Raw genomic sequence first — 55606 nt, 5'->3', positions numbered from 1 at the left:
CGCGGTGAACCCATGTGCGTACGAGGCGGGGAGCACGCCGTCCGCGGCATCGGCGAACTTGTTCGCGGCGGTCGTCGACTGGCCCAGCGGACCCAGCACGAGGAACAGCGTCGGGGTCAGCGCGAGCGGCAGCGGACCCGCCGTGACGAGCCGCGTGAAGATCGCCGGCAGCATCACCAGCGTCGCGAGCAGGCTCAGTCCGAACATGGCACAGCAGGCGAACAGGAGCGTCTGCTGCGCCTGCCCGGCCGGCAGGTGCGGCACCAGCAGCGGGCCCACGGCCGCCGACACCATGGGAGCCACCACCGGCAGCAGCCACACCGGCGAGGCCTCGTCGAGGGCGATCCGGTGCCGGACCACCATCAGGTACGGGATGGCGACGGCCGCGGTGAGCGCCACCGCCGTGCCCGCCATGAACAGCACGACGTCCACGGCGACCGCCGCCCGGACACCGATCCAGTCCTGCCCGACGAGCACCGTGCCCGCGCCCACCGCGAGCAGCGCCATGGACAGGCAGCCGTAGAACGGCGCGGCCGTCGGGTCGAGCAGCTGCTCCCTGGCCCGGTCGCGGTGGTGCGCCCAGTGCAGGGCGCGGGCGCCGAGGAGGGCGAGGAGCAGGACGAACGAAAGGGCCCACACCACCGTGAGGCCGGTGCGCAGGCCGGTGAACCGTACGGGGAGCGTGGCGCCCGCGTTGGCGACGATCGCGGTGCCCATGACGGCGGCGTACCAGTTCGGTCCGAGGTGCCGGACGGCGGCGCGGACGCCCGTCGTGGGGACGGTGCGGGTGCGGGGCAGGGGACGGGATGCGGGAGAGGCGGTGCTGACCATGGTTCCACGGTCCCGCCGACGCTCGCCCCCCACCAGGGACGTTCTCGCTATGAACGCATAACCTGGGCTTATGAGCCAGGAGGACACAGGACCAGCAGTACCGGAGCACGCGATCGACGCGGGGCTCGCGCACCGTGTGCCCGAACTCGGCGCGCTGCAACTCCTCCTCGCGGTGGCCCGCCTCGGCAGCCTCGGCGCGGCCGCCCGCGCCCTCGGCATCACACAGCCCGCCGCGAGCAGCCGGATCCGGTCGATGGAGCGGCAGCTCGGGCTCGCGCTCGTCGACCGCTCGCCGCGCGGCTCCCGGCTCACCGACAGCGGAGCGCTCGTCACGGACTGGGCGCGGCCCATCGTGGAGGCCGCCGAGCAGTTCGACGCGGGGGCGTCGGCGCTGCGGGACCGGCGCGACTCGCGGCTGCGGGTGGCGGCGAGCATGACGATCGCCGAGTACCTGCTGCCGCGCTGGCTGATCGCGCTGCGGGCCGAGCGGCCCGACACGGCGGTGTCGTTGCTGGCCGGGAACTCGACGGCAGTCGCGGAGCGGCTGCTCGGCGGCGAGGCGGACCTCGGGTTCGTGGAGGGGCGCACGGTCCCCGCGGGTCTCGATTCGGCCGTCATCGCGCACGACCGGCTGATCGTGGTGACGGCGCCGGGGCATCCGTGGTCGCGTCGCCGCAAGCCGCTGGCCGCGCAGGAGCTGGCCGCCACGCCGCTCATTCTGCGGGAGGAGGGTTCGGGGACGCGGCAGGTGCTCGACGCGGCGCTCGGCGGGCTCGCCCGGCCGCTGATCGAGCTCTCCTCGACGACCGCGGTGAAGTCGGCGGCGGTGAGTGGGGCGGGGCCTTCCGTGCTGAGCGAGTTGGCGGTGGGGGAGGAGCTGGCGGCTCGGCGGCTCGTGGAGATTCCCCTGGAGGGGGCGGAGTTGGGGCGGGAGCTGCGGGCGGTGTGGCCGACCGGGCATCGGCCTGCCGGCCCGGCGAGGGACCTGCTGTCGCTCACCCGGTCCGGTTGAGCCCAGCCGGGGGTGACGTCTCGGGGCTCCGCCCCGGGCCCCGCTGCTCAAGCGCCGCAGGGGCTTGAAGGGGACACCTGGCGCGGAGATGCTCGGGGCGGCCGTCGTGGAGGCGCGGACGCAGGTCGGGGGGTTCTCGCCCGGTGTCGCCGCGCGGGTCGTGCTGGAGGACGGGCGGCGGGCGTTCGTCAAGGTGGTCGGGGTGGAGGCCAATCCCGCCAGTCCGCGTCTGCATCGTCGGGAGGCGCGCAACGCCGCCGCTCTGCCGGTCGGTGTGCCCGCCCCTCGGCTGCTCGGTACGTACGACGACGGGAGCTGGGTGGCGCTCGCCTTCGAGGACGTGGCGGGACGGCAGCCTCATGTGCCGTGGCGGGAGAGGGAGTTGGCGCGGGTGCTGGAGGCTGTGGACGGGCTGGTGCGGCTTCTTACGCCCGCTCCGTTTCCCGCGCGCGGCGTCCGTGAGGAGTTGGGCGGTCACTTCAACGGCTGGCGGCGGCTGCTCGACGAGGGGCGGGTGGCGGAGGCGGGGCTCGATCCGTGGACCGTGCGACGAGTCGAGCCGCTGGCCGAACTCGCCGAGCCCTGGGACGACTTCGCCTCCGGCGACACGCTCGCACACGCCGACCTCCGTGCCGACAACATGCTGCTCACCGCGGACGGCGTGGTCTTCGTCGACTGGCCGCACGTGCTGCGCGCCGCGCCCTGGTTCGACCTGCTGCTGATGCTGCCGTGCGTACGGGCGCAGGGCGGTCCCGATCCCGAAGAGGTGTTCACAGGGCACCCGTTGGGCCGTGCGGCCGACCCGGAGGGAGTCACGCGGACGCTCGCCGCTCTCGCCGGGTTCTTCCTGGCGCACGCAGCCCGCCCCGCCCCGCCGGGGCTGCCGACGCTCAGGCCGTTCCAGCGGGCGCAGGGGGAGGCCGCGCTGGCCTGGTTGCGGACCCGGCTCAGAAACCGTGCGGCGTACCCGCGGCTCGTACCAGACCTTCCGTGACGCGCGCGTCCTCGCCCATCTCCGGATGCCACTGGACACCCATCACCCAGGACATGCCCGGCAGTTCGACGGCCTCCACCGTGCCGTCGTCGGCGTGGGCCGAGGCCACGAGGCCCCTGCCGAGCCGGTCGACCGCCTGGTGGTGGTACGTCGGGACCTCCGTGGCCTCCGGGACGAGGTCGCCGTAGCGGGTGCCGGGCACCGGGGTGACCGTGTGGTTGCCGAAGACGCCCGTCTCCTTCACATGGCCCTCGATGTGCTGGGTGAGCGTGCCGCCGAGCGCGACGTTCAGGAGCTGCATGCCGCGGCAAATGCCGAGCAGCGGCGTGCCGGACGTCAACGACGCCCGGATCAGGGCGAGTTCCCACGCGTCCCGCTCCGTGGCCGCGGGCCCGGTGCGCGGATCGCGCTCGGCGCCGTACCGGCCCGGATCCACGTCGGGGCCGCCCGCCACGATCACCCCGTCGAGCCGGGCCACCACGGAAGGCGCGTGCTTCGGGTCGTCCGGGGGTGTCATCGCGGCCAGGCCGCCCGACTGCTGCACGAGCCGCGGGTAGCCGACGGGCAGCAGCGCGGCGGGCATCTCCCAGATCCCCCAACTGGCCCTGCCCTCGAGATAGGTGCTGATGCCGATCAGCGGCCTGCTCACCATGGTGTCCCGCTCCCCGATGCCGTACGTGCCGAGCACCCGAGCGTACGAGATCACGCGGGGCCCACACCGGGGCGTTCAGCATGCGGGCAGCGCCCGCGCGTGCCCCGTCCGGGTCGCGTGCGCGTGGGCTTCTTCCCCGGTGGGCGGCCCGGCGATTACGTTGTGGCTTCCGGTTGACCTGAGGAGGATCTTCCCGTGGCAGACCGCACACCCCCGCTGACCGTGGAGGAGCTGACCGCCCTCGTCGAAAGCGGCGAGATCGACACCGTGGTCCTCGCGTTCCCCGACATGCAGGGCCGCCTCCAGGGCAAGCGCTTCGCCGCCCGCTTCTTCCTCGACGAGGTGCTCGACCACGGCACGGAGGGCTGCAACTACCTGCTCGCCGTCGACACCGACATGAACACCGTCGACGGTTACGCCATGTCCTCCTGGGACCGCGGCTACGGCGACTTCGCCATGCACCCCGACCTGTCCACCCTGCGCCGCGTCCCCTGGAACGCGGGCACCGCCCTGCTCACCGCCGACCTCGCCTGGGACGACGGCTCCCCGGTCGTCGCCGCGCCCCGGCAGATACTGCGCCGCCAGCTCGACCGCCTCGCCGCCCTCGGCCTCACCGCGCAGGTCGGCACCGAACTCGAATTCATCGTCTTCAACGACACGTACGAGCAGGCCTGGGACGCGGACTACCGGCACCTCACGCCCGCGAACCAGTACAACATCGACTACTCCGTCCTCGGGACCGGCCGCATCGAGCCGCTGCTGCGCCGCATCCGCAACGAGATGGCGGGCGCGGGCCTGACGGTCGAGTCCGCGAAGGGCGAGTGCAACCCCGGCCAGCACGAGATCGCCTTCCGCTACGACGACGCCCTCGTCACCTGCGACCAGCACGCCATCTACAAGACCGGCGCCAAGGAGATCGCCGCGCAGGAGGGCCGCTCCCTCACCTTCATGGCGAAGTACAACGAGCGGGAGGGCAACTCCTGCCACATCCATCTCTCGCTCGCCGACGCCGACGGTGCGAACGTCATGGCAGGCCCCGGCGGGCACGGCATGTCGGAGATCATGCGGCACTTCCTCGCCGGGCAGCTCGCGGCCCTGCGCGACTTCTCCCTCCTGTACGCGCCGAACATCAACTCCTACAAGCGGTTCCAGCCTGGCTCCTTCGCGCCGACCGCCGTCGCCTGGGGCCACGACAACCGCACCTGCGCGCTGCGCGTCGTCGGCCACGGCCGCTCGACCCGCTTCGAGAACCGGCTCCCCGGCGGCGACGTCAACCCGTACCTCGCCGTGGCGGGCCTCGTGGCGGCGGGCCTGTACGGGGTCGAGAACAAGCTCGAACTGCCCGAGGCGTGCGCCGGAAACGCCTACACCGCCGAGTACGAACACGTCCCCACCACCCTGCGCGAGGCCGCCGAGCTCTGGGAGAACAGCCCGCTCGCCAAGGCGGCCTTCGGGGACGAGGTCGTCGCCCACTACCGCAACATGGCGCGCGTCGAACTCGACGCGTACGACGCCGCCGTCACCGACTGGGAACTGCGCCGAGGATTCGAAAGGCTGTGAAAGGGACCCCTGTGCTGCACGTACTGAACCCGGCCACGGAAGAGCTCGTGGCCACCGTCCCGCCCACCACCCGCGAAGGCGTCGACGCCGCCGTCGTCCGCGCCACCGGCGCCCAGCGCGCCTGGGCGGCGGCCGCCCCCGCCGACCGGGCCCGCCTGCTGCGCCGCTTCGCGGCCACCGTCGACCAACACCTGGAAGAACTGGCCCAGTTGGAGGTGCGCGAGGCCGGGCACCTCATCGGCAACGCCCGCTGGGAGGCAGGCAACGTACGCGATCTGCTGGAGTACGCGGCCGGGGGAGTCGAGCGGCTGAATGGCCGTCAGATCCCGGTGCCCGGCGGCCTCGACGTCACGGTCCTCGAACCGCTCGGCGTCGTCGGCGTCATCGCCCCCTGGAACTTCCCGATGCCGATCGCCGCCTGGGGTACCGCCCCGGCCCTCGCGGCGGGCAACGCGGTGCTCCTCAAACCCGCGGAGACGACCCCGCTGACCGCCCTGCGGCTCGCCGAGCTCGCCCTGGAGGCGGGGCTGCCCGAGGGGCTCTTCCAGGTGCTGCCGGGGGAGGGGCCCGTCGCGGGCGACGCCCTCGTCGAGCATCCCGGCGTGGCCAAGATCGTGTTCACCGGCTCCGCCCGCGTCGGCAAGCGGGTCATGGCCAAGTGCGCCGACCGCGTGAAGCGGGTGACCCTCGAACTCGGCGGCAAGAGCCCGAACATCGTGTTCGCCGACGCGGACGTCGAGGCCGCGGCCCTGGCCGCCCCCATGTCGTTCCTCGACAACTCCGGACAGGACTGCTGCGCCCGCACCCGCATCCTCGTCCAGCGGTCCGTCCACGACCGGTTCCTGGAGCTGCTCGCCCCGGCCGTCGAGTCGGTCGTCGTCGGCGACCCGGCGGACGAGAAGACGCAGATGGGACCGCTCATCTCCAAGGCGCAGCTGGAGCGGGTGCGTTCCTACGTCCCGCTGTGCGAGCCCGCCATCAGGGGCGCGGCCCCGCAGGGACCCGGCTTCTGGTTCCCGCCCACCGTCCTCACCGGCGCCGACCCCGACGCACCCGTCGCCGTCGAGGAGGTCTTCGGCCCCGTCGCCGTCGTCCTGCCCTTCGACGACGAGGCGGACGCCGTACGCCTCGCCAACGCCACGGAGTACGGACTCGCCGGTTCCATCTGGACCCGCGACGTGGGCCGCGCGCTGCGCGTCTCCCAAGGCGTCCGCGCCGGGAACCTGTCCGTCAACTCGCACTCGGCCGTGCGCTACTGGACCCCCTTCGGCGGCCACGGGCAGTCCGGGCTCGGCCGTGAACTCGGCCCCGACGCCCTCACCGCGTTCACCGAGACCAAGAACGTCTTCATCAGCACGGAAAGCCCGGAGGCCTGACACCCCTATGACCCAGGACATCATCTGCCGCCGCCTCGTCGGCCGCACCGCAGTCGTCACCGGCGCAGGCAGCGGCATCGGCCTCGCCACCGCGCGTCGCCTCGCCTCCGAGGGCGCGCACGTCGTCTGCGCGGACATCGACGCGGGCGCGGGCAAGAAGGCGGCCGAGGACGTGGGCGGCACCTTCGTCCAGGTCGACGTCACCGACGCCGAACAGGTCGAGGCGCTGTTCAAGACCGCGTACGACACCTACGGCAGCGTCGACGTCGCCTTCAACAACGCGGGCATCTCGCCCCCGGACGACGACTCGATCCTCGACACGGGCCTGGAGGCCTGGAAGCGGGTCCAGGAGGTCAACCTGACCTCCGTGTACCTGTGCTGCAAGGCGGCCATCCCGTACATGCGGCGCCAGGGCAGGGGCTCCATCATCAACACGGCGTCGTTCGTGGCCCGGATGGGCGCCGCCACCTCGCAGATCTCGTACACCGCGTCCAAGGGCGGGGTCCTCGCCATGTCCCGCGAGCTGGGCGTGCAGTTCGCCCGCGAGGGCATCCGGGTCAACGCCCTGTGCCCGGGCCCGGTCAACACCCCGCTGCTGCAGGAGCTGTTCGCCAAGGACCCGGAGCGGGCGGCGCGCCGGCTCGTGCACATTCCGGTCGGCCGATTCGCCGAGGCCACGGAGATCGCGGCGGCCGTCGCCTTCCTCGCCAGCGACGACGCGGCGTTCGTGAACGCCACCGACTTCCTGGTCGATGGCGGGATCTCGGGCGCGTACGTGACACCGGTGTGAGAACCCTGTGAGCAAGGGGCTTACGCGTGTACGGTCCACTCACATGCGTAACAGACATGTTGCCGCGTGGACCTCGGTCGCGGCCGCCGCCCTGATGGCGGCCGCGAGCCTCACCACACCCGCGGCCGCCGCCACGTCCGCACAGCCCGCCTCCGGGCGCAGTGCCTCCGCCAAGTGCCCCCAGCTGTCGAAGAAGCTGCCCTGGTACGGCCAGAACCGGGCCAAGCTCCAGCGCATGATCGACGAACGGGGAACCTGCGGCGGCCACAAGGGCCCGCGTCCCGTCGCCGCGTTCGACTGGGACAACACCGTCAGCAAGAACGACGTCACCGACGCGACCATCGCCTGGTCGCTCAAGCACGACAAGATCCTGCGGCCCGCGAGCTGGAAGAAGACCAGCAAGTGGATGACCGACGACGCCGACAAGGCGCTCACCGCCGCCTGCGGCACCGACGTCCCCGTGGGCGCCCCGCTGCCCACCTCCACCGACACCGACTGCACGGACGAGATCTTCAACATCCGTGAGTCCGGCAAGACGATGAGCGGCGCCGCCGCCTTCGAGGGCGACTGGAACCACCGCCGCACCGTGCCCCAGTACGCCTGGGTGCCCCAGCTGTTCGCGGGCCACACCGTCCCCGAACTGGAGTCGTACGCGGCCGCCGCCCGCACCGAGGCGCTCGCCGCACCCGTCGGCTCCACACAGAAGCTCGGCACGCACACCATCCCCGGCTACGTGCGCTACTACGAGCAGCAGCGCGACCTGATCCGCACGCTGCAGAAGGCCGGCTTCGACGTCTACATCGTCTCCGCCGGGTCCGAGCCGGTGACCGAGGTGTGGGCTGCGGGCTCAGGGGGTGTCGGCATCGACCGCGAGCACACCATCGCCATCCGCTCGGTCCTCGACGGCAAGGGCCGCATCACCACGTACAACGAGGGCTGCGGCGGCGTCGGCAGGAGCCAGGGCGAGGCCATCCCGTACATCGACGGCAAGCGGTGCTGGATCAACCAGGAGATCTTCCACATCAAGGGGAAGTCGGCCTGGGAGCAGCAGAAGTGGGGCAAGCGCATCGCGCTCGGCGGCGGTGACGCCGACACCGACGTGACGTTCGTGAACGACGCGACCGGCGCCCACCTCGTCCTCAACCGCAACAAGCCCGAGATCATGTGCCGGGCCTACGACAACGCCGACGGACGCTGGGTCGCCAACCCGATGTTCATCGAGCCGCTGCCGCAGAAGACCGGCACGTACCCGTGCTCCACGGCCGGGTACAACAAGCCGGAGGGCGGCTTCGGGCCGCTGCTCAGGGACGACGGCTCCGTCGTCCCCGACCAGGTCGACTCGATCCACTGAGCCCCACGTCAGGGGGTGAGGGCTACAGGAACGTGTAGCCCTCGCCCCGGTACGTCGGCACCGTCTCCACGATCCGGTCCCCGGACACCAGCCGCAGCGTCTCGAACCGCTCGCACAGCTCGCCGGCCTTCGCGTGCCGGAACCACACCTTGTCCCCGATGAGTAGATCGTCGGCGGCCGAGCCGAGCAGCGGCGTCTGCACCTCGCCGGGGCCCTCCTGCGCGTCGTAGCGCAGCCCCTCCGGCAGATACGGCACCGGCAGCCGGTCGGCGCCCGCCGCCCCCGAGGCCGGGTAGCCGCCGCCGAGCACGGTGACGACCCCGACGCCCGGCCTGCGCACCACGGGCTGCGCGAACAGCGCGGCCGGACGCCCCGTGAACGACGTGTAGTTGTCGAAGAGCCGCGGTACGTAGAGCCCCGAGCCCGCCGCGATCTCGGTCACGGCCGCCTCCGCCGCCGTGTGCTGCACGCTCCCCGTGCCGCCCCCGTTCACGAACTCCAGGTCGGGCGCCACGGACCGCACCGCGCGCACCACCTCCGCCCGCCGCACCGCCAGCTCCTTGCGGGCGGCCGCCTGCATCAGCCGGATCGCCCGCGAGCGCACCGGCCGCCCTGCGAGCGAGTCCCCGACGCCCGCGACATGACCCTCGTACGCCATGATCCCCGCGAGCCGGAAGCCGGGGCGGCGGGTCACGACGCGCGCCAGGTCGGCGAGTTGGGAGGGCGTACGCAGGGGTGACCTGAGCGCGCCGACCCGGACCCGGCCGCCGAGCGTCCGCCACGAGGTGTCCAGCTCCACGCAGACCCGGATCTCCTCGCGGCCTCCGTCCCGCGCGTTGTCGATCAGCCGCAGCTGGGCGGGGTCGTCGACCATCACGGTCACGGCCGCCGCCAGCTTCGGATCGTGCGCCAGCTCCGCGAAGCCGGAGCGGTCGGCCGAGGGGTAGGCGAGGAGCACGTCGTCGAACCCGGAGCGCGCGAGCCACAGCGACTCGGCGAGGGTGTACGACATGATCCCGGCGAACCCCGGCCGTGCCAGCACCCGTTCCAGCAGGGCGCGGCAGCGCACGGACTTGCTGGCGACGCGGATCGGCTTGCCGCCGGCCCGGCGTACCAGGTCGTCGGCGTTGGCGTCGAACGCGTCCAGGTCCACGAGCGCGAGCGGGGCGTCGAGATGAGCGGTGGCCCGGTCGTACCGGGCCCGATCGGCGGAGCGCGGTGTCATGGCCGAAGCCTGCCAGACAGGATTACCGCAGGGTAGGGGGACGGATGGTGATGGATCGGTCGATCCCGTGTGCGGAGTACGCGTTGACCTGGTCGGGCCCGTTAGAGTGACGCGCACGTTGGCTCAAGGAGACGGGGGAGGCATGAGCACGGAAGCCAGACGCGTTCCGCCGCGACCCGCCGGCCCGCCCCCGTCCACCGAACTTCCCCCCACGGCCGCACCGTTGCCCCCCACATCATCCCCGTCGCCCTCGTCCGCGTCGTCGTCCTCCGCGCCCCCGCCGCCCACCGCCTCCTCCCGTCTGCCCGACGGGCCGCCGCCGGGCGACAAGGGGAAGGTGCCGACGGCTTCGGCGGGGACCCCGGACGACGGCCGCTCCCGGCCCGCACCGCCGAAGAGCTCCGGCGTGCCGCTGCCCCCGGAGACCCCGCCCGCCCAGCGCCCGGCGCCGCCGCAGACGCCCGGCCCACAGCCCGCACCCGCGCCTGCGCCCGCAGGGAAGCCCGGTCCGCCGCCTGCTGCTGCGCCCGCCCCGGCAAGCAAGCCCGGTCCGCCGCCTGCGCCCGCAGGAAAGCCCGGTCCGCCGCCCGCGCCCGCGCCTTCGAGCAAGCCCGGTCCGCCGCCTGCACCCGCAGGAAAGCCCGGCCCGCCGCCCGCGCCTTCGAGCAAGCCCGGCGGCCCGCGGGAGACCTCCGTCGAATCCACCACCCGGCTCCGCCCCGTGCCGCCCGCACCGGCGGGCCCGCCCGCGTCCGCGACACCGCCCACGGCGCCCGCGATGCCGGGACCGCGCATACCGCCGCCCCCGTCGCAGCCGCCGCGCCGTGCCGTCGGCGCCGTCGACCTCACCCCGCGCCCGGACACCGCCGGACGGCCCTTCGTACGGTTCGCGCGCCCGGCGTACTACGACGACAGCACCACGCTCCTGCGCCCCGTCGGCCCCCGCCTGAAACCGCGCACCGCGGCCATCGCGGCCTGTCTCGTGCTCGGCCTCGGACTGATCGGCGGCGCCACGACGGGCACCCTGCTCACCGGCGGCGACAGCGGACCGCCGTCCGTGCAGACCGCGTACCGCGAGGCGGGCCAGCTCTGGCACGGCGTCCCCGTCGACCGGCTGTTCCCGCGCACCCTCAAGGGCGAGGGCGCGGGCCCCGGCCGCTCCGACCGCACCTGGACGCGGATCGGCGTCGCCCCCGACAGCACCTGCACGAAGGCCTTCGACCCGCTGCTGCACAAGGCGCTGCGCTCGGCCGGCTGTCTGCGCCTGCTGCGCGCCACGTACACCGACGCCACGCAGAGCAGCGTCACCACGGTCGGCCTGATGTTCACCAAGGCCGACGCGGAGGCCACGAAGGCGCTGCGCTCCCGCTTCCTGGAACAGGGCCTCGACCGGCGGGGGGACCTCATGCCCCGGCCCTACGCCGTCAAGGGCACCGTCGCCGAGGGCTTCGGCGACCGCCAGCGCGCGTCCTGGACGGTCAACATCCTCACCGACGCCCCGGTCGTCGTCTACGCGGTCTCCGGCTTCGCCGACGGCCGCACCGTCAGCGAGCCGGAGCCCGCCGCCGACGCCATGAAGTCCGGCGCCACCAGCGCCCCCGCCCAGGCGGGACTCGGCAACGAGGCGCAGGGCATCGCCGACCGGGTCGAACGCGACCTGCGCAAGACGGTCAAGAAGGCCGCGGGCCGGGACACGGAGCAGCAGCAATGAACCGCCGTCACACGATCGCCGCGACCGGTACCGCGGCCGTCCTCGTGCTGCTCCCCTCCACGGCCGCGCACGCCGACTCGGTCCGCGCCCAGCAGTGGGGCCTCTCCGCGCTGCACACCGACGAGGCCTGGAAGACGACCCGCGGCAAGGGCGTCACGGTCGCCGTCCTCGACACGGGCGTCGACGACGAACATCCGGACCTCAAGGGCAGCGTGCTGCCCGGCAAGGACCTCATCGGCTTCGGCGCCGAGCGCGGCGACCGCCCCTGGGCCCGGCACGGCACCGCCATAGCGAGCATCATCGCGGGCCACGGGCACGGCAAGGACGACGGCGACGGAGTCATGGGGGTGGCTCCACAGGCGAAGATCCTGCCGGTCCGGGTGATCCTGGAGGACGGCGACCCGTCCCGCTCGAAGGCCCGCGAGTCCCGTGGCAACGCCCTCGCCGACGGCATCCGCTGGGCCGCCGACCACGGCGCCGACGTGATCAACCTGTCCCTCGGCGACGACTCGAACACCGCCCATCCCGAGGCGAGCGAGGACGCGGCCGTCCAGTACGCGCTGAAGAAGGGCGTCTCCGTCGTCGCCTCCGCGGGCAACGGCGGCGAGCAGGGCGACCGCGCCTCCTACCCGGCCGCCTACCCCGGCGTCATCACGGCGACGGCCGTCGACTCCTCCGGCACCCGCGCCTCCTTCTCCACCCGCCGCTGGTACGCCTCCGTCGCCGCGCCGGGACGGGGCATCGTCACGGCCGACCCCGACCGCAAGTACTACTCGGCGTGGGGGACGAGCGCCGCCTCCGCGTTCGTGTCCGGCGCCGTCGCCCTGGTGCGCGGAGCCCATCCGCAACTGAGCCCGGCGCAGATCAAGAAGCTGATGGAGGACACGGCCGACGACCCGCCCTCGGGCGGCCGCGACGACTCTCGCGGCTTCGGTCTCGTCGACCCGGCCGCCGCGATCACCGCGGGCGCGAAGCTGAAGCCGCAGCGCCTGACCCCGGCCGCGTACGGCAAGGAGTACTTCGGGCCGGGCCCCGACGAGGAATCCGGTGACGGGCTCGCCACCTGGGTGGGCACGCTCGCGGGCGCCGTCGGGGTGCTGCTGCTCGGCGCGGCCGGCTACCTGTGGCGCGGCCACCGCCTCACGCGTCGCCGCTGACCACCGGCACCGCGGCCTTGGCCACGTCCTCGACGAGGTCGACGCCGGCGTCCTTCGTGGCGCTGCCGTGGGAGACCACGGCCACCAGGTACCGCTGCCCGTCGACGGTGACCTCGCCGACGCTGTTGATGTCCCACAGGCCGGTGGTGCTGCGCCGCAGCCACCCGTTCTTCAGCGCGGCGCCGCCGTCCCCGGCCGCGGACACGCCCCACGCCTGGTCGCTCTCCACGTTCCCCATGAGCTCCTGCACGTACGCCCGCGAGTCCTCGCTCAGCACGAGGCCGTCACCGACGCCGAACACCTGCTTGAGCAGGGTGAGTTGATCGGTCGCGGTGGTCTGCGTGAGCCCCCACAGTCCGTCGTCGCCTCCGCCCGTCCCGGTGAGCCCGAGCCGCTTGTTCGCGGCGTCCAGCGCGTCGGCCCCGCCCAGCTCGTTCCACAGTGCGGTCGTCGCGGCGTTGTCGCTGTTCTCGATCATCGCGGTGGCGTACGTCCGCTCCTGCGCGGTCAGCGTCCGCCCGTCGTCCTGCGCCCGCAGCAGCAGCGCGGCGAGCACATCGACCTTCACGATGCTCGCGGTGTCGTACGTCCCGTCGCCCGACGCGTACGAGGCGCCGGTCCCGCCCGTCACGTCGTACACGGCCACGGACACCTCGCCGTCGTGCCCCTCTACCGCCGCCTTCACGGCCTCGGCCAGTTCGGCGTCCTTGTCCACGGTCGTGGCGCTCCTCTCTGCGGCTGCGGCGTGCGAGACCAGGGCGGTCGCGTCGTGCGGGCGCGCCTGCGCGTAGACCGTAGTGCCGGCGGCAGCGGCGACGAGGACGGCGGCGGTCGCGGCGCAACAGCGTCTCTTGGTTCGGCGGGACATACCGCGATGCTCGGCCGCCCCGCTGTGCGGACCCTGAGCCGCGGCTCAGGGTCCGCTGAGAATCCGGGCCCGGCCGCTCGGTAGGCTCGGTGAACGTGGCGAACAAGAACATTCCCGACTCCGGCTTCTCCGACGACGACGGGACGGCGGACCCGCAGCTGACCGAGGCACTGGCCGCCTGGTCGCAGGACCGCACGGCCCACGGCCCGGTCCTGGCGGCGCTCAAGGGCACCCGGCTGCTCGTCCCCGTCGTCGCCGTGCTCGGCGAGGTCGAGGAGGACGAGAACGGCCTGCGCCGCGAGAAGACCAGCGACATGGCGGTCCCGACCCTGAAGGCGGCGGGCCGCAAGGCGCTCCCCGCCTTCACCTCGACCGCGTCGCTCGCCCTGTGGGACCCAGAGGCCCGCCCGGTCGCCGTCCCGCTGCACCAGGCGCTCCAGGCCGCCGCCCACGAGAGGGCCGACACCGTCGTCCTCGACGTCGCGGGCCCCGTCCCGTACGAGCTGACAGGACCGGCCCTGTACGCCCTCGCGGAAGGCCGCACCGACGCCGACCCGCTCGCCGACCCCGCCGTCCGGGACGCCGCGCGTGCGGCGGTCGCCGCCGAGCCGTCCGTGGACCGCGCCTACCTGGGCCCCGGCCGGTCGGACGGCACGCTCGCCCTGGTCCTCGACGCGGGAGCCGACGTCCAGGCCACGGCTCAGGCGGTCGCCTCCCGTATCGCCGCCGACGAAACACTGAGGGCCCGCCTGGTGCGCGGCCTCGACCTGGCACTCCTGCCGGCCGGGGCGACGCCGCCGGGCGAGCCCCTCTACGTACGTCGGTGATGGTGGCCGCGTACGCCGTACGCGGCCCCGTGCCCGCTCAGCCGTACACGGGGCCCGTGTACTTCTCGCCGGGGCCCTTGCCCGGCTCGTCCGGGACGACCGAGGCCTCGCGGAAGGCGAGCTGCAGGGACTTGAGGCCGTCCTTCAGGGGCGCGGCGTGGAAGGAGCTGATCTCCGTCGCGCTGCCGTCGAGCAGGCCCGCCAGGGCGTGGATCAGCTTCCGTGCCTCGTCGAGGTCCTTGTGGGCGTCGCCCTCCTCGGTGAGGCCGAGCTTCACCGCGGCGGCGCTCATCAGGTTCACCGCGACCGTCACGATGACTTCTACGGCGGGCACCTCGGCGATGTCGCGGGTCAGCGCGTCGTAGTCCGGGTTGTCGATTGCGGGGGTCGCGTCACTCATGGGCCCCACGATATGTCGCGCGCACTCGATTGGGCGCACCCCCCAAGTCCTGCTAACCTTGTGTAACGACCGGCCGGACGCCATGTCCTCGATGCGCTCGATGTGCTCGCGGAATCAGTGACCGGCCCACAAGTGGAGGCTCCGATCTCCCACCTGACCGCCCGACCAGGGCGGTGGGTCACCGGTCAGACGGTCACCGTCGTTCCGTACGGACGACGGAACCGTCCGATACTGCGCCCCGCGGTTCACCGTGGCGGTGCTCCGGTAGTTCATGGAGCCCTGCCTGTGTACCGTCCGGGGCATTTTTTGTGCATCGGCGCGGTTGGTACTTACGTCACAAACGTACGCGGCGGTCCGCCAGGCCGTCGTGTGGTGCTACCGAGGAGGATCCATCAGCGCCGAGCCCCGCATCAACGACCGGATTCGCGTTCCCGAAGTGCGACTTGTCGGTCCCAGCGGCGAGCAGGTCGGGATTGTTCCGCTTGCCAAGGCCCTTGAGCTTGCTCAGGAGTACGACCTCGACCTGGTCGAGGTGGCGGCGAACGCCCGTCCGCCCGTATGCAAGCTCATGGACTACGGGAAGTTCAAGTACGAGTCGGCCATGAAGGCCCGTGAGGCGCGCAAGAACCAGGCGCACACGGTCATCAAGGAGATGAAGCTCCGGCCGAAGATCGACCCGCACGACTATGACACCAAGAAGGGTCACGTCGTCCGGTTCCTCAAGCAGGGCGACAAGGTCAAGATCACGATCATGTTCCGTGGTCGCGAGCAGTCCCGTCCGGAACTCGGCTTCCGGCTGCTGCAGCGTCTCGCGAACGACGTCCAGGACCTCGGGTTCATCGAGTCGAACCCGAAGCAGGACGGCCGAAACATGATCATGGTCCTCGGTCCGCACAAGAAGAAGACCGAGGCGATGGCCGAGGCCCGCGAGGCTCAGGCCGCTCGCAAGGCCGACGCGAAGGCCAACCCGGGACGTTCGCAGAACGCCGCCGAGGACCAGGCCGACGAGGACGTCGCCGAGGCCCCCGCCGAGGCTCCGGCCGAGGCATGATCCGTGCGGCGCACAGCCTGTGCGTCACGGATACCAACTGACACAACTGACGTTCCACCACGGCCGGTTCGCGCCCCGCGCACGGACCGGCCGGGAATGCCACTGACGAGGAGAGAACGGCGCCATGCCGAAGAACAAGTCGCACAGCGGTGCCAGCAAGCGCTTCAAGGTCACCGGCTCCGGCAAGGTGCTCCGTGAGCGCGCCGGCAAGCGCCACCTGCTCGAGCACAAGTCGTCCCGCGTGACGCGTCGCCTCACCGGCAACGCCGAGATGGCCCCGGGCGACGCCGCGAAGATCAAGAAGCTTCTCGGCAAGTGATGTACGGGCGTATCCACGCCCTGTACGTCGGCTAGACCGGGACCCAATCGAATTCGGGTCGGGTGAAGACAACCCCGGCCCCGCTACAAGGAGTTAACAGTGGCACGCGTCAAGCGCGCGGTGAACGCGCACAAGAAGCGTCGGGCGATCCTCGAGCAGGCCAGCGGCTACCGCGGTCAGCGTTCGCGCCTGTACCGCAAGGCGAAGGAGCAGGTCACCCACTCCCTCGTCTACAACTACAACGACCGCAAGAAGCGCAAGGGCGACTTCCGTCAGCTGTGGATCCAGCGCATCAACGCCGCTGCCCGCCAGAACGGCATGACGTACAACCGCCTCATCCAGGGTCTGAAGGCCGCCAACATCGAGGTGGACCGCAAGATGCTGGCCGAGCTGGCCGTGAACGACATCAACGCGTTCGCCGCCCTCGTCGAGGTCGCGCAGAAGGCGCTTCCGGCCGACGTGAACGCGCCCAAGGCTGCGTGAACGCTCCGCTGAGCCGTATGTGACGTGGGACCCGCAAGCCGCCCGGCTTGCGGGTCCCACGTTGTTCGGGGTTCCGCCCCGGACCCCGCTGCTCAATCGCCGCAGGGGCTCAATTCACCCATCCCTCCCGAAAGTCAGTCGCATGGTCGCAACGCCCGAGTTGATCTCTTCCAAGTCGCCCCGCGTGAGCGCTGCGCGGCGGCTTGCCAAGCGGAACTTCCGGGGGAAGGAACGGCAGTTCCTCGCCGAGGGGCCGCAGGCCGTGCGGGAGGCCGCCGCGCACGGCGGGCTCGTCGAGCTGTTCGCGACCGTCGACGCCGCCGAGCGGTACGCCGACATCGTCGGGGAGGCCAGGGCGGCCGGTGCCCGCGTGCACCTCGCCGAAGAGGACGTCATCGGCGACATCTCCACCACCGTCACCCCGCAGGGCCTCGTCGGCGTGTGCCGGTTCCTGGACACCCCGTTCGAGGAGATCCTCGCCGCGCGGCCGAAGCTCGTCGCCGTCCTCGCCCACGTGCGCGACCCCGGCAACGCGGGCACCGTGCTGCGGTGCGCCGACGCCGCGGGCGCCGAGGCCGTCGTGCTGACCGACGCCTCCGTGGACCTGTACAACCCGAAGGCCGTGCGGGCCTCCGTCGGCTCCCTCTTCCACCTGCCCGTCGCCGTGGGCGTACCCGTCGAGGAGGCCGTCGCCGGGCTCAAGGAGGCGGGCGTGAGGATCGTCGCCGCCGACGGCGCGGGGGAGGACGACCTCGACGACGAGCTGGACCAGGGCACCATGGGCGCCGCGACCGCCTGGGTGTTCGGCAACGAGGCCTGGGGCTTGCCCGAGGAGACCCGCGCACTCGCCGACGCCGTCGTGCGCGTGCCCATCCACGGCAAGGCGGAGAGCCTCAACCTCGCGACGGCCGCGGCCGTGTGCCTGTACGCCTCCGCGCGTGCGCAGCGCGCCCCCGGAGGGTGCCGCTCCGTCACTCCCAGCTAGTAGGGTGACTCTTCCGGATCGACCGCCGGAAGGGGGAGCGCGGGGAGATGAGCGTCGTCAACACGGGCGGCTCACGCCGCCCGAGCGGCCCTGACGCGACCGGTCCCGACAGCCTCACGGCACTCGGCCTGCACCCCGACGACCTGCCCGACGGACTCGTCGTCGCCGACGAGCAGGGCCGCGTCAGCTGCTTCAACGCGGCGGCGGAGCGCATCACCGCCGTCTCCGCGGACACCGCCCTGGGCGCACCGCTGGAGCGCGCGCTTCCGCTGGAGGACCTCGAAGGCCGGCGCTGGTGGCAGCTCACCGACCCGTACGGCGGGCTCGCCACGCGGATCGGACAGCCCGAGCGGAACCTGCTGCTGCCGGGCGGCCGGGAGGTCCTGGTCACCGCGCGTTATGTGCGGACCCGGCCCACAGGACCCGTGCGCCGTGTCGTCGTGTCGATCCGGGACACCGAGGCCCGGCGGCGTACCGAACGCAGCCACGCCGAGCTGATCGCCACCGTCGCCCACGAGCTGCGCTCCCCGCTGACCTCGGTCAAGGGCTTCACCGCGACGCTTCTCGCCAAGTGGGAGCGGTTCACGGACGAGCAGAAGCGGCTGATGCTGGAGACCGTCGACGCCGACGCGAACCGGGTCACCCGGCTCATCGCCGAACTCCTCGACATCTCCCGCATCGACTCCGGCCGGCTGGAACTGCGCCGCCAGCCCGTCGACATCGCGGCCGCCGTCTCCCGGCACATCCAGGCGCACGTCGCCTCGGGCCAGTCGGCCGACCGGTTCCTGCTGCGGGTCAAGCACCCGCTGCCCGATCCGTGGGCCGATCCGGACAAGGTCGACCAGGTCCTGAGCAATCTGCTGGAAAACGCCGTGCGCCACGGCGAGGGAACCGTCACCATTGACGTCGAACCCACCAAGCCCACCGGCACGTCGGTCACCGTGAGCGACGAGGGCCCCGGCATCCCGGAGGAGTCCATGAACCGCGTCTTCACCCGCTTCTGGCGGGGCAGCAAGCGCGGTGGCACGGGCCTCGGGCTCTACATCGTCAAGGGCATCGTGGAAGCACACGGCGGGACGATCACCGTGGGTCGGGCGCCCGGGGGCGGCGCCGAGTTCCGATTTACGTTGCCCGTGGCGACGCCGGCGTATCTCACCAGCTGACCGAAGCAGCCGGCCGTCGGGCACCACGGGCGCATTCGCACACCTCACCCCCGTTAGACTCGTCCTTTGGCACGTTTGCGTCCCCGCCACTCGACGGCCGTCGAACGCGTCTGCGGGACCCTCAGCCAAGCCAATCGGAAGCACGGGAAGAGATGTCGGCACCGAACAAGTCGTACGACCCTGTCGAGGTCGAGGCACTGAAACCGGAAGAGATCGAGCGCGTCCAGCAGGAGGCGCTCGCTGCCTTCGCCGCCGCGGACTCGCTCGAGGCGCTTCAGGAGGCCAAGGTCGCGCACACCGGCGGCACGTCGCCGCTGGCGCTCGCCAACCGCGAGATCGGCGCGCTGCCGCCGCAGGCCAAGGCCGCGGCCGGAAAGCTCGTCGGGCAGGCCCGCGCCGCCGTCGGCCGGGGCCTCGCCGCCCGCCAGGCCGAGCTGGAGGCCGAGCGCGACGCGCGCGTCCTGGTCGAGGAGGCCGTGGACGTCACGCTGCCCTACGACCGCGCGCAGGCCGGCGCCCGGCACCCGCTGACCACGCTCTCCGAGCGCATCGAGGACGTCTTCGTGGCCATGGGCTACGAGGTCGCCGAGGGCCCGGAGATCGAGGCCGAGTGGTTCAACTTCGACGCGCTCAACATCGGCCCCGACCACCCCGCCCGCGGCACCCAGGACACCTTCTTCGTCCAGGGCACCGAGCAGGCGCAGGGTGACGACGAGGCCGGTCTCGTGCTGCGCACGCACACCTCGCCGGTGCAGATCCGCTCCATGCTGGACCGCGAGCCCCCGGTCTACGTGATCTGCCCGGGCCGCGTGTACCGCTCCGACGAGCTGGACGCCACGCACACCCCGGTCTTCAACCAGGTCGAGCTGCTCGCCATCGACGAGGGCCTGACCATGGCGGACCTCAAGGGCACCCTCGACCACATGGTCCAGGCGCTGTTCGGTCAGGGCATGAAGACGCGGCTGCGCCCGAACTTCTTCCCGTTCACCGAGCCGTCCGCCGAGATGGACATGGTCTGCTACGTGTGCCGCGGCGAGTCCGTCGGCAACCCGGACCGCCCCTGCCGCACCTGCTCCTCCGAGGGCTGGATCGAGCTGGGCGGCTGCGGCATGGTCAACCCGAAGGTGCTCGTCGCCTGTGGTGTGGACCCCGAGAAGTACAGCGGATTCGCCTTCGGGTTCGGCATCGAACGGATGCTGATGTTCCGCCACAACGTCGAAGACATGCGAGACATGGTCGAGGGTGACGTCCGCTTCACCCGGCCGTTCGGGATGGAGATCTGATGCGTATCCCGCTTTCCTGGCTGCGGGAGTACGTCGACCTCCCCGCCTCCGAGACCGGCCGCGACGTGCAGGCCAAGCTCGTGTCGGCCGGCCTCGAGGTCGAGACCGTCGAGCAGCTCGGCGCCGGCCTCAAGGGCCCCCTCGTCGTCGGTCAGGTGCGATCCATCGAGGAGCTGGAGGGCTTCAAGAAGCCGATCCGCTTCTGCACCGTCGACGTCGGGCAGGCCAACGGCACCGGTGAGCCGCAGGAGATCGTCTGCGGCGCCCGGAATTTCGCCGTCGGCGACAAGGTCGTCGTGGTCCTGCCGGGCGCCGTCCTGCCCGGCGACTTCGCGATCGCCGCGCGCAAGACGTACGGCAAGACCTCGCACGGCATGATCTGCTCCACCGACGAGCTGGGCATGGGCGACGACGGCACGCACGGCATCATCGTGCTGCCGCCGGAGCACGAGGTCGGCACCGACGCCATCGAGCTGCTCGAACTGGTCGACGAGGTCCTCGACATCGCGGTGACCGCCAACCGCGGCGACTGCCTGTCCATCCGCGGTGTCGCCCGCGAGGCCGCCATCGCCTACGGTCTGCCGCTGCGCGACCCGGCGCTCCTCGACGTCCCGACGCCGAACGCCGACGGCTACCCGGTGCAGATCACCGACCGCCTCGGCTGCGACCGCTTCACCGCGCGCACCGTCGGCGGCCTGGCCCCCGAGGCCCGCTCCCCGCTCTGGCTGCAGCGCCGCCTGCAGAAGGTCGGCATGCGCCCGATCTCGCTCGCCGTCGACGTCACGAACTACGTGATGATGGAGCTCGGCCAGCCGCTGCACGCCTACGACAGCTCCCTCGTGCAGGGCGCGATCGGCGTGCGCCGCGCCGAGCAGGGCGAGGAGCTCACCACCCTCGACGGCGTGAAGCGCACGCTGGACGCCGAGGACCTGGTCATCACCGACGAGCGCGGCCCGATCGGCCTCGCCGGTGTCATGGGCGGCGCCAACACGGAGATCGCGGACCACGAGGAGAGCGCCGGCACGACCGACGTCGTCATCGAGGCCGCGCACTTCGACGCCGTCTCCATCGCCCGCACCGCGCGCCGCCACAAGCTGTCCTCCGAGGCGTCCAAGCGCTTCGAGCGCGGCGTCGACCCGCAGGCCGCGTCGGCCGCCGCCCAGCGCGCCGTCGACCTGCTCGGGCTGCTCGCGGGCGGCAAGGCGGGCGCCGGTGTCACCGAGGTCGTCGCCCCCTCGGGGCCGCACACGATCACCATCCCGGCCGACCACCCGGACAAGGTGGCGGGCGTGGCGTACGGCCGCGAGACCGTGGTGCGCCGCCTCCAGCAGGTCGGCTGCGACGTGTACGGGCAGGACGCCCTGACGGTCACCGTGCCGTCCTGGCGCCCCGACCTCGCGGACCCGAACGACCTCGCCGAAGAGGTCATCCGCCTCGAGGGCTACGAGAACCTGCCCTCGACGCTGCCGAAGCCCCCCGCGGGCCGCGGACTGACCGCGCGCCAGCGCCTGCACCGCCGCGTCGGCCGCGCGCTGGCCGGCGCCGGTTACGTCGAGGCGCTCAACTACCCGTTCCTGAGCGAGGGTGCCTTCGACCAGCTGGGCCTGGCGGCGGACGACGCCCGCCGCACGGTCGTCAAGCTGATCAACCCGCTCAACGACGAGGAGCCCGTGCTCCGTACGACGCTGCTGCCGGGCCTGCTCTCGGCGCTGCGCCGCAACGACGGCCGCGGCAGCCACGACCTGGCGCTCTTCGAGACCGGCCTGGTGTTCCGGCCGACCGGCGAGGAGACCGCCCCGGTCCGCCTGCCCGTCGACCGCCGCCCGACCGACGAGGAGATCGCGGGTCTCAACGCGGCGCTGCCCGCCCAGCCGCGGCACGCCGCCGTCGTCCTCGCGGGCGCCCGCGAGCAGGCCGGCTGGTGGGGCAAGGGCCGGCAGGGCGACTGGGCCGACGCGATCGAGGCCGCGCGCACCCTCGCCCGCGAGGCGCGCGCGGAGCTCACGGTCCGCGCCGACCAGCACGAGCCGTGGCACCCCGGCCGCTGCGCCGCCCTGTACGTCGACATCGACGGCACGGAGACGCTCGTCGGCCACGCCGGTGAGCTGCACCCGCGCGTCGTGAAGGCGCTGAGCCTGCCCGAGCGCACCTGCGCGGCGGAGCTGGACCTCGACCTCCTGGAGCAAGCCGGCACCGGCCTGATCGAGGCGCCGCGGATCTCCACGTTCCCCGTCGCCACGCAGGACGTCGCGCTGGTCGTCGACAGGACGGTCCCCGCGGGCGAGGTCGAGAAGGCGCTGCACGAGGGCGCCGGTGAACTCCTCGAGTCCATCCGCCTGTTCGACGTGTACGAGAACGCGGAGCAGATCGGCGAGGACAAGAAGTCGCTCGCCTACGCGCTGCGCTTCCGGGCCGCCGACCGCACGCTGAAGGCCGACGAGGTCTCGGCCGCCCGCGACGCCGCGGTGGCGCTGACCGCCGAGCGCACGGGCGCGGTGCTGCGCGGCGCCTGACCACGGGCGAAGCACACGAGGGGCGTATCCGGGGCACCGGGTGCGCCCCTCGCGTTATGTGTCACCTCACTCATTCGAGTGAGGATTCCCGCTGCTCGGGGCCTCGATGTGCAGACGGTCGACAGAATCGTTGCGGCCGCCGGCCGACCGGTGTGCCGTAGTGGGCCGAGGGGACCGTCGGCATGATTCGTATGAAGACCAGGGCGCCCACCCGAGTTGAACCTCGGCGCGCCCGGCGCACGTTGCTGCTCGGACTGCCGACCGTCTGGGGCGCGGTCGCCATGACGTACAAGTTCGTCTGCCCGCTCGCCCAGTTGGAGGGGATCGGGGCGCGGATCGCGACCAGCGCCGTCTTCTTCGCCGTCGGCACGGGGCTCATATTGCGTGTGCGCCACTGCCTGCTGCGGGAGTTGAGCGAGGCGCGGGAGGTCGCGGCCGCCGCCCAGTCGGTGCTGCTGCGCCCACCGCCGCCCCGGCTCGACGGGCTCGTGCTCGCCGCGGGACAGCTCTCCGCCGACCGCGGCGCCAGCATCGGCGGAGACCTCTACGACGTCGTGGCCACCGATCACGGCGTCCGCGTGGTCATGGGTGACGTACGCGGGCACGGGCTCGCCGCCCTCGGCACCGTCGGCGCCGTTCTCGGCAGCTTTCGCGAGGCCGCGCACGACGAGGACGAACTGGGCTCGCTGCTCAGGCGGTTGGAGCGTGCGCACGCCCGGTATCTGCGCCAGCGCGCCCGCGAGGAGCATCCGGCCGCCGCGCGGGAGGAGCCGGAGAGCCCGCTCGCGGAGGAGTTCGTGACGGTGCTGCTCCTGGAGATCCGGCGGGACGGCGTGGTGCACGCCCTCAACTGCGGTCACCCGTGGCCGTATCTGCTGCGCCCCGGCGGCGCGCGCTGCGTGGAGCCGATGAGCGGCGGCGATCCGATGCCGCCGCTCGGCCCGTTCCCGCTGCCCGCCGAGCTGCCGCCCGTGCGCTGCGGGCGGATCCGGCCCGGCGAGGGACTGCTGCTGCACACCGACGGCATCGAGGACGCCCGCGATCAGCGGGGCCGGTTCTTCCCGCTGCACTCCACGCTCGATGCCGCGGTGCGCCGCGGTCCCGTCGTACCGCAGGCCGTCATCCATGCCGTCTACAGTCGCCTCCTGGGTCATGTCGGCGGCCGGCTCGGCGACGACGCGGCGCTGCTCGTGCTGCGCAACGACCGGAGCAGGGTGCCCACGCAGCACACCGGGCCCGTCGCGAGGGCCGCCCACAAGGTGCTCTGAGCGTCCACGCAAGAGGCCGGAGCGCGCCGTCCGTCCGCCGCGGAGTGTGTCGGGCAGGCGAGCGGACGGACGACGCGGGATCGGGTCGTCGCGCTGTACGAGGGGGAGCCGACGACCCGGCCGGCCTCTTGCGAGGCAGTTCAGTCAATCGGGCCCATACCAGCCACAACAGAGCGCACACGCCACGGACTTGGGCATTCGGATCACACCCCGTGTGAAGCCGCCTCCATTAGGCTGGCGACACCGAGCCAACGGAGGCTTCGATGCAGCCCAACACCCTGCTCGACGCGATCCTCGACGAGGCCGGGATCTCCCATGCGGGACTCGCGGCCCATGTGAACCAGGAGGGCAAGGCGCGCGGCCTCGCCCTGCGCTACGAACACACCGCGGTGGCCCGCTGGCTGAAGGGCCAGCGACCACGCGGCCAGGTGCCCGACCTGATCTGCGAGGTGCTGGCCGCGAGACTCCAGCGGCACGTCACCCTCGACGACATCGGCTTCGGCGTCTCCTGCGAGCCGATCGCCGCGCACTCCACCACGCTCTCCGGATTCGTCGAGCGGGCCACCGCCCTGTGGCGCTCCGACCAGCAGCAGCGCCGGCACATCCTGGACGCGCCTGCCGTGACCGGCACCCCCGCCGTGATGCCGGTGTGGGAGTGGGAGAACCCGCCCGAGGACACCGACGTCTCGCGCGGCGGACGGCACCCGGTCAGCGTCGCCGACCTGGAGATGATGCGTTCGGCCCGCGCCCACTACGAGCAGATGTACCGCAAGGCGGGCGGCATCGCGACGCGCAGCCGCATCATCGGCTTCCTCAACGCCGAGGCGGCGCCGCTGCTGCGCGGCAGCTACGCCGACGACACGGGGCGCCAACTGCACCGCGCCACCGGCGGCCTGGTCGCCATCGCGGGCATCTGCGCCTACGACTCGGACGCGCACGGGCTCGCGCAGCGCTACTTCCACCAGGCGTTGCGGCTCGCGAAGGCCAGTGGCGACCGGGGGCTGGGGGCGTACGTCATCGCGCTGCTCGTCAACCAGTCGCTGCACATGCGGGACTACCGGCAGGCCGTCGCCTTCGCGGAGGCCGCGCTGCGCGCCGCCGGCCGGCACATCTCGCCCGCCCTCGCCTCGGATCTGTACGCGATGCAGGCGAAGGCGTACGCGCACCTCGGTGACGGCACGAGCGCCCTGGAGTGCATTCGGCGTGCCGAATCCGCCGCCGACCGCATCCGGCGCGGGCACGAACCGGACGAGACCGGTTATGTGCAGCCCGGGTTCGTCAACGTACAGGTGGCGGAGGCCCTGTTGAGCCTCGGTGACTACGCCGCCGCAAAGGAGCACGCGCAGGAGGCGGTGCACACCCCGGCGCACGATCGGGGCCGTGTGCACCGGCTCGCCGTGCTGAGCCAGATCCAACTGAGACAGGGAAATGCCGAACAGGCCGTGGCCACCGCCGTGGAAATGGCCGAGACCGCTCGGGGCATGGAGTCCCAGCGCCTTCGCGACCGTCTCCGGGCGGTGCGCGAGCACCTTGTGCGCAGCGGCTGCGCCGGTACGGCCGAGGCCGCCGAACTGATCGACGGAGCGCTGCGCGTGCCGCTGTGACCCTTTGCGCGGGCACACCCGTGGGCGACGATGCCGCCACTGCTGCGATATTGCCATCAACTCAGCGGAAGGTGGCAGAACCGTGCAGTGGACGAAACAGAACGAACAAACTGTGTATGAAAACCAGTGGTTCAGCGTCAACCTGGCAGACGTCGCCCTGCCCGACGGCCGGCACCTCGACCACTTCGTGATACGTATGCGCCCCGTGGCCGTGGCCACGATCGTCAACGAGGCGCAGGAAGTGCTCCTGCTGTGGCGGCACCGCTTCATCACCGACAGCTGGGGCTGGGAACTCGCGGCAGGCGTCGTCGAGGACGGCGAGGACCTCGCGTACGCGGCGGCAAGGGAGTTGGAGGAGGAGACCGGCTGGCGGCCGGGACCGCTGCGGCACCTGATGAGCGTCGAACCGTCCAACGGTCTCACCGACGCCCGGCACCACATCTACTGGACCGACGAGGGAACGTACATCGGTCACCCCCAGGACGATTTCGAGTCGGACCGCAGGGAGTGGGTCCCGCTCAAACTCGTCCCCGACATGATCGCTCGTGGAGAGGTCCCGGCCGCCAACATGGCGGCCGCACTGCTTCTCCTGCACCACCTCAACCTCGGCTAGCGCCCTTCGGGGCTAGTGGCCGAGGACCTGCCACACCGCGATGGCCAACGCGCCGATCGAGGTCAGCGCGGCCACCGTGGGCAGCGGCCAGCGGGTGTTCTCCAGCGCGTTGAGCCGGGTGCTCAGGTCGTCCTGATCCTTGGCGGTCTGGTCGTCGCGGTGTGTGAGCAGGGCCAGTTGACCGTCGATGCGGGCCAGCTGGACCTCGAAGACCCGTCGTAACTCTGCGAGTTCTTCGGGGACCACAGGATGATCCGGGTCGGTGGTCACGTGTGAGCTCCTTCCTTGATCGTGGCATCAGTCGTTTCTCCACTGATGTACGCATCGGAAGTCAACTCGCCTGGTGGGCGCGGCGGGAGCGTGTGCGAACGGCATATGCGGGCCCGTGGCGCACTCCCCGTGCGAATGCGACGGGCCCCGTGCTCCGAAGAACACAGGGCCCGCTCGCGGATTACGGTGCGTGGTCAGGCGTAGGTGTAGAAGCCCGAACCGCTCTTGCGGCCGAGCCGACCGGCGTCGACCATCCGCTGGAGCAGCGGGGGAGCGGCGTACAGCGGCTCCTTGTACTCCTCGTACATCGAGTCCGCGATGGAGACGATGGTGTCGAGACCGATGAGGTCGGAGAGCTTGAGCGGGCCCATCGGGTGGGCGCAGCCCAGCTCCATGCCGTTGTCGATGTCCTCGCGGCTCGCGATGCCCGACTCGAACATCCGGATGGAGGAGAGAAGGTACGGCACGAGCAGCGCGTTCACCACGAAGCCCGAGCGGTCCTGGGCGCGGATCGCGTGCTTGCCGAGGATCTTCTCCACCATGGCCTGGGCGCGGCTGATCGTGCCCTCGGACGTGGTGAGCGCCGGGATCAGCTCGACGAGCTTCTGCACGGGCGCCGGGTTGAAGAAGTGGATGCCGACCACGTGGTCCGGGCGGGACGTCGCCACGGCCAGCTTCACCAGCGGGATGGAGGAGGTGTTCGAGGCGAGGATCGCGTCGGAGCGGGTCACGACCTGGTCGAGGACCTGGAAGATCTCCGTCTTGACCTGCTCGTTCTCGACGACGGCCTCGATGACGAGGTCACGGTCGGCGAACTCGCCGAGGTCCGTGGTGAAGGTGAGGCGCTCCTGCGTCTCCGCCAGCTCCTCCTCGGTGATCTTGCCGCGCGAGGCGGCCTTCGCGAGAGAGCTGAGCAGTCGGGTGCGGCCGTACTCCAGGGCCTCGCCGGTGGTCTCGGCCACCTTCACGTCGAGTCCCGCACGGGCGCAGACCTCCGCGATCCCGGCGCCCATCTGGCCGCAGCCCACTACGCCGACGCGTTGGATGTCACTCAAGGGGTCCGTCACCTCGTGCCTCTCGCTCTTCGTCCGGGTGTCACCGATGCCAGCGGCAGGGTGTCTCTCCGGGGGCTTCCGGATCCGCACGTTACCCCGTAGACATGAGTGGGGTGGAGTCCGGGTTAACGCCTGTTCATACGGGCAACACCGTGGCACACGGGGTTGGGGGGAACCTATGGGACATATCTCACGGATGTCGCGACGTGGATTCGCGCTCGGTGCTGCTCTGATGCTGACGACGGTCGCGGCGGGGGACGCCGGTGCCGCGGTGCCGGTACGGCGGGCGACGCGGGGCATGTGGCTGGCCACGGTGGCGAACCGGGACTGGCCCTCGCGGGCGGGGCTGAGCGCTGCCGAGCAGCGCGCCGAACTGATCGCGCACCTGGACACCGCCGTACGCCGCCGGCTGAACACCGTGATCTTCCAGATCCGGCCGACCGCCGACGCGTTGTGGCCCTCCCGTCACGAACCGTGGTCCGCCGTCCTCACCGGCACCCAGGGTCAGGACCCCGGCTGGGACCCGCTGGGCACCGCGGTCGCCGAGGCGCACACGCGCGGCCTCGAACTGCACGCCTGGTGCAATCCGTACCGGATCGCCAACCACACGGATCCGACGCGGCTGGTCCCCACCCACCCGGCGCGCCTGCACCCCGAGTGGGTCGTGCCCTACGGCGGCAAGCTCTACTACAACCCCGGCCTGCCGGAGGTCCGCCGCTTCGTCGAGGACGCGATGCTGGACGCGGTCGCCAAGTACCCCGTCGACGCCCTGCACTTCGACGACTACTTCTATCCGTATCCCGTCGCGGGCCAGACCTTCGACGACGACGAGGCCTACGCGACGTACGGCGGCGGCTTCCCGGACCGGGCGGCCTGGCGGCGCCACAACATCGACCGGCTGATCCGGGAGATGGCGGTGCGCATCAAGAAGACCAGGCCGCGGGCCCGGTTCGGCATCAGCCCCTTCGGGGTGTGGCGCAACAGGGCCACCGATCCGCTGGGTTCGGACACCACGGCCGGCGTGCAGACCTACGACGACCTGCACGCGGACACCCGCAAGTGGGTGCGCGAGCGACTCATTGACTACGTAGTGCCGCAGGTGTACTGGAACATCGGCTTCGCCGCCGCCGACTACGCGAAGCTCGTGCCGTGGTGGGCCGATGTCGTACGGGGCACGGGCGTGCGCCTCTACATAGGCGAGGCGCTCTACAAGGCGGGCGATCCGGCGCAGCCCGCACCGTGGCAGGACCCGGCCGAGCTGTCCCGGCACCTCACGCTGGCCGACGGCTTCCCGCAGGTGCGCGGGCACGTCTTCTTCTCGGCCAAGGAGGTCGGGCAGGACAGGAACGGCGCGATGGCCCGCGTGGTCGCGGACCACTACGACTGAGCCCACTACAGTCGCGTACTGCCCCTGGGTCAGGCCTTCTTGGCGGTGCGGGACCGCACGACGGCGTCCGGGCCCGGCGACATGATCGCCTCGTGACCGTCCTCGAAGCGCACCCGGAACGGCGGATCGCCGTCCGTGCCGAGCACTTCGATGATCTGCGCCACCCGGTCGTGCTGCCCGACGATCCGGCCGTGCATCAGAAGCTGGTCTCCTACGGTTGCGCGCATCAGGAGTGACCTCCTCCACGTGCCGTACGTTGCGTCAAGTGTACGGCGGTACGCGGAGGTTGGGACCGGTCTCAGCCACGCGCGCGTTGGGTGACCGCGATGCACAGCAGGACCGCCGCCGCGGTGAGCGGCGCCGCGACCGGCAGCGTCTCGCCGAGCAGGACGACCGACCATATGAGGGTCAGCAGCGGCTGCGCGAGCTGGAGTTGGCTCGCCTTCGGGATGCCGATCAGCGCCATGCCCCTGTACCAGACGACCAGGCCGAGGAACTGCGAGCCGATCGCCATCCACAGCAGCCCGGCCACGGCGTGCCCGGTGAGGTGCACGGGCTCGCTGGGCAGGATGAGCGCCGAGGCCACCACGGCGAGCGGCAGACACAGGACGAGCGCCCACGCGATCACCTGCCAGCCCGGCATCACGGACGCCAGACGGCCGCCCTCCGTGTAGCCCGCCGCACAGATCAGCAGCGAGGCGAACAGGAGCAGGTCGGCCCGCGTGAGGGCGCCGCCGCTCTGCTGCACCGTGAACGCGATGACCGCGCACGCCCCCACGCACGCGGCGATCCAGAACGTCCGCGAGGGCCGCGATCCGGTGCGCAGCGACGACAGGACGGCCGTCGTCAGCGGCAGCAGGCCGACCACGACCGCGGAGTGCGCGGTCGTCGCCGTCTCCAGGGCGAGCGTGGTGAGCATCGGGAAGCCGACCACCACTCCGGCGGCGACGACGGCGAGACCCGCCCAGTGTCGCCGCTCCGGAACGCGGACGCGCAGCGCCAGCAGACAGCCGCCCGCGAGCAGCCCGGCCAGCACGCTGCGCACGGCGATCAGCGAATAGGGGCCGAAGCCTTCTAGGCCCCAGACGGTGGCGGGGAAGGTGAGCGAGAAGGCGGTGACGCCGAGGGCGGCGAGCAGGGTTCCGAGGAACCTGCCGGGCTGCTGCTGCGGCGGCGCGAGCGGGGCGACGGCGGGCGCCCCCTGCCCGGCGACTGCTACCCGATCCCGCTCGATAGCGCTATTCTGTGCTCTCATGGAACAGAGTAGCAGCGTAGGAGAACTGGCGAAACAGCTCCGATCCGAGCTGAACCGCTACTCGCCGGGCGAGAAGCTGCCGTCGAGCCGGTCCCTCGTCGACCGCTTCAAGGTCAGCCCGGTGACGGTCTCCCGCGCGCTCGCCCAGCTCGCCGCCGAGGGGCTCGTCGTCACCCGCCCCGGCGCCGGCGCCTACCGTGCCGAGGCCCGTGCCTCGGCCGCGCCCGTCGGCGACACCTCCTGGCAGGAGGTCGCGCTGAGTGCCGACGCCGCGACGGAGGTCGTGCCGCGCGCGGTCGACGCGGCGGGCGTCCTGGTGACACTCGCGTCACCGCCGCCCGGCGTGATCGAGCTCAACACCGGCTATCTGCACCCGGTGCTGCAACCGGGCGCCGCCCTGTCCGCCGCCCTCGCACGTGCCGGACGGCGCCCCGGCGCCTGGGCCAAACCGCCCGTCGACGGCCTGCCCGAACTGCGCGAGTGGTTCGCGCGCGGCATCGGCGGGGCGGTCTCCGCGTCCGACGTGCTGATCACGTTCGGCGGTCAGTCGGCGCTCACCACGGCGCTGCGGGCCCTCGCGCCGCCCGGCGCCCCCGTCCTCGTCGAATCACCCACGTACCCCGGCATGCTGGCGATCGCGCGGGCGGCCGGGCTGCGGCCGGTGCCGGTGCCGGTGGACCGCGACGGGGTGCGCCCCGAACTCCTCGAACAGGCCTTCAGGGCGACCGGCGCCAAGCTCTTCGTGTGCCAGCCGCTGTTCCAGAACCCGACGGGCGCGATGCTCTCCCCGGAGCGCCGCCCCGAAGTGCTGCGGATCGCCCGCGCGGCCGGGGCGTTCGTCGTCGAGGACGACTTCGTACGCCGCCTCGTCCACGAGGACGCGGGACCGCTGCCCCGGCCCCTTGCCTCCGACGACCCCGACGGCGTCGTCGTGCACGTCTGCTCGCTCACCAAGGCGACGTCGCCGAGCCTGCGCATCGGCTGCCTCGCCGCCCGCGGCCCGGTCCTCGAACGGCTGCGCGCGATCCAGGTCGTCGACCACCTCTTCGTCCCGCGCCCCCTCCAGGAGGCCACGCTCGAACTCGTCGGCTCCCCGGCCTGGCCGCGCCATCTGCGCACTCTGGCGGGGGAGTTGCGCGACCGGCGCGACCTCCTCGCGGCCGCGGTCACCACGGAACTGCCCGCGCTCGACATCACGCACATCCCGGCCGGCGGCTACCACCTGTGGCTCCGGCTGCCCGACGGCACAGACGAGACCGTGCTGGTCGCGGGCGCCCTGCGCGCGGGCGTCGCGATCACCCCCGGCCGCCCGTACTTCTCGGCGGAACCCCCGGCGCCGCACATCCGGCTGAGCTTCGTGGGCGTCGCGGCGACAGCCGAGATCACCGAGGGTGTACGGCGTCTGAAGGAGGCCTGCGCGGAGGTGCTGGGCCCGAATCGGCTCGACGCGCACGCCTCCGGCCTGTGAGGATCCCCGCATGACCAGCTCTCTGCCCGACGGCTACGCGATATCCACCGACCCCGCCCGCATCGACGCGGACCGCGTCCACGGGTGGCTGTCCGAAGACGCGTACTGGGCGCTCGGCCGCCCCCGCGCCCAGCAGGACAAGGCGCTCGCCGGTTCCCTCAACTTCGGCGTGTACGAAACCGCTTCGGACGAACAGGTCGCCTACGCGCGCGTGGTCACGGACGAGGCCACGTTCGCCTGGCTCTGCGACGTGTACGTGGACCGCTCGGTGCGCGGCAAGGGCATCGGCAAGGCGATGGTCAAGGAGATCCGCGACCACCTGGAGCCCCTCGGTATCCGCCGCGTCCTCCTGGCGACGCAGGACGCGCACGGGGTGTACGAGGAGGTGGGCTTCGAGCCCCTGGAACACCCGGAGCGGTGGATGGCGCTGTACCTCAATGAGAGGATTGGGCAGCGGGGTCCGGGGGTCCGCCCCGGACCTTGACCCCGGCTACCCGCGAGTACACGATCAGGCAATGCAGCTGACCGTCACGCTCGTCGCCGCCGCGCGCAGCTCGACCCTGCTCGACGAGCGCTTCGACGACGACCGTCCCCTGGACAACGCGGGCTGGCACGGAGTGCTGTACGCGGCGCCCACCCTCGCCCCGCTGGCGGCGGCCGAGCTGCGCTACTGCTCGCCCACCCCGCGCAGCCGCGCCACCGGCGACGCCCTGGGCCTCGCCCCGCTCGTCCAGCCCGCCCTGCGGGACTGCGACATGGGCCGCTGGCGTGGACGCACGCTGACCGAGGTCGCGGCCGTGGAGCCCGGCGCCGTGGAGTACTGGCTGCGCGATCCCCGGTCGGCACCGCACGGCGGCGAGTCGCTGCTCACGTTCATCGGCCGGATAGGCGCCTGGCTGGACACCAGGCCCGCCGACGACGGCACCCGCATGGTCGCGATAGCCGAACCGTCCGTGGTCCGCGCGGCCCTCGTCTACGCCCTGAAGGCGCCCCCGTCGACGTACTGGAACATCGACGCGCGACCCCTGTCGACGGCGGTCGTCACCGGCCACCAGGGCCGCTGGAATCTGCGGCTCGGCGGTACTCCGTCGTGAGCAGCAGGTCCTTGGCGGGCCCCCGCACCCGCCACACGGTGCGCCACCGCTCGGCGTCGTACACGGTGAACTCGCCCCGGTAGAGATCGGCCGAGCACGGGTGGTCGGCGACGTGGTGCCCCGACCGTAGATCCAGGTCGTGGAAGAAGCGGCCGTCGGCGAAGTGCACGACGGCGGTACCGGCCTCCGCGCCCGGCAGATAGCGCAGTGTGCGCTCGGCGGGCCGGGCGGTCCCGCGCCACTCGAACGTGCCCGACTCGAAGTGCAGCAGCCCCTCGCCCTCGGCGTCGAAGTCGGTCGTCCCGGTGAACGTCCCCGTCACGTCCTCCGCGAGATCCCGCACCGTCCGCGCCACCTGCCAGCGCCCCGCCAGGAACTCCAACACGTCACAAACCGGCCAGAGTTGACTCGTCACGCACACCACTCCCGCTCACCGCTGCGCGAACCGTTGACGCGCGTACCGCTGCTTTCTATCTTGCCGTTCGCAGTTTAGGACGCCGTACGAAATATCGAACGGAAGGTGGGAGCGCACATGACGCGTGGACGACGCAGGCGCTGGAGACTCGGGCTCGGGGCCGCGGTGGGCTCCCTGCTGGTGGGCACGGCCGTGCTGCCGTCATCGGCCGCGGAGGCAGGAGGCGCGGGCGCGGCGGCGGACGCCACCGACTACACCGTCACCGTCGACCCGAGCCGCACGGGCGCGGCCATCGACGACACGATGTACGGCGTCTTCTTCGAGGACATCAACCGGGCCGCCGACGGCGGGCTCTACGCCGAACTCGTACAGAACAGGTCCTTCGAGTACTCCACGGCCGACAACAGCGGCTACACCCCGCTCACGGCATGGAGGACGAGCGGCACGGCGAAGGTCGTCGACGACTCCGGCCGCCTCAACGACCGCAACCGCAACTACCTCTCCCTGGCCGCCGGGGCGAGCGCCACCAACTCCGGCTACGGCACCGGATACACCCTCCGCAAGGGCGAGGCGTACGACTTCTCGGTCTGGGCGCGCGGCGACTCCGAGCTGACCGTGACCCTCGGCGACGCCGACGGCGCGCTCGCGACACCGCGCACGATCCGCACGCGCGGCGGCTGGGCCCAGTACAGGGCGACGTTCACGCCGAAGCAGGACACCACGACGGGGCGCCTCGCCGTCGCCACCGCGAAGGACGCCGCGCTCGACATGGTGTCCCTCTTCCCGCGCGACACCTACAAGGGCCGCGAGAACGGTCTGCGCAAGGACCTGGCCGAGAAGGTCGCGGCCCTCAAGCCCGGCTTCGTCCGCTTCCCCGGCGGCTGCCTGGTCAACACCGGCTCCATGAAGGGGTATGACGAGGCCTCCGGCTACGAGCGCAAGCGTGCGTACCAGTGGAAGGACACGGTCGGCCCGGTCGAGCAGCGCCCCACCAACGCGAACTTCTGGGGCTACAACCAGAGTTACGGGCTCGGCTACTTCGAGTACTTCCAGTTCGCCGAGGACATCGGCGCGATGCCGCTGCCCGTCGTCCCCGCCCTGGTCACCGGCTGCGGCCAGAACAAGGCCACAGACGACGACGCGCTCCTGAAGCGGCACATCCAGGACACCCTCGACCTCATCGAGTTCGCCAACGGCCCGACCAGCGGCAAGTGGGGCAAGCTCCGCGCGCAGATGGGCCACCCGAAGCCCTTCCACCTCACGCACCTCGCGGTCGGCAACGAGGAGAACCTGCCGAACGAGTACATGGCGCGCTTCAAGCAGTTCCGCGCCGCCATCGAGGCGAAGCACCCGGACGTCACCGTCATCTCCAACTCCGGCCCCGACGACAGCGGTACGACCTTCGACACGGCCTGGAAGCTCAACAAGGACGCGAAGGTCGACATGGTCGACGAGCACTACTACAACAGCCCGCAGTGGTTCCTCCAGAACAACGAGCGCTACGACTCCTACGACCGGCAGGGCCCCAAGGTCTTCCTCGGGGAGTACGCCTCGCTCGGCAACCAGTGGTCCAACGCCATGTCCGAGGCCGCCTACATGACGGGCCTCGAACGCAACGCGGACGTCGTCAAGCTCGCCTCCTACGCACCGCTGTTCGCGCGCACCGACACCGTGCAGTGGAAGCCCGACATGATCTGGTTCGACGACCAGAAGTCGTGGGGCTCGGCCGACTACGAGGTGCAGAAGCTCTTCATGCGCAACGTCGGCGACCGGGTGGTCCCCTCGAAGTCGAGCGCCACCCCGTCGACCCTGGAGCCGATCAGCGGCGCCGTGGGCCTGTCGACGTGGGCGACCAGCGCCGCGTACGACGACGTGTTGGTCACGGACGCCGACGGGAAGACCCTGCTGAGCGACGACTTCAGCGGTGACGCCGCACAGTGGACCGGGTCCGGCAGCGGCACGTGGAGCGTCCAGGACGGCCAGTACGTGCAGTCCGACGCCGCCGCCGAGAACACCCTGGTCACGGCGGGCGATCCGAGCTGGCAGAACTACGACCTGCACGTGAAGGCCACCAAGAAGTCCGGCAAGGAGGGCTTCCTCGTCGCCTTCGGCGTCAAGGACACCGGGAATTACTACTGGTGGAACCTCGGCGGCTGGAACAACACCTCGTCCGCCGTCGAACAGGCCGTGAACGGGGGCAAGTCCACGCTGATCTCCAAGGCCGGTTCCATCGAGACGGGCCGCGCCTACGACGTCGACATCAAGGTGCGCGGCCGCCAGGTCACGCTCTACCTCGACGGCCAGGAGTGGGGCTCCTTCAAGGACGACAAGCCCGCCGAGCCGTTCCGCCAGGTGGTCACCAAGGACCGGAAGACCGGCGACCTGATCGTCAAGGTCGTCAACGCACAGGAGTCCGCCGCCCGTACGAGGATCGACCTCGGCGGCGCCGACGTCGCGGACTCGGCGTCGGTGACGACGCTCGGCGCGGCGCCCGACGCCGAGAACACGGCGACCGAGCGGCCCGTGAAACCGGTGACGTCGAGGTTCGACGGCGTGGCCGACAGGTTCACGTACACGTTCCCGGGGAACTCGGTGACTTTCCTGAGGATCAAGAAGGGCTGAGCCCTTCCGGTCCCCGGGAGGAGGGGCGCGCGCGGTGCCCGGCGGCAAGGACAGGGGCGGCCGGGAGCCCCGTCGCCGCGCGCGTCACGCTCGCCGTGCAGCCGGGGTCCCCGCACTCGCAGGAGAACGCGACCTCCCGGTCGGCCGGCTCGCCGCGCGCCCACGGGCGGGCGAAGTAACCGGCGATCTGGTCGACGACCGCCTCGTTCGCCTCGCGGAGCAGGGCGCGGCGCTCTTTGCGCGCCCCGGCGTGCGGGCCCTCGGCGAGGGGGCCCGCCCAGAGCCGGGCGACCTCCTCAACGGTGTCCGTGCTGCCGTCGACGGTGAGGAAGGGCGCGCCGGACTCCCGTACCTCCGCCTCGATCTCCTGCGCGAGGCGGCGGTACAGGGTCAGCGGGCCGGGGCCCAAGCCCCGCTCCGCGAGCCGCTTTTCGAGCAGTTCGGGCGTCGGCAGCAGCCACAGCGCGGCCCGTCCCGGCAGGGCGCGGGCGACGCCCGGCGTGATCGTCGTGCCCTCGGCCACCGTCAGCGGGGCCGAGGGCAGCGCCCGTACGTCGGCCACGACCATCGGGCCGCGCTCGTGGTGCAGCGACATCGCGTAGAGCTCGTCCACGGGTCTCGCCCAGCGCTCGTCGGGCGGCAGCGTCTCGAAGCGGACGGCCGGCTCGTGGCGGGCCGCGAGTGCCCGGTCGCGGTGCGCCCAGGTGCGGGTGTCGGCGTGGTAGCGGCGTAGCCCGTGCCGCCGGGCGAGGCGCTCGGCGACGGTCGACTTGCCCGCGCCGGGCGCCCCGCCCAGCCACAGAACGTGCGTCACGCGCTCAGCCGTTCACGAACTTCATGCTGCCCGCGTCGTAACGGTCGCCCGCCACCTCGCCCGCGGGGGCCGCCGCGTCGATCGCGGCCAGGTCGTCCGCCGACAGCTCCAGCGTCGCCGCCGCGACGTTCTCCTCCAGGTACTTCTGGCGGCGCGTGCCGGGGATCGGCACCACGTCGTCGCCCTGGTGCTGTACCCAGGCGAGCGCCAACTGGCCGGCCGTGACGCCCTTGTCGGCCGCCAGCTCCTCCAGGCGGGCGACGATCGCGAGATTGCGCTCCAGGTTGCCGTCCGTGAAGCGCGGCTGGTTGCGGCGCAGGTCGCCCTCCTTGAACTGCTCCGTCGACGTGTAGGCGCCGGTGAGGAAGCCGCGCCCCAGCGGCGAGAACGGCACGAGCCCGATGCCGAGCTCCCGGCACACCGGCAGGATCTCCGCCTCCAGGTCGCGCGTCCACAGCGAGAACTCGCTCTGCAGCGCGGCGACGGGATGCGTCGCGTGCGCCCTGCGCAGCGTCTCCGCGCTCGCCTCCGAGAGGCCGAGGTGGCGGACCTTGCCCTCCTTCACCAGCTCGGCCATGGCGCCCACGGTCTCCTCGATGGGCACGCTCCGGTCGACGCGGTGCAGGTAGTACAGGTCGATGTGGTCGACGCCGAGGCGGCGCAGCGACGCCTCGCAGGCCTCGCGCACATAGGCCGCGTCGCCGCGCACCTCGACGGGCTCGCCGTACTTGTTGGCGAAGCCGAACTTCGTCGCCAGGACGGCCTGCTCGCGACGGCCCGGCGCGGCGAGAGCGCGGCCGATCAGCTCCTCGTTGTGCCCGGAGCCGTAGAAGTCCGAGGTGTCGAGCAGGGTGACACCGAGGTCGAGGGCGCGGTGCAGGGTGCCGATCGACTGCTCGTCGTCGGAGGGGCCGAAGCCGTGGCTCATGCCCATGCAGCCGAGGCCCTGTGCGGAGACGGTGAGCGCGCCCAGGCGGCGAGCGGGAAGGTTCGACATGGGTGTGCTGCCTCCAGTTGTGGTTCCGGTGCCGTACGCGCTCGACGCTATGACTTCGAGTGCGCTCCAAGGCAAGCGGCACGGGCCCGGTACGCTGCCCGCGCGCCGGGCACGCCGGCGGGCGACAAGGGGGAGCGGTCATGGGCGCAGCGCGGATCCGGTGCGGAGGGACGGCGGTGTGCGCCGCCTTCATGGCTTCCCTGCTCGCCGTCGCGGGGTGCGGGACGACCGGCGGCAAGGCGAAGGCCCCGGCCCCGTCCAAGGCCCACAAGGCGGAACTCTCCTGGAAGTTCGAGCACATCGCGGACTTCAACGGGGAGCTGACCGACGTCGCGGTCCTCGCCGAGGACGACATCTGGGCGGCAGGCGCCGAGAACGACGGCGGCTACTCGCCCCTGCTCCTGCACTACGACGGTGAGCGGTGGAGCCGCGAGCCCCTTCCCGACGCGCTCGGCTCCGGTGAGGGCTACCCGCCGATGCTCGAAGAGATCGGCGACAAGGTCCTGTGGATGCGGTCCGGGCCGCGCCAGGAAGGCGTCGCGCAGGAGGACGCGGCCGCGGCCAAGTGGGCGCAGTGGGACGGCACCCGCTGGTCCCCGGTGCCGAACCCGCCGCCCGGAGCGGCGGGCGATCTCGACGCGGCGTCCCCCGACGACATCTGGACGCTCACCGGCGAGCAGACCGCCGCCCACTGGGACGGCACGCGGTGGACCACGACCCGGCTCCCGTACGAGGTGAGCGATCTGGCCGTCGCGGGACCGGACGACGTATGGGCGGTCGGCTCCCGCTCCACCGGGCCGGGTACCGAGACGGTGCACGGCGAGCCGTACGCCCAGCCCGCCTCCACGCACTGGGACGGCACGTCCTGGAAGCCGGTGGACACGCCGCAGGCCCGCTTCGAGGAGCCGATCCCGCCCGAGCCCAGCGCGGGCCTGGGCCGGGTCGTCGCGCTCGACGGCGGGGAGGTGCGCGCCTACGGCAACAACTCCTTCAACCACGGCGAGGTCGAGCCCGAACCCGAGGACCAGTACATCCGGCTGCGCTGGGACGGCGCGAAGTGGGCCGACCAGGAGCCCGCGCCCGGTCGGTGCGAGCTGCGGATCCCGGTCGGCCAGGAGAAGGGCGGCCTCTTTCTCGACGGCAACTGGTACCTGACCGACGACAACCGCTGCGTGAAGATCAAACGCCAGCGCCTGCCCCTGTCGACCGGCGCCCGCAAGGCCTCGAACCAGCAGCTGTGGCTGAAGGAGATCCACCGGATCCCGCGCACCGGCGAATGGATCGGCGCCGGAAAGGTGGAGGTCATGCAGAGCGGCGACCCGTTCGGCGCGCCCGTCGTCGTCCGCCTGGAGCGTGGCTGAGCCGCCTGCGCCGTCTCCCGTGGCCCACCGGCGTCGACCGCACCACTCGTTGCATAAACGTGCACGGAGACGTATAGTCATGCCATCCAAGAGGAGGGTTCCATGGCGGTACGCGCAGCAGTGGCGGGAGCGAGTGGATATGCGGGCGGCGAAGTGCTGCGCCTGCTGCTCGCCCACCCCGAGGTGGAGATCGGTGCCCTGACGGGCAACTCGAACGCGGGGCAGCGCCTGGGCGCGCTCCAGCCCCACCTGCACCCGCTCGCCGACCGAGTCCTCCAGGAGACCACCACCGAGGTGCTCGCCGGGCACGACGTCGTCTTCCTGGCGCTGCCGCACGGGCAGTCAGCCGCCGTCGCCGAGCAGCTCGGCCCGGACGTGCTCGTCGTCGACATGGGCGCCGACTTCCGGCTGAAGGACGCGGGCGACTGGGAGAAGTTCTACGGCTCCCCGCACGCCGGCACCTGGCCGTACGGCCTTCCCGAACTGCCGGGTGGCCGCGCCGCGCTGGAGGGGTCCAAGCGCATCGCGGTACCCGGTTGCTACCCGACGGCCGTCTCGCTCGCCCTCGTCCCCGCGTACGCCGCGGGGCTCGTGGAGAGCGAGGCCGTGATCGTCGCCTCCTCCGGCACCTCCGGCGCGGGCAAGGCGGCCAAGCCGCACCTGCTCGGCAGCGAGGTCATGGGGAACATGTCGCCGTACGGCGTGGGCGGCGGCCACCGGCACACCCCCGAGATGATCCAGAACTTCAGCGCGGCGGCGGGGGAGCGGGTCTCCGTCTCCTTCACGCCGACGCTCGCGCCGATGCCCCGCGGCATCCTCGCCACGTGCAGCGCCAAGGCCAAGGACGGCGTCACCGCCGACCAGGTGCGCGCCGCGTACGAGAAGGCGTACGGCGACGAGCCGTTCGTCACCGTGCTGCCCGAGGGCCAGTGGCCGCAGACGGCCGCGGTGTACGGGTCGAACGCCGCGCAGATCCAGGTCGCGTTCGACGAAGCCGCGGGCCGCGTCATCGTCATCAGCGCGATCGACAACCTGACCAAGGGCACCGCCGGCGGTGCCGTCCAGTCCATGAACATCGCCCTCGGTCTCGACGAGACCACGGGGCTCTCGACGATCGGAGTCGCGCCGTGAGTGTGACGGCAGCCAAGGGATTCCAGGCCGCGGGCATCGCCGCCGGAATCAAGAACAGCGGGAACGCGGACCTGGCCCTCGTGGTCAACCGCGGCCCCCGCCTGGCCGCCGCGGGCGTCTTCACCTCCAACCGCGTCAAGGCCGCCCCGGTCCTCTGGTCCGAGCAGGTCCTCAAGGGCGGCCTCGTCTCCGCCGTCGTCCTCAACTCCGGTGGCGCCAACGCCTGCACCGGCCCCAAGGGCTTCCAGGACACGCACGCCACGGCCGAGAAGGTCGCCGAGGTCCTGGAGCTGAACGCCGGGGAGGTCGCGGTCGCGTCGACCGGCCTCATCGGCGAGCTGCTCCCCATGGACAAGGTGCTGCCCGGCGTCGAGACGGCCGCCGCCCAGCTCTCCGAGCACGGCGGCGAGAAGGCCGCCATCGCCATCAAGACCACCGACACCGTGCACAAGACGGCGGTGTACCAGGGCGAGGGCTGGACCGTCGGCGGCATGGCGAAGGGCGCCGGCATGTTGGCCCCCGGCCTCGCCACGATGCTCGTCGTCCTCACCACGGACGCCGACCTCGACAGCGAGGTCCTCGACAAGGCGCTGCGCGACGCCACCCGCGTCACCTTCGACCGCGTCGACTCCGACGGCTGCATGTCGACGAACGACACGGTGCTGCTGCTCGCTTCCGGAGCCGCCGAAGTCGCCCCGGAGTACGAGGAGTTCGCGAAGTCCGTCCGCCTCGTCTGCGACGACCTCGGCCGGCAGCTCATCGGCGACGCCGAGGGCGCCAGCAAGGACATCAAGGTCGAGGTGGTCAACGCCGCGAGCGAGGACGAGGCCGTCGAGGTGGGCCGCTCCATCGCGCGGAACAACCTCCTCAAGTGCGCCATCCACGGCGAGGACCCCAACTGGGGCCGCGTCCTGTCCGCCATCGGCACCACGAAGGCCACCTTCGAGCCGGACGAGCTGAACGTCGCGATCAACGGCGTGTGGGTCTGCAAGAACGGCGGCGTCGGCGAGGACCGCGACAAGGTCGACATGCGCTACCGCGAGGTCGTCGTCACCGCCGACCTCGCCGCGGGCACCGAGACCGCGACGATCTGGACCAACGACCTGACCGCCGACTACGTCCACGAGAACAGCGCGTACTCCTCATGAGCGAGACCAAAGAGACCAAGGCCGCCAGCGCGCGCAAGCACACCGCGCTGCCCAAGGCCCAGACGCTCATCGAGGCGCTGCCCTGGCTGACCCGGCACAACGGCAAGACCGTCGTCATCAAGTTCGGCGGAAACGCCATGATCGACGAGGACCTGAAGGCCGCCTTCGCGCAGGACGTCGTCTTCCTGCACCACGCGGGGCTCAAGCCCGTCGTGGTGCACGGCGGCGGCCCGCAGATCAGCAAGGCGCTGGACCGGCACGGCATCGTCAGCGAGTTCAAGGCGGGCCTGCGGGTCACCACCGAGGACGCCATGGACGTCGTACGGATGGTGCTCGCCGGGCAGGTGCAGCGCGAGCTGGTCGGCCTGCTCAACCAGCACGGGCCGCTCGCCGTCGGCATCACCGGCGAGGACGCGCACACCATCACCGCCACCAAGCACCAGCCCCGCATCGAGGGCGAGCTGGTCGACATCGGCCGGGTCGGCGAGATCACCGAGATCGACACCGGCGCCATCGAGGCCCTGCTCGCCGACGGCCGGATCCCGGTCGTCTCCTCGATCGCCCGTTCCCAGGACGACTCGCATGTCTACAACGTCAATGCTGATACGGCGGCTGCGGCACTCGCTGCTGCGCTGGACGCCGAGACGCTGATGGTGCTGACCGACGTCGAGGGCCTCTACGAGGACTGGCCCCATTCCGACGAGGTCATCAGCAGGCTCACCGCCACCGAACTCGAAAAGCTGCTCCCGGAGCTGGCGAGCGGCATGGTCCCGAAGATGGAGGGCTGCCTGCACGCCGTGCGCAACGGCGTGCACACCGCCCGCGTCATCGACGGCCGGGTCCAGCACTCGATCCTGCTGGAGATCTTCACCGACGAAGGCATCGGCACGATGGTCATGGCCGATGCGGAACAGCCGAAACAGGGGGACGCATCATGACCGGAACCAACGCGGAGCTGACCCAGCGCTGGCAGGGCGCACTGATGAACAACTACGGCACCCCGAGGCTGCCGCTGGTCAAGGGCGCGGGCGCCAAGCTGTGGGACGCCGACGGCAAGGAATACCTGGACTTCGTCGGCGGCATCGCGGTCAACGCGCTGGGCCACGCCCACCCCGCGATCGTCGAGGCCGTCTCCTCGCAGATCGGCTCCCTCGGCCACGTCTCGAACCTCTTCGTCGCCGAGCCGCCCGTCGCGCTCGCCGAGCGGCTGCTCCAGCTCTTCGGCCGGGACGGCGCGGTCTTCTTCTGCAACTCGGGCGCCGAGGCCAACGAGGGCGCGTTCAAGATCGGCCGGCTCACCGGCCGTACGCACATGGTCGCCACGACCGGCGGCTTCCACGGCCGCACGATGGGCTCCCTCGCCCTGACCGGCCAGCCCGGCAAGCAGGACGGCTTCACGCCGATGCCCGGTGACGTCACGCACGTCCCGTACGGGGACGTGGACGCGCTCAGGGCGGCCGTCACGGAACAGACCGCGTTCGTAATCATCGAGCCGATCCAGGGGGAGAACGGCGTCGTGGTGCCGCCCGCCGGCTACCTCAAGGCGGCCCGCGAGATCACCCGCGCCACCGGCACCCTGCTCGTGCTCGACGAGGTGCAGACCGGCGTCGGCAGGACCGGGCACTGGTTCGCGTACCAGGCGGAGGAGGGCATCGAGCCCGATGTCGTGACGCTCGCCAAGGGGCTCGGCGGCGGGCTGCCGCTCGGCGCGACCGTCGCGTTCGGCGAGACCGCGAAGCTCCTCAAGCCCGGACAGCACGGCACGACGTTCGGCGGCAACCCGGTCGCCTGCGCGGCCGGCCTCGCGGTCCTCGACACCATCGAGGGCGAGGGACTCCTGGAGAACACCAAGTCCGTCGGCGAGCGCATCAAGGCCGGCGTCGAGACGCTCGGCCATCCGCTGGTCGGCCATGTCAGGGGCGAAGGCCTGCTGCTGGGTATCGTGCTCACCGGGCCGCGCGCACCGCAGGTGCAGCAAGCGGCCCAGGAAGCGGGCTTCCTGGTGAACGCACCCGCACCCGACGTCGTCCGGCTCATGCCGCCGCTGAACCTGACCGACGCCGAGGCGGACGCGTTCCTCGCGGCGCTGCCCGCCGTACTGGACAAGGCAGCCGAGGACGAAGGACGATCCTGAGGAATGGGACGACGACGATGAGCAGCAAAGCGGAGAGAGACGCAGCCGCGGCCACGAGCCTCGCGCACGCGGCGGCCGCGGTGCCGCAGACCCGCGCCGCGCGGCACCGCCGGATAGTGGACATCCTCAACCGTCAACCGGTGCGCTCCCAGAGCCAGTTGGCGAAACTGCTGTCCGACGACGGCCTCACGGTCACGCAGGCCACGCTCTCCCGCGACCTGGACGAGCTGGGCGCGGTCAAGATCCGCAACACCGGTGGTGAGCTGATCTACGCCGTGCCCAGCGAGGGCGGCTTCCGCACCCCGCAGGCCCCGCTCGGCGAATCGGCCAAGGAGGAGCGGATGCGCCGCCTGGCCGGCGAACTGCTCATCTCGGCGGAGGCATCGGCGAACCTGGTCGTGCTCCGTACGCCGCCGGGCGCGGCCCAGTTCCTCGCCTCGGCGATCGACCAGGCCGAACTGCACGTCATCCTCGGCACGATCGCGGGCGACGACACGGTGATGCTGATCAGCCGCGACCCGGCAGGCGGCCAGTCCCTGGCCGACCACATGCTCCGCCTGGCCCAGAACGACCACTAGAGTCCGGCCGGGCTTCAAGCCCGACCGCGCAAGATCCAGCCCCTCCGGCGATTGAGGAGCGGGGTCCGGGGCAGAGCCCCGAGACGTCAGGGACGGGCTGGGCGAGGGGGTAACCCTCAGTCCAGCCCGAGCCCGCGAACCCCATCCGCCCCAAGAAACGCCACCAGCTCACCCCCGGAGGGCCCCGTCGCGGGACCCCGCCGGGTCACCGCAAGCGCAGCCGCCGCATTCGCGCCACGCGCAGCGTCCACCGCGGAAACCCCCCGCCCCAGCAGCGCCAGGAACGCGCCCACATGCGCATCCCCGGCCCCATTGCTGTCGACGGCCTCCACGGGGAACCCGGGCACATGCACCACGTCCCCCGTACCAGGCGGAGCCAACCAGCAGCCGTCCTTGTCGGCCCGCACCAGCACCCCACCCCCGTCCCGCAACCGCGAGCGCAGCGCCTCCGCCGCCTCCCGGGGACCGTCCACACCGGTCATCAGGAACGCCTCGCGGGCGTTGCAGCTCAGCCAGTCCGCGCGGGCGAGCACCGGCTCCAGAACCTCCGCCGGAATGTCCGCCACCAGCGGCGCCGGATCAAGACACACCCGTACGTCCCCCGGCAGCCCCGCGACAAGCCCGGCGAGCAGCGGCCCGTTGACCTCCATCACCAGGCCGTACCCGGACACCTGCACGATGTCGCCGCCCCGCACGGCGGAGGCGACCGTGGCGGCCTCACCCTCCGTCATCCGGGCGTCGACGCCGAAGCTCGTCACGAACGTCCGCTCGCCGCCGCCGTCGACGAGCGCCACGCAGAACCCGGTGTCGCCGTCCGTCCGCACGGGCAGCACCGCCTCGATGCCCTCGGCCGCGAGCGAGGCCCGCACCAACTCGCCGTAGGGACCGGTGCCGTGGACGCCCGCGTAGACCGCCTCGGCGCCGAGCCGACGGGCCGCGGTGAGCGTGTTGAAACCGCCGCCCGCGTACAGCTCGGTGCGGGTGCCGATGACGTCGCCGCCGCGCTCGGGCAGGGCCGGTACGTCGATGACGAGATCGGCGATGACGTTTCCGGCGAGCAGCACACGGGAGTCGCTCATCGGGCGGCCTCCTTGTCGACACCGGAACCGGCGGCGGAACCCGCCGCGGCGCTCTCCCCGAGGGTCACCGGCGTCCCCCGCCCCAGCACGGCGTACACCGCACCGCCCACGACGATCGCGACCAGCCACCCGAGCCCGTTCACGCCGAACCACGAGTCGGCCAGCGGCCCCTCGAACCACACGTCGTCCGCACCCGTCGCCGCCTTCGTGAACAGCAGCCCGGCCACGATCGCCGCCAACCACGCGACGACAGAGGGCAGATGGAAGCCGCCCCGGTACCAGTACCGGCTGCTGCGCCCGGTATTCATCAGCGCCTCTGCGTCGTACTCGCGCCCGCGCAGCATGTCGACGGCGATGATGCCGATCCACGCCGAGATCGGCACGGCGAGCAGCGTCAGGAACGTGCTGAACGGACCGTAGAAGTCGTCCGCGATCAGCATGAAGTACACGCCGCCGAGGAACATCAGCACGACGTCCAGGCACACCGCCCAGGCCCGCGGCACCCGCAGCCCCAGCGTGATCATCGTCAACCCGGCCGAGTATGTGGACAGATGATTGGACATCAGCAGGCCGCCGAACGCCGCGATCAGATACGGCACCGCCATCCACGACGGCAGCATCGCGTTGATCGCCGCGACCGGGTCGGACGAGGTCGCGAGCGTCGGGTCGCCCGCCGTGAGCAGCGAGCCCAGCGAGATCAGCAGCACCAGCGGAATGCCCGCCCCGAACGCGGAGGCCCGCACGAGCCGCCCGCCCGGAATCCTCTTCGGCAGGTAACGGGCGTAGTCCGCACCGGCGTTGGCCCAGCCGATGCCGGTGCCCGACGCGATGAACCCGATGCCCGCGACGACCCCCGACACCGGCCCGGCCGGGGCGTCGAGCACCTTCGACCAGTCGACGGTGGCGACGAGGAAGCCCATCACGACGAGGTTCAGGACGCCGAAGACCACCGTCGCCCACTTATTGATCCACATGATCGTGGCGTGCCCGAGCCCGCTGATCAGCAGCGTGCAGGCGATGAACACCAGGAGGCAGGCCAGGGTGAGAACCGTGCCACGGTCCGCCCCGAACACCGTCTTGAGCAGGGCGAGCAGCGCGTACGCCGCCGTGGTCGTCGTGATCGTCTCCCAGCCGACCCGGCTGAGCCAGCTGATCAGTGTGGGGCCGTGGTTGCCGCGCTGGCCGAAGACGGCGCGCGACAGGGTCAGGGCCGGCGCCCCGCCCTTTCTGCCCGCCAGGCTGAGCGCGCCGACCAGGGCGAACGAGCCCACCGAGCCGACGGCCGCGACAGCTACGGCCTGCCAGATGTTCAGGCCGCGGAAGGCGACGAGGGTCGCGCCGAGCGGCAGCCCGAGGATCGAGATGTTGGCGGCGAACCACGTCCAGAACATCTGGCTCGCGTGGCCGTGCCGCTCGCTGTCGGGGACCGGTTCGATCCCTCGGGTCTCCACGGTGCCGACGCGGTCGTTCTCCGTTGAAGCGGCCATCGCGGAACCTCCTTAGCAGGACGTCAGGGTGGTGGGTCGGGGGCGCGGTGGGTCAGGCCGCGCGGTGGGTGAGCAACTGGCGGGTCAGCGGCTCCAGTTCGAGATCGTTGACCGTGCGCAGGGTGCGTACGGCGTCGGCGGGCAGCCCGCTCAGGCCGTGCAGGGAACCGGCGATCGCACCCGCCATCGCGGCGATGGTGTCGGAGTCGCCGCCGAGGTTCGCGGCGAGCAGCGCGGAGCGCCACGGGTCGCCGCCGGTCAGCGCGAGCACGGCGAAGGCCGCCGGGACGGACTCCTGGCTGGCGACGCTGGTGCCGATCAGGGCGTCGATCCGGTCGAGGGCCGCCGCCTCGTCGAGGCCCGCGATCAACTCCCGTACGCAGCCGATCCGCGCCGAGATGGAGGCGCCCGCGATCCAGTGACCGCGCCGGGACCCGGCCGCCGCCGCGGCGATCGCGGCCTCGAACACGTCGTCCAGGCCGCCGCCCGCGATCCCCGCGGAGACGGCCGCGGCGACGGCCGCCGCGCCCGCGATGCCGACGGTCGTGTCGTGGGTGACCTGGCAGGACTCCACGACCCGGTCGAGGAAGGCGCCGGTGTCGCCGGGAGCGTAGGGGAAGGCGATGCCGACCGGGGTGACGCGCATGGCGGCGCCGTTCGTGGTGCCGTACTTGCCGGCCTCCTTCGGGTCGGTCCCGCGTGCCACCGCGTCGAGCGCCGCCTTGGTCGAGGGGCCGAGGAGGTCGAAGGACCCCTTGGCCTTCATCTCCTTCTCCCAGGACAGGAGTTCCTCGGCGAACCGCAGCGGGTCGACGTGCCCGCCGCCCTCGACGAGCAGCCGCGCCACGATCACCGCCTGGTCGGTGTCGTCGGTGACGGATCCGGCGGGCATCCCCGCGCTCACCGGGTTGTCGGGGCGGGCCGGTTCGAAGCCGGTCAGGGTGCCGTAGCCGCGGACGACGTCCTCGCGGGACATGACCTGCGTCGGCATGCCGAGCGCGTCACCGAGCGCGAGCCCGTAGAAGGCGCCGAGGGCGCGGTCGAACTGGGGGGTCTCGGTCACGGGTGGCCTCCTCGGCCGGAACGTACGTGCAGTTGGAACCGTGCGGGATCCAGCAGGCTGGTGACCTGCTCGACCACGCTGCCGTCGGCGGCGCGGAACACCTGGGCGACGCGCAGGAAGGACTCGCCGGGGGAGCGGTGCAGCCGTTCGGCGTCCTGCGTGTCGAGGCCGACGACGGCGATGTGGGCGTCGCCGGAGTCCGGGACGCGACCGGCGGCGGCCAGGGTGCGGCTGAGCGAGCCGCCGTCGAGGCCGCGCTCGGCGAGATCGGCCAGCGCGCCGACGGCGGGTACGCGGCTGAACTCCAGCGAGACGCCCTGCCCGTCCGGCAGTCGCCGAACGCGGTCGAGGGCGGTGAACTCGGCTATTTCCAAGCCGAGTTCGGCTGCCAGCTCCCGGTCCGTCGTCCGGGCGAGGCGCAGGGTCTCGGTGGTCAGCTCCGTGCCCTGCGCGGCGAGCGCCCGGGTCCAGCCGAGCTGCTGGTCGAGCGGGGCGCCGTCGAAGGTGACGATCGAGCCGATCCCGGCGTGCGTCTCGATGAGCCCCTGCTCGCCGAGGAGGCCGAGGGCCTGCCGCACGGTCGTGCGGCTGACTCCGAACCGCTCTCGCAGTGCGTGCTCACCGGGCAGTTTGCTGCCGCCGGCGTGCACGCCCGTGCGGATCTCCTCGGCGAGGACATGGGCGACGCGGTGATGCTTGTGAACCTGTCCAGGCATGTCTAGAAGGTAGACATGAAGAAGCCGACCTGTCTACACCTGTCCAGTGTCGACTTGGCCGGCTTCTCGGGTTCCCGGGTTCTCGGGCGCGGGCGCGGGCGCGGGGCCGCGGTGGGGCTACTTCTTTGCTACTTCTTCTCGGCCGCCCGTGCCCGGTACGACATCCACGCCGCGACCAGCGCGCCCGACACGTTGTGCCAGACCGAGAACACGGCGGCGGGCAGTGCGGCCAGCGGACTGAAGTGGGCCGTGGCCAGCGACGCCGCGAGCCCCGAGTTCTGCATGCCGACCTCGAAGGCCATGGCGCGCGACGCGGGCTTCCCGAGTCGGCCGAGCTTTCCGGCGCCGTAGCCGAGCGCGAGCCCGAGACCGTTGTGCAGCACCACCGCGACCATGACCAGGGCGGCGGCCGACTTGATGGCGTCGGCGCTGCCCGCCACCACCACGGCGACGATCACGGCGATGGTCAGCGCGGACAGCCACGGCAGCACGGTGAGCAGCCGGTCGACGAACCGGCCGAGCACGAGGCGGACGACCAGGCCCGCGATCACCGGGAGCAGTACCGTCTTGAGGATGTCCGTCATCATCGACCCCGCGTCGACGGGCAGGTACTCGCCCGCGAGCAGCAGCGTGAGCGGCGGCGTGATGAGCGGCGCGAGCACCGTGGAGACGGTCGCCACCGACACCGACAGGGCGACGTCACCGCGCGCCAGATAGGTCACGACATTGGACGCGGTGCCGCTGGGCGCGCAGCCGACGAGGATGACACCGGCCGCCAACTGCGGCGAAAGGCCGAGCGCGTGGGCGATCGCCCAGCCGAGCCCCGGCATGATCACGTAGTGCGCGACGAGCCCGAGTCCCACGGCCCAGGGCCGCTGCGCGACGCCCTTGAAGTCCGTGAGGGTCATGGTGAGACCCATGCAGAACATCACGACGCCCAGGAGGTAGGGCACGTTGGTGCCCCAGCCGGCGAACGTGCCGGGGGAGGCGAGGCCCCAGGCGCCCGCTACGAGGACGAGGACGGGGAAGACGGTGACCGCGAGCCGGGCGGCGCGGTCGGCGGACCCGCTCGCCGCGGCGGTCCCGGCCCCGGTCTCGGCCGTGGCCTCGGGGGTGGTCTCCGCTGCGGGGGAGTCGGGGGACGTCTGTTCGGATTCGCTTCGCACCGGGCGATGCAACGCCTCGCCGCCGAGCGGACGCAACCCCGTCTCGTTATGTGGTCCCTACACGGGAGTCGGTACCCGCATACGTGCCCATGTCCGTATACGTATCAGTACCGGGTGATTGCGGTTGCTCCGCCCGCTGTTCCGATCGCGATGTGCGGGGACTGCCCGGGGCGCACCCACGTCAGGATCCGGCGCATGGCGTCCGCGGGTACGGAGACGCAGCCGGCCGTCGCCCCGCGCCCGTTGACGTGCAGGAAGATCCCGGCGCCGCGGCCGTGCACGGGACGGTGGTAGTTGAAGCCGACCACCAGCGCGTGCGCGTACTGGGTGCCGTAGTCGGCGAGGCGCTCGGACTCGGCGGCGCGGCAGTCGCCCGGGCGCGGCTCGGTCCAGCGGTTGTACGAGCGGGAGGCGTTGTCCTCGCACCACCAGGAGTCGCGGTGCACACGGCGGTACGTCGCCGTGGTCCCGTCCGGCGCCGCCTTCACGCCGAACGCAAAGGGCAGGTCGTAGAGGCCGGTGGGTGTCGTGTTGGTGCCCTGCTTGCGCCTCGTCCCCGCCACGAGTCCCTTCGCGCCGAACCGCGCGGGGGCCGAGCCGGCCTTCGCCCAGCGGCCGTTGGCGCCGCGGTCCCACCAGGTGACGGTGCCGGTGGTCGAAGACGTGCGGGGTGCTTCGGCGGTGATCAGCTGACGGCCGCCGCCGGTGTCCGCCATCCGGGCGGGCAGCGGTTCGGCGGCGGTGGCGGGCGGCGCGGCGCCGAGGACGGCGGCGCAGGCGACGACGACGGTGGCGATACCTGCTCGGGGCGGACGCATGGCTCAGAACGTAGCGGGTGGCAGCGGAAGTGGCAGCCCGGGCAGGCCGTCCAGGCTCGTCGCGATGTGCTCCTTCTTCTGGAAGTACGCGTCGAGCGAGGCGTCGTCCTCGCGCGCGAAGCGCCTGTCGTGCAGGTCGCGGTCCTCGTCGTACGTCATGAAGGGCACGGCGTAGCCGCAGGTGTCGCGGATGTGTTCGGCGTGCACGACGACGATCGCGCGCAGGCCGTTGCGGGTCGGGTCGATGCCGGTGAAGTGGCCGAGCAGCTCGGTGAAGCGCGGGTCGTCGCGGAACACGGGCTCGCCGCGGCCGTGCACCCGGACGATGTTCGGCGGCCCTTGGAACGCGCACCACATCAGGGTGATGCGACCGTTCTCGCGCAAGTGCGCGACGGTCTCGGCGTTGGATCCCGCGAAGTCGAGGTAGGCGACGGTGTGTTCGTCGAGGACGGCGAGGGAGCCCTTGAGGCCTTTGGGGGAGAGGTTGACCGTTCCGTCGCCGGAGAGTGGAGCGGTGGCGGTGAAGAAGACGGGCTGCTCCTCTATGAAGGTGCGCAGCCGCCCCTCTATGCGTTCGTAGCTTTTTCCCATGCCGAAAGCATGCCGAAGCGGGGCGGAACCCATGCCGTGCCGCCGGGACGGGATGGCGATTGACGAATCATGCAGGAGTCTGCATAATCATGCACAGCGACACACGCACCGGCATTCAGATCCACCGGCCCGAGGAGCAGAGCACGTGAGCAGCAACACCGGCGATGTCCGCCTCTGGGGCGGCCGGTTCGCCGACGGCCCCGCCGAGGCCCTGGCGAAACTCTCCGCCTCCGTCCACTTCGACTGGCGCCTCGCCCCGTACGACATCGCGGGCTCCCGTGCCCACGCGCGCGTGCTCAGCAAGGCGGGACTGCTCACCGAGGACGAGCTGACCCGCATGATCGCCGGCCTCGACCAGCTGGAGAAGGACGTCGCGGACGGCTCCTTCGTCGGCACGATCGCCGACGAGGACGTGCACACCGCCCTGGAGCGCGGCCTCCTCGAGCGCCTCGGTCCTGACCTCGGCGGCAAGCTGCGCGCGGGCCGCTCGCGCAACGACCAGGTGGCGACGCTCTTCCGGATGTACCTGCGGGACGAGGCGCGGGCCATCGGCGGCCTGATCGCCGACCTCCAGGAGGCCCTCGTCGGCCTCGCGGAGGCGCACCCGGACGTCGCGATGCCCGGTCGTACGCACCTTCAGCACGCTCAGCCGGTGCTCTTCGCCCACCACGTCCTGGCGCACGTCCAGTCCTTGTCGCGGGACGCGGAGCGGCTGCGCCAGTGGGACGAGCGGACGGCCGTCTCGCCGTACGGTTCGGGCGCCCTGGCCGGCAGCAGCCTCGGCCTCGACCCCGAGGCGGTGGCGCGGGACCTCGGCTTCGAGCACGGCAGCTCCGCCAACTCCATCGACGGCACGGCCTCCCGTGACTTCGTCGCCGAGTTCACCTTCATCACCGCGATGATCGGCGTGAACATCTCGCGGATCGCCGAGGAGATCATTCTGTGGAACACGAAGGAATTCTCCTTCGTCACCCTCCACGACGCCTTCTCCACCGGCTCGTCGATCATGCCGCAGAAGAAGAACCCGGACATCGCGGAGCTGGCGCGCGGCAAGTCGGGCCGCCTCATCGGCAACCTGACGGGCCTGATGGCGACGCTCAAGGCGCTGCCGCTCGCGTACAACCGTGACCTCCAGGAGGACAAGGAGCCGGTCTTCGACTCCTGCGACCAATTGGCTCTGCTGCTCCCGGCGTTCACCGGCATGCTGGCCACCCTCACGGTCAACCGGGAGCGGATGGAGGAGCTGGCCCCGGCCGGCTTCTCGCTCGCCACGGACATCGCCGAGTGGCTGGTGAAGCAGGGCGTGCCGTTCCGTGTCGCGCACGATGTCGCGGGCGAGTGCGTGAAGGTCGCCGAGGCCGAGGGCAAGGAGCTCGACGACCTCACGGACGAGCAGTTCGCCAAGATCTCCGAGCACCTCAAGCCCGAGGTCCGCACGGTGCTCAACGTTCCGGGCGCCCTGGCCTCCCGCTCCGGCCGGGGTGGCACGGCGCCGAGCGCGGTCGCCGTCCAGCTCGCCGAGGTCAAGCAGGACCTGACGGTGCAGCGCACCTGGGCCGACGCGAAGAAGTAGTCCCCGCATGTACCGAGAAGGGCCCGGCTCGTCCATCCGTGGACGAGCCGGGCCCTTCGGTGTGCGTACGTACCTGTAGGGGTGCGGGATGTCAGCGGCGCGCCCGCGCCCCGCCTCCGTAGCTCGACAGGTCGAGCAGCAGGCCGAAGAGGATCACGATCCAGCCGATCCCGCGGACCCCGACCACGGGCGCGTACGCGATGACGTAGCCGAGCGTCGTCCACGGCAGCAGGATCAGGCCGATGAGCGGCAGCAGGACGCCGTTGAAGGCGCGGTCCACGAGGTTGGTGAACAGCCACGTGATCACCAGGGCCACGCGCGGCCCGATGGCCGCCATCGCGGCGAAGATGCAGCACCCCATGCCGGTACCTCCAGGGAGTCGGACGTCCCGACAGTCGTAACACTGGGTGAGGAGGGCGGCCACCGGAGACGTCCATGCCTCCCGTGAGACATCAATGTCTCACTTGATGTACTCTCGTCTCATGCCAGTCGATCGTGCCCAGGTACTTCACAGTGCCGCAGCCCTGCTCACCCGCAAGTCCACGGCCACCATGGACGAGGTGGCGCGGGCCGCCGGCATCAGCCGGGCGACCCTGCACCGCCAGTTCGCGGGCCGGGACGCGCTGGTCCGCGCGCTGGAGGAGCTCGGCATCGCCGAGTGCGAGACGGCGCTCGACCGCGCCGGGCTCGACGAGGGCGGGACCGCCGACGCGCTGCGCCGCCTCATCCGTGAGATCGAGCCGGCGGCGCCGCTGCTCGCCTTCCTCGTCACGGAGAACCAACTCTTCGAGGGCGAGCAGCAGAACGAGGGCTGGGCCCGCCTCGACGGCCGCATCGAAGCGCTGTTCCGGCGCGGCCAGGAAACCGGCGAATTCCGGATCGACCTCACACCCGCCTGGCTGACCGAGGCGCTCTACGGCCTCATCGGCAGCGGCGCGTGGGCGGTACAGGACGGCCGCGTCGCGGCCAAGGACTTCCAATTCATGATCGTCGAGCTGCTGCTCGGCGGCGCACTTCGGAGAGTGGAACCATGACCAGCACACCACAGCGCACTCCTGCGGCGGAGGTGGTGCAGTCCCGTCCCGCGCGGTGGCTCGCCCTCTCCGTCCTCGTGCTGGCCGTGCTGCTCGTCGCCGTGGACGCGACCGTCCTCGGCCTCGCGACCCCGTACATCAGCGAGGACCTCAAGCCGTCCGGCACCCAGCTGCTCTGGATCGGTGACGTCTACTCCTTCGTCATCGCCGGACTGCTCGTCTCGATGGGCAGCCTCGGCGACCGCATCGGACGCAAGAAGCTGCTCCTGACGGGTGCGGTCGCCTTCGGTGCGGTCTCGGTCCTCAACGCGTACGCGACGACGCCCGAGCTGATGATCCTGGCGCGCGCCCTGCTGGGTGTCGCGGGCGCGACCCTGATGCCCTCCACGCTCGCCCTGATCCGCAACATCTTCCACGACCCGCGCGAGCGTTCGCTGGCCATCGGCATCTGGGGGGCCATGGCCTCGGCGGGCGCGGCGGTCGGTCCCGTCGTCGGCGGGTTCCTGCTGGAGCACTTCTGGTGGGGCTCGGTCTTCCTGATCAACCTGCCCGTGATGGCGATCCTCGTGGTCGTCGGTGCGAAGCTCATCCCCGAGTCGAAGAACCCGGTGCCGGGGCCGTGGGACCTGCTCAGCGTGGCGCTGTCCCTCGTCGGCATGATCGGTGTCGTCTACGCGGTGAAGGAGGCGGCGGCGCACGGCTTCGGCCTCGGTGTGGCGGCGTCGGCGGTGGCCGGTGTGGCGGCGCTGGTGTGGTTCGTGCGGCGTCAGCTCACGCTGGAGGCGCCGCTGCTGGACATGCGGCTGTTCCGCAACCGCGGCTTCTCGGGCGCGGTCCTCGCCGACCTGCTGACCATTCTGGGGTTGGCCGGACTGGTCTTCTTCCTCTCCCAGTTCCTGCAACTGGTGCAGGGTCGGGCGCCGTTCGAGGCGGGGCTCGCCGAACTCCCGGCCGCCGTGGGGGCGGTGGCGGCGGGTCTTGTCGCCGGTACGGTGGCGCGGCGCTTCTCGGTGCGTTCCGTGGTCGCGGGCGGGCTCGCGGCGGTGGGGCTCGCCCTTGCCGCGCTCACCACGCTGAGCCAGTCGACGGGGTACCCGCTGCTCGGTGGGGTGCTGCTCGTCGTCGGCGTCGGCGCGGGTTTCTCGTTCACGGTGACGGCCGACGTGATCCTTTCCAGCGTGCCGAAGGAGCAGGCGGGTGCGGCGTCGGCGGTGTCCGAGACGGCGTACGAACTCGGTACGGCGCTCGGTATCGCGCTGCTCGGCTCGATCGTGACCGGGGTCTACTCCGGGTTCACGGTGCCGGCGGGGACGCCGGGGGACGTCGCGGTGGCGGCGCACGATTCGCTCGGCGGGGCGGTGGAGGCGGCGAGTGGCCTGCCGGCCGGGCAGGCGGAGGCGCTTCTTGCCGGGGCGCGGTCGGCCTTCGTGGACGGGTTGCAGGTTGCGGCGGGGGTGGGGGCGGTGGTGCTTCTGGCGACGTCGCTGGTGGCCTGGCGGCTCCTTCGGGGCCAGCGCCTGGAACAGTAGCCGTCCCCCGCGGCCTCTCGTTCGCCGCACCGGCGTTACGGCCTCGGGGCTCTGCCCCGGTCCCCGCGCCTCAATCGCCGGCGGGGCTTGGTTTGCCTGGCCTCGCCGGTCTGACGCCGCACCGGTGTTACGGCCTCGGGGCTCTGCCCCGGACCTCGCTGCTCAATCGCCGCAGGGGCTTGATCGTGCCCGTCGCCACGCCAATATCCCACCCACCTGCCCCCTCCGGGGGCGTCGGCTCCACGGGGCGCCGCCCCCGCCTGGGCCATCCGCCGCGAGAGCGGCACCCCGCCCATGGCGGTGGGCCGTCACCCGCCTTGGGCAATCTGCCGCGAGAGCGGCTCCCCGCCCGTGGCGATGGGCCGTCACCCGCCTTGGGCAATCTGCCGCCTTGGGCGGCAGGGTGGGCAAGGCGGCGCACGGTGCCGCGCAACGAGCGCCTCGGGCGCCGAGGACGGTGCAGCTCAGGAGGCGCGGTGCCGCGCAGTGCGAACGGCGGGCGTCGAGGCCGTTGCAGGTCGAGAGCCGGTGCCGCGCAGCGCGGACGGGGGCGCCGACGAGGGTGTAGGTCGTAAGGCGCGGTGCCGGGTAGCGGAACCACCGGCATCGGCCCCGCGCAGCGAAAGGCCCGGTCGACCGGAGATGTTCGGTCGACCGGGCCCACGCACGCGTAGAGGTGTTACGCCGCCTTCGCCTTCGAGGCGTACATGTCGACGTACTCCTGACCGGACAGCCGCATGACCTCGGCCATCACCGAGTCCGTCACGGCCCGCAGCACGTACCGG

The 55606-nt window shown here is 71.9% G+C and carries 54 protein-coding genes (2 of these 54 running past the window's edge); 33 read left to right on the top strand and 21 right to left on the bottom strand.

Annotated elements, in window-relative coordinates; all coding sequences use genetic code 11:
- A protein-coding gene (locus ACY34M_RS22015) for a TDT family transporter (protein WP_462719479.1) crosses the window boundary here: on the bottom strand, positions 1-831 show its 5' portion. It extends 342 nt beyond the left edge of the window; the window shows 831 of its 1173 coding nt (coding positions 1-831); its start codon is at positions 829-831; its stop codon lies off the left edge, out of view.
- A 70-nt stretch (positions 832-901) separates the two neighbouring features.
- Here ACY34M_RS22015 and ACY34M_RS22010 point away from each other — a divergent pair, with 70 nt between their 5' ends.
- Both ACY34M_RS22010 and ACY34M_RS22005 read left to right on the top strand, forming a co-directional pair.
- The gene (locus ACY34M_RS22010; protein ID WP_462719480.1) at positions 902-1843 is read left to right on the top strand and encodes a LysR family transcriptional regulator; all 942 of its coding nucleotides are present in this window, start codon (positions 902-904) and stop codon (positions 1841-1843) included.
- Between the two features lie 88 nt (positions 1844-1931).
- Complete coding sequence (locus ACY34M_RS22005; protein ID WP_462719710.1) at positions 1932-2837, top strand: phosphotransferase family protein; 906 nt, start codon at positions 1932-1934, stop codon at positions 2835-2837.
- On the opposite strand, the gene ACY34M_RS22000 is transcribed toward ACY34M_RS22005, so the two are convergent.
- Positions 2791-3489: a gamma-glutamyl-gamma-aminobutyrate hydrolase family protein gene (locus ACY34M_RS22000; RefSeq protein WP_462719711.1), complete on the bottom strand. Its 699-nt coding sequence runs from the start codon at positions 3487-3489 to the stop codon at positions 2791-2793. The genes ACY34M_RS22005 and ACY34M_RS22000 overlap by 47 nt on opposite strands.
- Positions 3490-3684: 195 nt before the next feature.
- Between ACY34M_RS22000 and ACY34M_RS21995 the strand changes: the two genes are divergently transcribed.
- From ACY34M_RS21995 to ACY34M_RS21980, 4 genes are read left to right on the top strand one after another with little or no spacing between them, the layout of a single operon-like run.
- Positions 3685-5049 (top strand): glutamine synthetase family protein, encoded by a 1365-nt coding sequence (locus ACY34M_RS21995; RefSeq protein ID WP_462719481.1) that lies wholly within the window; start codon positions 3685-3687, stop codon positions 5047-5049.
- Complete coding sequence (locus ACY34M_RS21990; protein ID WP_462719482.1) at positions 5046-6425, top strand: aldehyde dehydrogenase family protein; 1380 nt, start codon at positions 5046-5048, stop codon at positions 6423-6425. Before ACY34M_RS21995 ends, ACY34M_RS21990 begins: the two co-directional genes overlap by 4 nt.
- A gap of 7 nt (positions 6426-6432) precedes the next feature.
- Positions 6433-7215 (top strand): 3-oxoacyl-ACP reductase, encoded by a 783-nt coding sequence (locus tag ACY34M_RS21985; RefSeq protein WP_462719483.1) that lies wholly within the window; start codon positions 6433-6435, stop codon positions 7213-7215.
- Positions 7216-7258: 43 nt separating this feature from the next.
- Entirely contained in the window at positions 7259-8566 is a 1308-nt protein-coding gene (locus tag ACY34M_RS21980; protein WP_462719484.1) for an HAD family hydrolase, read from the top strand.
- Positions 8567-8588: 22 nt separating this feature from the next.
- Here the strand turns inward: ACY34M_RS21980 and ACY34M_RS21975 are convergent, their stop codons facing one another.
- Complete coding sequence (locus ACY34M_RS21975) at positions 8589-9791, bottom strand: amino acid deaminase/aldolase (RefSeq protein ID WP_462719485.1); 1203 nt, start codon at positions 9789-9791, stop codon at positions 8589-8591.
- Between the two features lie 721 nt (positions 9792-10512).
- Here ACY34M_RS21975 and ACY34M_RS21970 point away from each other — a divergent pair.
- Together ACY34M_RS21970 and mycP are read left to right on the top strand one after the other, a co-directional pair.
- Positions 10513-11502: a hypothetical protein gene (locus ACY34M_RS21970; RefSeq protein WP_462719486.1), complete on the top strand. Its 990-nt coding sequence runs from the start codon at positions 10513-10515 to the stop codon at positions 11500-11502.
- The gene (gene mycP / locus ACY34M_RS21965; protein WP_462719487.1) at positions 11499-12659 is read left to right on the top strand and encodes a type VII secretion-associated serine protease mycosin; all 1161 of its coding nucleotides are present in this window, start codon (positions 11499-11501) and stop codon (positions 12657-12659) included. The genes ACY34M_RS21970 and mycP overlap by 4 nt, the downstream gene beginning before the upstream one ends.
- Here mycP and ACY34M_RS21960 read toward each other — a convergent pair.
- Positions 12643-13527, bottom strand: a complete 885-nt coding sequence (locus ACY34M_RS21960) for a serine hydrolase (protein WP_462719488.1) — start codon at positions 13525-13527, stop codon at positions 12643-12645. The two genes, mycP and ACY34M_RS21960, sit on opposite strands and share 17 nt — an antisense overlap.
- A gap of 95 nt (positions 13528-13622) precedes the next feature.
- Between ACY34M_RS21960 and ACY34M_RS21955 the strand changes: the two genes are divergently transcribed.
- Positions 13623-14354, top strand: coding sequence for an SseB family protein (locus ACY34M_RS21955; RefSeq protein WP_462719489.1), 732 nt, complete (start codon positions 13623-13625; stop codon positions 14352-14354).
- 37 nt (positions 14355-14391) lie between these two features.
- Here the strand turns inward: ACY34M_RS21955 and ACY34M_RS21950 are convergent, their stop codons facing one another.
- Positions 14392-14754: a DUF1844 domain-containing protein gene (locus ACY34M_RS21950; protein WP_462719490.1), complete on the bottom strand. Its 363-nt coding sequence runs from the start codon at positions 14752-14754 to the stop codon at positions 14392-14394.
- A 367-nt stretch (positions 14755-15121) separates the two neighbouring features.
- Here ACY34M_RS21950 and infC point away from each other — a divergent pair, with 367 nt between their 5' ends.
- The 10 genes from infC to ACY34M_RS21900 all read left to right on the top strand — a co-directional run bounded on the left by infC (position 15122) and on the right by ACY34M_RS21900 (position 26036).
- On the top strand, positions 15122-15805 hold the full coding sequence (gene infC / locus ACY34M_RS21945) for a translation initiation factor IF-3 (RefSeq protein WP_462719491.1): 684 nt from the start codon (positions 15122-15124) through the stop codon (positions 15803-15805).
- Positions 15806-15929: 124 nt separating this feature from the next.
- Positions 15930-16124, top strand: a complete 195-nt coding sequence (gene rpmI / locus ACY34M_RS21940) for a 50S ribosomal protein L35 (RefSeq protein WP_004933563.1) — start codon at positions 15930-15932, stop codon at positions 16122-16124.
- Between the two features lie 99 nt (positions 16125-16223).
- On the top strand, positions 16224-16607 hold the full coding sequence (gene rplT / locus ACY34M_RS21935) for a 50S ribosomal protein L20 (RefSeq protein ID WP_266721589.1): 384 nt from the start codon (positions 16224-16226) through the stop codon (positions 16605-16607).
- Positions 16608-16749: 142 nt separating this feature from the next.
- On the top strand, positions 16750-17592 hold the full coding sequence (locus tag ACY34M_RS21930) for a TrmH family RNA methyltransferase (protein WP_462719492.1): 843 nt from the start codon (positions 16750-16752) through the stop codon (positions 17590-17592).
- A 47-nt stretch (positions 17593-17639) separates the two neighbouring features.
- Positions 17640-18755: a sensor histidine kinase gene (locus tag ACY34M_RS21925; RefSeq protein WP_462719493.1), complete on the top strand. Its 1116-nt coding sequence runs from the start codon at positions 17640-17642 to the stop codon at positions 18753-18755.
- A gap of 152 nt (positions 18756-18907) precedes the next feature.
- Positions 18908-20038, top strand: a complete 1131-nt coding sequence (pheS, locus tag ACY34M_RS21920) for a phenylalanine--tRNA ligase subunit alpha (RefSeq protein ID WP_462719494.1) — start codon at positions 18908-18910, stop codon at positions 20036-20038.
- Positions 20038-22551, top strand: coding sequence for a phenylalanine--tRNA ligase subunit beta (pheT, locus tag ACY34M_RS21915; RefSeq protein WP_462719495.1), 2514 nt, complete (start codon positions 20038-20040; stop codon positions 22549-22551). The genes pheS and pheT overlap by 1 nt, the downstream gene beginning before the upstream one ends.
- Before the next feature lie 182 nt (positions 22552-22733).
- The gene (locus ACY34M_RS21910) at positions 22734-23819 is read left to right on the top strand and encodes a PP2C family protein-serine/threonine phosphatase (protein WP_462719496.1); all 1086 of its coding nucleotides are present in this window, start codon (positions 22734-22736) and stop codon (positions 23817-23819) included.
- A 263-nt stretch (positions 23820-24082) separates the two neighbouring features.
- Positions 24083-25423 carry a transcriptional regulator gene (locus ACY34M_RS21905; RefSeq protein ID WP_462719497.1) on the top strand — a complete coding sequence of 447 codons (1341 nt, stop codon included), beginning with the start codon at positions 24083-24085 and terminating at the stop codon, positions 25421-25423.
- Positions 25424-25505: 82 nt separating this feature from the next.
- Positions 25506-26036 carry an NUDIX hydrolase gene (locus tag ACY34M_RS21900; protein WP_462719498.1) on the top strand — a complete coding sequence of 177 codons (531 nt, stop codon included), beginning with the start codon at positions 25506-25508 and terminating at the stop codon, positions 26034-26036.
- Positions 26037-26048: 12 nt separating this feature from the next.
- On the opposite strand, the gene ACY34M_RS21895 is transcribed toward ACY34M_RS21900, so the two are convergent.
- Positions 26049-26306, bottom strand: coding sequence for a hypothetical protein (locus tag ACY34M_RS21895; RefSeq protein ID WP_462719499.1), 258 nt, complete (start codon positions 26304-26306; stop codon positions 26049-26051).
- A 194-nt stretch (positions 26307-26500) separates the two neighbouring features.
- Positions 26501-27361 (bottom strand): 3-hydroxybutyryl-CoA dehydrogenase, encoded by an 861-nt coding sequence (locus ACY34M_RS21890; protein ID WP_462719500.1) that lies wholly within the window; start codon positions 27359-27361, stop codon positions 26501-26503.
- A 178-nt stretch (positions 27362-27539) separates the two neighbouring features.
- Between ACY34M_RS21890 and ACY34M_RS21885 the strand changes: the two genes are divergently transcribed.
- Positions 27540-28748 (top strand): glycoside hydrolase family 10 protein, encoded by a 1209-nt coding sequence (locus ACY34M_RS21885; RefSeq protein WP_462719501.1) that lies wholly within the window; start codon positions 27540-27542, stop codon positions 28746-28748.
- Positions 28749-28777: 29 nt separating this feature from the next.
- On the opposite strand, the gene ACY34M_RS21880 is transcribed toward ACY34M_RS21885, so the two are convergent.
- Positions 28778-28975, bottom strand: a complete 198-nt coding sequence (locus ACY34M_RS21880; RefSeq protein WP_462719502.1) for a DUF1918 domain-containing protein — start codon at positions 28973-28975, stop codon at positions 28778-28780.
- A gap of 71 nt (positions 28976-29046) precedes the next feature.
- On the bottom strand, positions 29047-30003 hold the full coding sequence (locus ACY34M_RS21875; protein WP_462719503.1) for a DMT family transporter: 957 nt from the start codon (positions 30001-30003) through the stop codon (positions 29047-29049).
- Between ACY34M_RS21875 and ACY34M_RS21870 the strand changes: the two genes are divergently transcribed.
- From ACY34M_RS21870 to ACY34M_RS21860, 3 genes are read left to right on the top strand one after another with little or no spacing between them, the layout of a single operon-like run.
- The gene (locus ACY34M_RS21870; protein ID WP_462719504.1) at positions 30002-31471 is read left to right on the top strand and encodes an aminotransferase-like domain-containing protein; all 1470 of its coding nucleotides are present in this window, start codon (positions 30002-30004) and stop codon (positions 31469-31471) included. The two genes, ACY34M_RS21875 and ACY34M_RS21870, sit on opposite strands and share 2 nt — an antisense overlap.
- A gap of 10 nt (positions 31472-31481) precedes the next feature.
- Positions 31482-31955, top strand: coding sequence for a GNAT family N-acetyltransferase (locus ACY34M_RS21865; protein WP_462719505.1), 474 nt, complete (start codon positions 31482-31484; stop codon positions 31953-31955).
- A gap of 31 nt (positions 31956-31986) precedes the next feature.
- On the top strand, positions 31987-32565 hold the full coding sequence (locus ACY34M_RS21860; protein ID WP_462719506.1) for a histidine phosphatase family protein: 579 nt from the start codon (positions 31987-31989) through the stop codon (positions 32563-32565).
- On the opposite strand, the gene ACY34M_RS21855 is transcribed toward ACY34M_RS21860, so the two are convergent.
- A complete protein-coding gene (locus ACY34M_RS21855) occupies positions 32513-32980 on the bottom strand; it encodes a DUF6314 family protein (protein WP_462719507.1) in 468 nt (155 codons plus the stop codon). The two genes, ACY34M_RS21860 and ACY34M_RS21855, sit on opposite strands and share 53 nt — an antisense overlap.
- A 117-nt stretch (positions 32981-33097) precedes the next feature.
- Between ACY34M_RS21855 and ACY34M_RS21850 the strand changes: the two genes are divergently transcribed.
- Complete coding sequence (locus tag ACY34M_RS21850) at positions 33098-35602, top strand: alpha-L-arabinofuranosidase C-terminal domain-containing protein (protein ID WP_462719508.1); 2505 nt, start codon at positions 33098-33100, stop codon at positions 35600-35602.
- Here ACY34M_RS21850 and ACY34M_RS21845 read toward each other — a convergent pair.
- Both ACY34M_RS21845 and ACY34M_RS21840 read right to left on the bottom strand, forming a co-directional pair.
- A complete protein-coding gene (locus tag ACY34M_RS21845) occupies positions 35589-36416 on the bottom strand; it encodes a hypothetical protein (RefSeq protein ID WP_462719509.1) in 828 nt (275 codons plus the stop codon). The two genes, ACY34M_RS21850 and ACY34M_RS21845, sit on opposite strands and share 14 nt — an antisense overlap.
- Positions 36417-36420: 4 nt before the next feature.
- Positions 36421-37413: an aldo/keto reductase gene (locus tag ACY34M_RS21840; protein ID WP_462719510.1), complete on the bottom strand. Its 993-nt coding sequence runs from the start codon at positions 37411-37413 to the stop codon at positions 36421-36423.
- Between the two features lie 140 nt (positions 37414-37553).
- Here ACY34M_RS21840 and ACY34M_RS21835 point away from each other — a divergent pair, with 140 nt between their 5' ends.
- The 6 genes from ACY34M_RS21835 to ACY34M_RS21810 all read left to right on the top strand — a co-directional run bounded on the left by ACY34M_RS21835 (position 37554) and on the right by ACY34M_RS21810 (position 43765).
- On the top strand, positions 37554-38774 hold the full coding sequence (locus tag ACY34M_RS21835; RefSeq protein WP_462719511.1) for a hypothetical protein: 1221 nt from the start codon (positions 37554-37556) through the stop codon (positions 38772-38774).
- A 102-nt stretch (positions 38775-38876) separates the two neighbouring features.
- On the top strand, positions 38877-39905 hold the full coding sequence (gene argC / locus ACY34M_RS21830; protein ID WP_462719512.1) for an N-acetyl-gamma-glutamyl-phosphate reductase: 1029 nt from the start codon (positions 38877-38879) through the stop codon (positions 39903-39905).
- On the top strand, positions 39902-41053 hold the full coding sequence (gene argJ / locus ACY34M_RS21825; RefSeq protein WP_462719513.1) for a bifunctional glutamate N-acetyltransferase/amino-acid acetyltransferase ArgJ: 1152 nt from the start codon (positions 39902-39904) through the stop codon (positions 41051-41053). The genes argC and argJ overlap by 4 nt, the downstream gene beginning before the upstream one ends.
- Positions 41050-41991 (top strand): acetylglutamate kinase, encoded by a 942-nt coding sequence (gene argB / locus ACY34M_RS21820; protein WP_462719514.1) that lies wholly within the window; start codon positions 41050-41052, stop codon positions 41989-41991. Before argJ ends, argB begins: the two co-directional genes overlap by 4 nt.
- On the top strand, positions 41988-43187 hold the full coding sequence (locus ACY34M_RS21815; RefSeq protein ID WP_462719515.1) for an acetylornithine transaminase: 1200 nt from the start codon (positions 41988-41990) through the stop codon (positions 43185-43187). The genes argB and ACY34M_RS21815 overlap by 4 nt, the downstream gene beginning before the upstream one ends.
- Before the next feature lie 17 nt (positions 43188-43204).
- Positions 43205-43765 (top strand): arginine repressor, encoded by a 561-nt coding sequence (locus tag ACY34M_RS21810; RefSeq protein WP_462719516.1) that lies wholly within the window; start codon positions 43205-43207, stop codon positions 43763-43765.
- A gap of 116 nt (positions 43766-43881) precedes the next feature.
- Here ACY34M_RS21810 and ACY34M_RS21805 read toward each other — a convergent pair whose 3' ends face one another.
- The 7 genes from ACY34M_RS21805 to ACY34M_RS21775 form a co-directional block, all read right to left on the bottom strand.
- On the bottom strand, positions 43882-44844 hold the full coding sequence (locus ACY34M_RS21805; protein WP_462719517.1) for a PfkB family carbohydrate kinase: 963 nt from the start codon (positions 44842-44844) through the stop codon (positions 43882-43884).
- Positions 44841-46331, bottom strand: a complete 1491-nt coding sequence (locus tag ACY34M_RS21800; protein WP_462719518.1) for a purine-cytosine permease family protein — start codon at positions 46329-46331, stop codon at positions 44841-44843. Before ACY34M_RS21800 ends, ACY34M_RS21805 begins: the two co-directional genes overlap by 4 nt.
- Positions 46332-46383: 52 nt before the next feature.
- Positions 46384-47394 (bottom strand): ADP-ribosylglycohydrolase family protein, encoded by a 1011-nt coding sequence (locus ACY34M_RS21795; RefSeq protein WP_462719519.1) that lies wholly within the window; start codon positions 47392-47394, stop codon positions 46384-46386.
- Positions 47391-48110, bottom strand: coding sequence for a GntR family transcriptional regulator (locus ACY34M_RS21790; protein WP_462719520.1), 720 nt, complete (start codon positions 48108-48110; stop codon positions 47391-47393). The genes ACY34M_RS21795 and ACY34M_RS21790 overlap by 4 nt, the downstream gene beginning before the upstream one ends.
- A gap of 128 nt (positions 48111-48238) precedes the next feature.
- On the bottom strand, positions 48239-49276 hold the full coding sequence (locus ACY34M_RS21785) for a bile acid:sodium symporter family protein (RefSeq protein ID WP_462719521.1): 1038 nt from the start codon (positions 49274-49276) through the stop codon (positions 48239-48241).
- A gap of 104 nt (positions 49277-49380) precedes the next feature.
- The gene (locus ACY34M_RS21780; protein ID WP_462719522.1) at positions 49381-50094 is read right to left on the bottom strand and encodes a L,D-transpeptidase family protein; all 714 of its coding nucleotides are present in this window, start codon (positions 50092-50094) and stop codon (positions 49381-49383) included.
- A gap of 3 nt (positions 50095-50097) precedes the next feature.
- Complete coding sequence (locus tag ACY34M_RS21775) at positions 50098-50685, bottom strand: pyridoxamine 5'-phosphate oxidase family protein (RefSeq protein WP_462719523.1); 588 nt, start codon at positions 50683-50685, stop codon at positions 50098-50100.
- Between the two features lie 145 nt (positions 50686-50830).
- Here ACY34M_RS21775 and argH point away from each other — a divergent pair, with 145 nt between their 5' ends.
- The gene (gene argH, locus ACY34M_RS21770; RefSeq protein WP_462719524.1) at positions 50831-52258 is read left to right on the top strand and encodes an argininosuccinate lyase; all 1428 of its coding nucleotides are present in this window, start codon (positions 50831-50833) and stop codon (positions 52256-52258) included.
- A gap of 91 nt (positions 52259-52349) precedes the next feature.
- On the opposite strand, the gene ACY34M_RS21765 is transcribed toward argH, so the two are convergent.
- Positions 52350-52619, bottom strand: coding sequence for a hypothetical protein (locus tag ACY34M_RS21765; RefSeq protein WP_462719525.1), 270 nt, complete (start codon positions 52617-52619; stop codon positions 52350-52352).
- A gap of 121 nt (positions 52620-52740) precedes the next feature.
- Here ACY34M_RS21765 and ACY34M_RS21760 point away from each other — a divergent pair, with 121 nt between their 5' ends.
- Entirely contained in the window at positions 52741-53292 is a 552-nt protein-coding gene (locus ACY34M_RS21760) for a TetR/AcrR family transcriptional regulator (RefSeq protein ID WP_462719526.1), read from the top strand.
- A complete protein-coding gene (locus tag ACY34M_RS21755) occupies positions 53289-54821 on the top strand; it encodes an MFS transporter (RefSeq protein ID WP_462719527.1) in 1533 nt (510 codons plus the stop codon). Before ACY34M_RS21760 ends, ACY34M_RS21755 begins: the two co-directional genes overlap by 4 nt.
- A gap of 679 nt (positions 54822-55500) precedes the next feature.
- Here ACY34M_RS21755 and ACY34M_RS21750 read toward each other — a convergent pair.
- On the bottom strand, positions 55501-55606 hold the 3' end of the coding sequence (locus ACY34M_RS21750; RefSeq protein WP_462719528.1) for a lysophospholipid acyltransferase family protein. The gene runs 584 nt beyond the window's last position; the window shows 106 of its 690 coding nt (coding positions 585-690); the start codon falls outside the window, past its right edge — the gene reads right to left on this strand; the stop codon is at positions 55501-55503.

The organism is Streptomyces sp. EDA2-14, from assembly GCF_054963755.1.
This window is presented reverse-complemented; position numbering and strand designations above follow the sequence as displayed.

Bases quoted from the DNA above. Each gene is read 5' to 3' on its own strand.
- ACY34M_RS22010 (WP_462719480.1), top strand. From the start codon at position 902: ATGAGCCAGGAGGACACAGGACCAGCAGTACCGGAGCACGCGATCGAC.
- ACY34M_RS22005 (WP_462719710.1), top strand. From the start codon at position 1,932: ATGCTCGGGGCGGCCGTCGTGGAGGCGCGGACGCAGGTCGGGGGGTTC.
- ACY34M_RS22000 (WP_462719711.1), bottom strand. From the start codon at position 3,489: ATGGTGAGCAGGCCGCTGATCGGCATCAGCACCTATCTCGAGGGCAGG.
- ACY34M_RS21985 (WP_462719483.1), top strand. From the start codon at position 6,433: ATGACCCAGGACATCATCTGCCGCCGCCTCGTCGGCCGCACCGCAGTC.
- ACY34M_RS21980 (WP_462719484.1), top strand. From the start codon at position 7,259: ATGCGTAACAGACATGTTGCCGCGTGGACCTCGGTCGCGGCCGCCGCC.
- ACY34M_RS21975 (WP_462719485.1), bottom strand. From the start codon at position 9,791: ATGACACCGCGCTCCGCCGATCGGGCCCGGTACGACCGGGCCACCGCT.
- mycP (WP_462719487.1), top strand. From the start codon at position 11,499: ATGAACCGCCGTCACACGATCGCCGCGACCGGTACCGCGGCCGTCCTC.
- ACY34M_RS21960 (WP_462719488.1), bottom strand. From the start codon at position 13,527: ATGTCCCGCCGAACCAAGAGACGCTGTTGCGCCGCGACCGCCGCCGTC.
- ACY34M_RS21950 (WP_462719490.1), bottom strand. From the start codon at position 14,754: ATGAGTGACGCGACCCCCGCAATCGACAACCCGGACTACGACGCGCTG.
- rpmI (WP_004933563.1), top strand. From the start codon at position 15,930: ATGCCGAAGAACAAGTCGCACAGCGGTGCCAGCAAGCGCTTCAAGGTC.
- ACY34M_RS21930 (WP_462719492.1), top strand. From the start codon at position 16,750: ATGGTCGCAACGCCCGAGTTGATCTCTTCCAAGTCGCCCCGCGTGAGC.
- ACY34M_RS21925 (WP_462719493.1), top strand. From the start codon at position 17,640: ATGAGCGTCGTCAACACGGGCGGCTCACGCCGCCCGAGCGGCCCTGAC.
- pheS (WP_462719494.1), top strand. From the start codon at position 18,908: ATGTCGGCACCGAACAAGTCGTACGACCCTGTCGAGGTCGAGGCACTG.
- pheT (WP_462719495.1), top strand. From the start codon at position 20,038: ATGCGTATCCCGCTTTCCTGGCTGCGGGAGTACGTCGACCTCCCCGCC.
- ACY34M_RS21910 (WP_462719496.1), top strand. From the start codon at position 22,734: ATGATTCGTATGAAGACCAGGGCGCCCACCCGAGTTGAACCTCGGCGC.
- ACY34M_RS21905 (WP_462719497.1), top strand. From the start codon at position 24,083: ATGCAGCCCAACACCCTGCTCGACGCGATCCTCGACGAGGCCGGGATC.
- ACY34M_RS21885 (WP_462719501.1), top strand. From the start codon at position 27,540: ATGGGACATATCTCACGGATGTCGCGACGTGGATTCGCGCTCGGTGCT.
- ACY34M_RS21880 (WP_462719502.1), bottom strand. From the start codon at position 28,975: ATGCGCGCAACCGTAGGAGACCAGCTTCTGATGCACGGCCGGATCGTC.
- ACY34M_RS21870 (WP_462719504.1), top strand. From the start codon at position 30,002: ATGGAACAGAGTAGCAGCGTAGGAGAACTGGCGAAACAGCTCCGATCC.
- ACY34M_RS21875 (WP_462719503.1), bottom strand. From the start codon at position 30,003: ATGAGAGCACAGAATAGCGCTATCGAGCGGGATCGGGTAGCAGTCGCC.
- ACY34M_RS21865 (WP_462719505.1), top strand. From the start codon at position 31,482: ATGACCAGCTCTCTGCCCGACGGCTACGCGATATCCACCGACCCCGCC.
- ACY34M_RS21860 (WP_462719506.1), top strand. From the start codon at position 31,987: ATGCAGCTGACCGTCACGCTCGTCGCCGCCGCGCGCAGCTCGACCCTG.
- ACY34M_RS21850 (WP_462719508.1), top strand. From the start codon at position 33,098: ATGACGCGTGGACGACGCAGGCGCTGGAGACTCGGGCTCGGGGCCGCG.
- ACY34M_RS21840 (WP_462719510.1), bottom strand. From the start codon at position 37,413: ATGTCGAACCTTCCCGCTCGCCGCCTGGGCGCGCTCACCGTCTCCGCA.
- ACY34M_RS21835 (WP_462719511.1), top strand. From the start codon at position 37,554: ATGGGCGCAGCGCGGATCCGGTGCGGAGGGACGGCGGTGTGCGCCGCC.
- argC (WP_462719512.1), top strand. From the start codon at position 38,877: ATGGCGGTACGCGCAGCAGTGGCGGGAGCGAGTGGATATGCGGGCGGC.
- argB (WP_462719514.1), top strand. From the start codon at position 41,050: ATGAGCGAGACCAAAGAGACCAAGGCCGCCAGCGCGCGCAAGCACACC.
- ACY34M_RS21815 (WP_462719515.1), top strand. From the start codon at position 41,988: ATGACCGGAACCAACGCGGAGCTGACCCAGCGCTGGCAGGGCGCACTG.
- ACY34M_RS21810 (WP_462719516.1), top strand. From the start codon at position 43,205: ATGAGCAGCAAAGCGGAGAGAGACGCAGCCGCGGCCACGAGCCTCGCG.
- ACY34M_RS21805 (WP_462719517.1), bottom strand. From the start codon at position 44,844: ATGAGCGACTCCCGTGTGCTGCTCGCCGGAAACGTCATCGCCGATCTC.
- ACY34M_RS21800 (WP_462719518.1), bottom strand. From the start codon at position 46,331: ATGGCCGCTTCAACGGAGAACGACCGCGTCGGCACCGTGGAGACCCGA.
- ACY34M_RS21790 (WP_462719520.1), bottom strand. From the start codon at position 48,110: ATGCCTGGACAGGTTCACAAGCATCACCGCGTCGCCCATGTCCTCGCC.
- ACY34M_RS21780 (WP_462719522.1), bottom strand. From the start codon at position 50,094: ATGCGTCCGCCCCGAGCAGGTATCGCCACCGTCGTCGTCGCCTGCGCC.
- ACY34M_RS21775 (WP_462719523.1), bottom strand. From the start codon at position 50,685: ATGGGAAAAAGCTACGAACGCATAGAGGGGCGGCTGCGCACCTTCATA.
- ACY34M_RS21765 (WP_462719525.1), bottom strand. From the start codon at position 52,619: ATGGGGTGCTGCATCTTCGCCGCGATGGCGGCCATCGGGCCGCGCGTG.
- ACY34M_RS21760 (WP_462719526.1), top strand. From the start codon at position 52,741: ATGCCAGTCGATCGTGCCCAGGTACTTCACAGTGCCGCAGCCCTGCTC.
- ACY34M_RS21755 (WP_462719527.1), top strand. From the start codon at position 53,289: ATGACCAGCACACCACAGCGCACTCCTGCGGCGGAGGTGGTGCAGTCC.